This window comes from Anaerocolumna sedimenticola (assembly GCF_009931695.1).
In the GTDB taxonomy this organism is placed as follows: domain Bacteria; phylum Bacillota; class Clostridia; order Lachnospirales; family Lachnospiraceae; genus Anaerocolumna; species Anaerocolumna sedimenticola.
The window spans coordinates 1,320,344-1,378,014 of the sequence record NZ_CP048000.1; the positions used below are offsets into that span (position 1 = coordinate 1,320,344).

At 36.7% G+C, this 57,671-nt stretch carries 49 protein-coding genes, 1 other RNA gene, 2 pseudogenes, 1 riboswitch and 1 other annotated feature; of the genes and pseudogenes, 38 read left to right on the forward strand and 14 right to left on the reverse strand.

The window, feature by feature from the left end; genetic code table 11:
* Nucleotides 1–49 precede the first annotated feature (49 nt).
* Nucleotides 50–1,588, forward strand: a complete 1,539-nt coding sequence (locus Ana3638_RS05890; protein ID WP_161837198.1) for a DUF6128 domain-containing protein — start codon at nt 50–52, stop codon at nt 1,586–1,588.
* 175 nt (nt 1,589–1,763) lie between these two features.
* On the opposite strand, the gene Ana3638_RS05895 is transcribed toward Ana3638_RS05890, so the two are convergent.
* Together Ana3638_RS05895 and Ana3638_RS05900 are read right to left on the reverse strand one after the other, a co-directional pair.
* Complete coding sequence (locus tag Ana3638_RS05895) at nt 1,764–2,321, reverse strand: GNAT family N-acetyltransferase (protein ID WP_161837199.1); 558 nt, start codon at nt 2,319–2,321, stop codon at nt 1,764–1,766.
* A 70-nt stretch (nt 2,322–2,391) separates the two neighbouring features.
* On the reverse strand, nt 2,392–3,087 hold the full coding sequence (locus Ana3638_RS05900; RefSeq protein ID WP_161837200.1) for an anaerobic ribonucleoside-triphosphate reductase activating protein: 696 nt from the start codon (nt 3,085–3,087) through the stop codon (nt 2,392–2,394).
* A 270-nt stretch (nt 3,088–3,357) separates the two neighbouring features.
* On the opposite strand from Ana3638_RS05900, the gene tadA reads away from it, so the two are divergent.
* The 8 genes from tadA (at nt 3,358) to Ana3638_RS05940 (ending at nt 12,632) form a co-directional block, all read left to right on the forward strand.
* A complete protein-coding gene (gene tadA / locus Ana3638_RS05905; protein WP_161837201.1) occupies nt 3,358–3,834 on the forward strand; it encodes a tRNA adenosine(34) deaminase TadA in 477 nt (158 codons plus the stop codon).
* A 263-nt stretch (nt 3,835–4,097) separates the two neighbouring features.
* Nucleotides 4,098–4,359: signal recognition particle sRNA large type (ffs, locus tag Ana3638_RS05910), an RNA gene on the forward strand.
* Between the two features lie 379 nt (nt 4,360–4,738).
* Nucleotides 4,739–7,081, forward strand: coding sequence for a cyclic nucleotide-binding domain-containing protein (locus Ana3638_RS05915; RefSeq protein ID WP_161837202.1), 2,343 nt, complete (start codon nt 4,739–4,741; stop codon nt 7,079–7,081).
* 336 nt (nt 7,082–7,417) lie between these two features.
* Nucleotides 7,418–7,564, forward strand: coding sequence for a hypothetical protein (locus Ana3638_RS05920; protein WP_161837203.1), 147 nt, complete (start codon nt 7,418–7,420; stop codon nt 7,562–7,564).
* A 315-nt stretch (nt 7,565–7,879) separates the two neighbouring features.
* Nucleotides 7,880–8,206 (forward strand): ATP-binding cassette domain-containing protein, encoded by a 327-nt coding sequence (locus Ana3638_RS25670; protein WP_161837204.1) that lies wholly within the window; start codon nt 7,880–7,882, stop codon nt 8,204–8,206.
* Between the two features lie 47 nt (nt 8,207–8,253).
* On the forward strand, nt 8,254–8,592 hold the full coding sequence (locus tag Ana3638_RS25675) for an ATP-binding cassette domain-containing protein (protein WP_161837205.1): 339 nt from the start codon (nt 8,254–8,256) through the stop codon (nt 8,590–8,592).
* A 91-nt stretch (nt 8,593–8,683) separates the two neighbouring features.
* Entirely contained in the window at nt 8,684–10,837 is a 2,154-nt protein-coding gene (locus Ana3638_RS05935) for a tetratricopeptide repeat protein (RefSeq protein ID WP_161837206.1), read from the forward strand.
* 145 nt (nt 10,838–10,982) lie between these two features.
* Nucleotides 10,983–12,632, forward strand: coding sequence for a putative manganese-dependent inorganic diphosphatase (locus Ana3638_RS05940; protein ID WP_161837207.1), 1,650 nt, complete (start codon nt 10,983–10,985; stop codon nt 12,630–12,632).
* Here the strand turns inward: Ana3638_RS05940 and Ana3638_RS05945 are convergent.
* Nucleotides 12,629–12,970 carry an Ig-like domain-containing protein gene (locus Ana3638_RS05945; RefSeq protein WP_161837208.1) on the reverse strand — a complete coding sequence of 114 codons (342 nt, stop codon included), beginning with the start codon at nt 12,968–12,970 and terminating at the stop codon, nt 12,629–12,631. The genes Ana3638_RS05940 and Ana3638_RS05945 overlap by 4 nt on opposite strands.
* A gap of 216 nt (nt 12,971–13,186) precedes the next feature.
* On the opposite strand from Ana3638_RS05945, the gene Ana3638_RS05950 reads away from it, so the two are divergent.
* From Ana3638_RS05950 to Ana3638_RS05960, 3 genes are all read left to right on the forward strand, one after another.
* Complete coding sequence (locus tag Ana3638_RS05950) at nt 13,187–13,750, forward strand: flavin reductase family protein (protein ID WP_161837209.1); 564 nt, start codon at nt 13,187–13,189, stop codon at nt 13,748–13,750.
* Between the two features lie 222 nt (nt 13,751–13,972).
* A complete protein-coding gene (locus Ana3638_RS05955) occupies nt 13,973–14,476 on the forward strand; it encodes a shikimate kinase (RefSeq protein WP_161837210.1) in 504 nt (167 codons plus the stop codon).
* Between the two features lie 175 nt (nt 14,477–14,651).
* Nucleotides 14,652–15,950 (forward strand): UDP-N-acetylglucosamine 1-carboxyvinyltransferase, encoded by a 1,299-nt coding sequence (locus Ana3638_RS05960; protein ID WP_161837211.1) that lies wholly within the window; start codon nt 14,652–14,654, stop codon nt 15,948–15,950.
* A 181-nt stretch (nt 15,951–16,131) separates the two neighbouring features.
* Here the strand turns inward: Ana3638_RS05960 and Ana3638_RS05965 are convergent, their stop codons facing one another.
* Nucleotides 16,132–17,205: an HD-GYP domain-containing protein gene (locus tag Ana3638_RS05965; RefSeq protein ID WP_161837212.1), complete on the reverse strand. Its 1,074-nt coding sequence runs from the start codon at nt 17,203–17,205 to the stop codon at nt 16,132–16,134.
* Between the two features lie 269 nt (nt 17,206–17,474).
* A riboswitch (SAM riboswitch) is annotated at nt 17,475–17,571 on the forward strand.
* A 372-nt stretch (nt 17,572–17,943) separates the two neighbouring features.
* On the opposite strand from Ana3638_RS05965, the gene metK reads away from it, so the two are divergent.
* From metK to surE, 12 genes are all read left to right on the forward strand, one after another.
* Nucleotides 17,944–19,131: a methionine adenosyltransferase gene (gene metK, locus Ana3638_RS05970; protein ID WP_161837213.1), complete on the forward strand. Its 1,188-nt coding sequence runs from the start codon at nt 17,944–17,946 to the stop codon at nt 19,129–19,131.
* A 369-nt stretch (nt 19,132–19,500) separates the two neighbouring features.
* Nucleotides 19,501–21,003 carry a sensor histidine kinase gene (locus tag Ana3638_RS05975; protein WP_334297128.1) on the forward strand — a complete coding sequence of 501 codons (1,503 nt, stop codon included), beginning with the start codon at nt 19,501–19,503 and terminating at the stop codon, nt 21,001–21,003.
* Nucleotides 20,996–21,685: a response regulator transcription factor gene (locus tag Ana3638_RS05980; RefSeq protein WP_161837215.1), complete on the forward strand. Its 690-nt coding sequence runs from the start codon at nt 20,996–20,998 to the stop codon at nt 21,683–21,685. The genes Ana3638_RS05975 and Ana3638_RS05980 overlap by 8 nt, the downstream gene beginning before the upstream one ends.
* A gap of 388 nt (nt 21,686–22,073) precedes the next feature.
* A complete protein-coding gene (locus Ana3638_RS05985; RefSeq protein WP_161837216.1) occupies nt 22,074–22,325 on the forward strand; it encodes a TM1266 family iron-only hydrogenase system putative regulator in 252 nt (83 codons plus the stop codon).
* A 24-nt stretch (nt 22,326–22,349) separates the two neighbouring features.
* The gene (locus Ana3638_RS05990) at nt 22,350–23,462 is read left to right on the forward strand and encodes an ABC transporter substrate-binding protein (RefSeq protein WP_161837217.1); all 1,113 of its coding nucleotides are present in this window, start codon (nt 22,350–22,352) and stop codon (nt 23,460–23,462) included.
* Between the two features lie 74 nt (nt 23,463–23,536).
* Nucleotides 23,537–24,394, forward strand: coding sequence for an ABC transporter permease (locus Ana3638_RS05995; RefSeq protein WP_330587888.1), 858 nt, complete (start codon nt 23,537–23,539; stop codon nt 24,392–24,394).
* Nucleotides 24,395–24,509: 115 nt separating this feature from the next.
* Nucleotides 24,510–25,106 carry an ATP-binding cassette domain-containing protein gene (locus Ana3638_RS06000; RefSeq protein ID WP_161837218.1) on the forward strand — a complete coding sequence of 199 codons (597 nt, stop codon included), beginning with the start codon at nt 24,510–24,512 and terminating at the stop codon, nt 25,104–25,106.
* Between the two features lie 124 nt (nt 25,107–25,230).
* Nucleotides 25,231–25,749, forward strand: coding sequence for a nitroreductase family protein (locus Ana3638_RS06005; RefSeq protein WP_161837219.1), 519 nt, complete (start codon nt 25,231–25,233; stop codon nt 25,747–25,749).
* Between the two features lie 115 nt (nt 25,750–25,864).
* On the forward strand, nt 25,865–26,683 hold the full coding sequence (locus tag Ana3638_RS06010; protein WP_161837220.1) for a cytidylate kinase family protein: 819 nt from the start codon (nt 25,865–25,867) through the stop codon (nt 26,681–26,683).
* 342 nt (nt 26,684–27,025) lie between these two features.
* Nucleotides 27,026–28,087, forward strand: coding sequence for an AI-2E family transporter (locus Ana3638_RS06015; RefSeq protein WP_161837221.1), 1,062 nt, complete (start codon nt 27,026–27,028; stop codon nt 28,085–28,087).
* Nucleotides 28,088–28,135: 48 nt separating this feature from the next.
* Nucleotides 28,136–28,340: a binding site (T-box leader), on the forward strand.
* 122 nt (nt 28,341–28,462) lie between these two features.
* The gene (proS, locus tag Ana3638_RS06020) at nt 28,463–29,896 is read left to right on the forward strand and encodes a proline--tRNA ligase (RefSeq protein ID WP_161837222.1); all 1,434 of its coding nucleotides are present in this window, start codon (nt 28,463–28,465) and stop codon (nt 29,894–29,896) included.
* Between the two features lie 346 nt (nt 29,897–30,242).
* Nucleotides 30,243–30,992: a 5'/3'-nucleotidase SurE gene (surE, locus tag Ana3638_RS06025; RefSeq protein ID WP_161837223.1), complete on the forward strand. Its 750-nt coding sequence runs from the start codon at nt 30,243–30,245 to the stop codon at nt 30,990–30,992.
* A gap of 7 nt (nt 30,993–30,999) precedes the next feature.
* Here the strand turns inward: surE and Ana3638_RS06030 are convergent, their stop codons facing one another.
* The gene (locus tag Ana3638_RS06030) at nt 31,000–31,824 is read right to left on the reverse strand and encodes an AraC family transcriptional regulator (RefSeq protein ID WP_161837224.1); all 825 of its coding nucleotides are present in this window, start codon (nt 31,822–31,824) and stop codon (nt 31,000–31,002) included.
* A gap of 108 nt (nt 31,825–31,932) precedes the next feature.
* On the opposite strand from Ana3638_RS06030, the gene Ana3638_RS06035 reads away from it, so the two are divergent.
* The 8 genes and pseudogenes from Ana3638_RS06035 to Ana3638_RS06070 all read left to right on the forward strand — a co-directional run bounded on the left by Ana3638_RS06035 (nt 31,933) and on the right by Ana3638_RS06070 (nt 41,304).
* Nucleotides 31,933–33,648, forward strand: a complete 1,716-nt coding sequence (locus tag Ana3638_RS06035; protein WP_161837225.1) for a glycoside hydrolase family 2 protein — start codon at nt 31,933–31,935, stop codon at nt 33,646–33,648.
* 322 nt (nt 33,649–33,970) lie between these two features.
* A pseudogene (locus tag Ana3638_RS26720) lies at nt 33,971–35,343 on the forward strand (CCA tRNA nucleotidyltransferase).
* A 146-nt stretch (nt 35,344–35,489) separates the two neighbouring features.
* Nucleotides 35,490–35,996: a protein kinase family protein gene (locus tag Ana3638_RS06045; protein ID WP_161837226.1), complete on the forward strand. Its 507-nt coding sequence runs from the start codon at nt 35,490–35,492 to the stop codon at nt 35,994–35,996.
* The gene (locus Ana3638_RS06050; protein ID WP_161837227.1) at nt 35,993–36,571 is read left to right on the forward strand and encodes a protein kinase family protein; all 579 of its coding nucleotides are present in this window, start codon (nt 35,993–35,995) and stop codon (nt 36,569–36,571) included. Before Ana3638_RS06045 ends, Ana3638_RS06050 begins: the two co-directional genes overlap by 4 nt.
* 200 nt (nt 36,572–36,771) lie before the next feature.
* A complete protein-coding gene (locus Ana3638_RS06055) occupies nt 36,772–38,220 on the forward strand; it encodes a PEGA domain-containing protein (protein ID WP_161837228.1) in 1,449 nt (482 codons plus the stop codon).
* A gap of 72 nt (nt 38,221–38,292) precedes the next feature.
* Nucleotides 38,293–38,709, forward strand: a complete 417-nt coding sequence (locus Ana3638_RS06060) for a protease complex subunit PrcB family protein (protein WP_246240819.1) — start codon at nt 38,293–38,295, stop codon at nt 38,707–38,709.
* Between the two features lie 528 nt (nt 38,710–39,237).
* Nucleotides 39,238–39,384: a Veg family protein gene (locus tag Ana3638_RS24930; protein ID WP_246240821.1), complete on the forward strand. Its 147-nt coding sequence runs from the start codon at nt 39,238–39,240 to the stop codon at nt 39,382–39,384.
* A 351-nt stretch (nt 39,385–39,735) separates the two neighbouring features.
* The gene (locus Ana3638_RS06070; RefSeq protein ID WP_161837230.1) at nt 39,736–41,304 is read left to right on the forward strand and encodes a DUF3794 and LysM peptidoglycan-binding domain-containing protein; all 1,569 of its coding nucleotides are present in this window, start codon (nt 39,736–39,738) and stop codon (nt 41,302–41,304) included.
* A 161-nt stretch (nt 41,305–41,465) separates the two neighbouring features.
* Here Ana3638_RS06070 and Ana3638_RS06075 read toward each other — a convergent pair whose 3' ends face one another.
* The 3 genes and pseudogenes from Ana3638_RS06075 to spoIIR form a co-directional block, all read right to left on the reverse strand.
* Nucleotides 41,466–42,077: a hypothetical protein gene (locus Ana3638_RS06075; protein ID WP_161837231.1), complete on the reverse strand. Its 612-nt coding sequence runs from the start codon at nt 42,075–42,077 to the stop codon at nt 41,466–41,468.
* 106 nt (nt 42,078–42,183) lie between these two features.
* On the reverse strand, nt 42,184–43,056 hold the full coding sequence (gene ispE, locus Ana3638_RS06080) for a 4-(cytidine 5'-diphospho)-2-C-methyl-D-erythritol kinase (protein ID WP_161837232.1): 873 nt from the start codon (nt 43,054–43,056) through the stop codon (nt 42,184–42,186).
* A gap of 313 nt (nt 43,057–43,369) precedes the next feature.
* A pseudogene (spoIIR, locus tag Ana3638_RS06090) lies at nt 43,370–44,067 on the reverse strand (stage II sporulation protein R).
* A gap of 534 nt (nt 44,068–44,601) precedes the next feature.
* Here spoIIR and Ana3638_RS06095 point away from each other — a divergent pair.
* The 3 genes from Ana3638_RS06095 to Ana3638_RS06105 all read left to right on the forward strand — a co-directional run bounded on the left by Ana3638_RS06095 (nt 44,602) and on the right by Ana3638_RS06105 (nt 47,089).
* Nucleotides 44,602–45,687, forward strand: a complete 1,086-nt coding sequence (locus Ana3638_RS06095) for a D-alanine--D-alanine ligase family protein (RefSeq protein WP_161837234.1) — start codon at nt 44,602–44,604, stop codon at nt 45,685–45,687.
* The gene (gene murI, locus Ana3638_RS06100) at nt 45,677–46,498 is read left to right on the forward strand and encodes a glutamate racemase (RefSeq protein WP_161837235.1); all 822 of its coding nucleotides are present in this window, start codon (nt 45,677–45,679) and stop codon (nt 46,496–46,498) included. The genes Ana3638_RS06095 and murI overlap by 11 nt, the downstream gene beginning before the upstream one ends.
* Before the next feature lie 162 nt (nt 46,499–46,660).
* Nucleotides 46,661–47,089 carry a DUF1934 domain-containing protein gene (locus Ana3638_RS06105; protein ID WP_161837236.1) on the forward strand — a complete coding sequence of 143 codons (429 nt, stop codon included), beginning with the start codon at nt 46,661–46,663 and terminating at the stop codon, nt 47,087–47,089.
* A gap of 85 nt (nt 47,090–47,174) precedes the next feature.
* Here Ana3638_RS06105 and Ana3638_RS06110 read toward each other — a convergent pair whose 3' ends face one another.
* The 6 genes from Ana3638_RS06110 to Ana3638_RS06135 form a co-directional block, all read right to left on the reverse strand.
* Nucleotides 47,175–47,639, reverse strand: a complete 465-nt coding sequence (locus Ana3638_RS06110; protein ID WP_161837237.1) for a hypothetical protein — start codon at nt 47,637–47,639, stop codon at nt 47,175–47,177.
* A 191-nt stretch (nt 47,640–47,830) separates the two neighbouring features.
* Nucleotides 47,831–49,480: a M56 family metallopeptidase gene (locus Ana3638_RS06115; protein ID WP_161837238.1), complete on the reverse strand. Its 1,650-nt coding sequence runs from the start codon at nt 49,478–49,480 to the stop codon at nt 47,831–47,833.
* Between the two features lie 17 nt (nt 49,481–49,497).
* Entirely contained in the window at nt 49,498–49,779 is a 282-nt protein-coding gene (locus Ana3638_RS06120) for a M56 family metallopeptidase (protein WP_161837239.1), read from the reverse strand.
* Nucleotides 49,780–49,781: 2 nt separating this feature from the next.
* On the reverse strand, nt 49,782–50,144 hold the full coding sequence (locus Ana3638_RS06125; RefSeq protein ID WP_161837240.1) for a BlaI/MecI/CopY family transcriptional regulator: 363 nt from the start codon (nt 50,142–50,144) through the stop codon (nt 49,782–49,784).
* 293 nt (nt 50,145–50,437) lie between these two features.
* Nucleotides 50,438–50,707 (reverse strand): GNAT family N-acetyltransferase, encoded by a 270-nt coding sequence (locus Ana3638_RS06130; protein ID WP_161837241.1) that lies wholly within the window; start codon nt 50,705–50,707, stop codon nt 50,438–50,440.
* Between the two features lie 72 nt (nt 50,708–50,779).
* Nucleotides 50,780–51,508 (reverse strand): lysophospholipid acyltransferase family protein, encoded by a 729-nt coding sequence (locus tag Ana3638_RS06135; protein ID WP_161837242.1) that lies wholly within the window; start codon nt 51,506–51,508, stop codon nt 50,780–50,782.
* A 335-nt stretch (nt 51,509–51,843) separates the two neighbouring features.
* Here Ana3638_RS06135 and Ana3638_RS06140 point away from each other — a divergent pair, with 335 nt between their 5' ends.
* The 3 genes from Ana3638_RS06140 (at nt 51,844) to Ana3638_RS06150 (ending at nt 57,270) form a co-directional block, all read left to right on the forward strand.
* Complete coding sequence (locus Ana3638_RS06140; RefSeq protein WP_161837243.1) at nt 51,844–53,301, forward strand: nicotinate phosphoribosyltransferase; 1,458 nt, start codon at nt 51,844–51,846, stop codon at nt 53,299–53,301.
* A 330-nt stretch (nt 53,302–53,631) separates the two neighbouring features.
* Complete coding sequence (locus tag Ana3638_RS06145) at nt 53,632–54,921, forward strand: M15 family metallopeptidase (protein ID WP_202621573.1); 1,290 nt, start codon at nt 53,632–53,634, stop codon at nt 54,919–54,921.
* A 675-nt stretch (nt 54,922–55,596) separates the two neighbouring features.
* Nucleotides 55,597–57,270 carry a hypothetical protein gene (locus tag Ana3638_RS06150; protein WP_161837244.1) on the forward strand — a complete coding sequence of 558 codons (1,674 nt, stop codon included), beginning with the start codon at nt 55,597–55,599 and terminating at the stop codon, nt 57,268–57,270.
* The last annotated feature ends 401 nt before the right edge of the window (nt 57,271–57,671 follow it).

Consider the following 57,671-nt stretch of genomic DNA (forward strand, 5'->3'; position numbering starts at 1 on the left):
TACAATTGTTAACTGTACTTTCGGACACGGGAAAGTAAGGGAGTAAAAAATGCCTGACTATAAAAGATTAGTTTCATACATGTATAATTATGATGACGGCATAAAGAAAAATAATGTAGGATATGCCAGAGTAGAAGCTAGAAACGGACAGTGCAAATGTACCCTCCATATTGCAGCACCCAGTTTAAATGATAAACAATTAAAGGTGTATATATTTAAAAGAAGAAAAGATGGGCTTGAGGGTATCTTGCTTGGCACACTCCAGGTTAAAAACGGAGCCGGTGATTATAAGACGGTAACTGACTCCGTACATATTATGAATTCATCCTATGGTTTGGATGACATGGGTGGAATCGTATTGTATCTTACGGAAAGAAAATATTTTGCAACTTCCTGGGATGACGCCCCTATAACAATGGAGCTGGTGGCAGGAATAGAAAGCACAAAATATGAAAAAGAATTACAGGCTGCCGCTGTTTATGTTACCAGGCTCGATCAACTGACAAAGAGTGCTGAAAATCAAAAAGAAGCAGTAACGGTTAAAGAGCAGGAGGATAAAAAAGATTCAGAGGATTTTGTAAAACAGGTTAAACAAGAGGAAATAATTGAAGAATCCCCCAATAATGAGGGGGAAGTGTTTAATGATTTTGCTGATGGAAAAGCAGAGCAGACAGAATTAAATACTGAAATAAAGCAGAAAGAACCAGCAGAAAAAGAAGTGGCAGTCAAAGAAGTAAGCAGGGAAGAAAGTCAGAAAGATAACCAAAAAGAGAACAAAGATGATTTAAAAAATGAAAAAGAAGAGGAAAACAATATTGTTGATGAATTAAATGCTCCTGTTGAAATTCTTCAGAAAGAAGAGATGTTAACAGAGGATACGAAAGGGCAAATAGAGGAAAGTAATTCATCGGATGATAATACAGATAATAAACAAGATGGGTTTACATACGATTCTTTTGGGCAGGATCCATTTACCGATAACCTAAATGTGAATGGTCTTAATGAATTCTTAGAAACAGAGCAGTTTAATACCGGTGAGTCCACTGCTTTTGATAATTTTGATTTGCAAAATAATGATTTACAAAGTTCAGAATCGCAAAATGCAGATTTGCAAAGGGAAGATTTTCAAAATATTTTGGAAACTCAGACTATAGCAGAAGACATACAATCGGATATACAGGGTGAAGAGTACCAGAAAGATGGAGAAAGACAACCGTTCTTTGAGGATCATCCTTTAGCTAAACGAATTTACCGCTCTTTCCCGAGAATGTACCCCTTTGAAGATAACGAAATTGCCTGGTGTGTGAGAATAGAACCCCAGAATATCGGAATGTTTCCAATGGAGGCCTGGATATTAGGTAATAATAGTTTCCTGCTGCATGGATATTACAGTTATAGACATCTGATTTTTGCCAGAATGAATGATAAGAATGGGTTCAGCTATATTCTTGGTGTACCTGGAATCTATCATAACAGGGAAAAATTTATGGCTAAAATGTTTGGATTTGAGAACTTTAAATGTGTAAAAAGAAAAGCTCAAAGAACTGGTGAATTTGGTTATTGGTATATTCCAATCACCTTAACTTGAATAATAGAAAAAATGGTTTGGGTGTTATTGACATCCAAACCATTAGTTTTATTTCCGCGAAAGCAAAGTGAGAATCAGCGGGCTTGCTTGCAATAATTCAAACTGCACCGGAAAACCGACGAAACTCGCAAAGCGTGTTTCTTCCGGTTAAAAAGTTATTGGAATTAATTTATTGTTATTCTTCAAAAGCTGTATTGATATAAGCGTATCGGGCATGATCTTCCCACTTATGATTAATATGGATGCTGGATTTAGACAGGCCCTCATAAGAAAATCCCAATTTCTCAATAAGGCGGATGGACCGGGTATTTAATGGCATAATATTTGCTTCAATCCGGTGTATTTTATAATCCGCAAATAAAACCCGCATTCCTGCCTGAACACTTTCTAGCGCATAACCGCATGCTAAGTGGTGTTGATCAAATTTATAACCCAGCTGGCAGGTGAAGTAGGATCCCCGGACAATATTGTAAAAATTGATGGACCCGATTATAGTATGAGGAGCTTCTTTTAGAAAAACCCAATACCGCAGTAACTTGGACTGGAGCATTAAGTTATATTCTATGGACAGAGAAAGCCTCTGATAGGAAAGCGTATAGAAATTCGGATCACGTTCCGGTTCCCAGGGCTCGAAATGTTCTTTATTATTCTCATAAAAGGTTAATACTTTATCCGCATCATTTGGGTGTAAAATATTTAAAATAAGGCGATCCGTATTAAAAGTCATCTGCATAATTTTATTCTCCTGGCTGCTTTCAAGAAATTAAGTAAGGGTAAACCGTACTTTTAAATTTCAGGGAATGTCAATCGATACCCCGGATTGAAACATTCTGAACATAAGAAGATAGGATATCTTTGTATTCCAGTAATTCTTGTTTGGTTGGACTGCTAAGTCCCGGTTGTATAATATCATCGGAATCCTTATATGGCTGTAAATAATATGCTTTTGCACCTTGAGTCCATTCGCCTATTTGCTGTATATCTTTATGAGTATGATGCTCTCTCACTACAGTGGTACGAAACTCATAATCAACAGGGTTTGATAAGAGATAGGTTACACTCTCATCTACCCTTGATAGATTGAAAGGATTGATACCGCAGCTTAAACCGTACTTTTCCCTGGAATTTTTAATATCCATGGCAATATAATCAAGATAACCTTTCTCTGTTAATTCTTTTATTATATGTGGATTATTTCCGTTAGTATCTAGTTTTACTAAAAATCCAAGTTCTTTCATTTTATGTATAAATGTAAATAAACCAGGATAGAGAGTTGGTTCTCCCCCGGTAATGCAGATACCCTCGATTATCCCGACTCTTTTTTTTAACGTCTTAAATACTTCCTCTTCCGGAATGGTTGGCTGTCCGGATGGTGAAAGTACCAAAGATGCATTATGGCAGAAAGGGCAGCGAAAGTTACAGCCTCCTAAAAAAATGGTTGATGCTATATGTCCGGGATAATCTAACAGGGTTGTTTTTTGAAAACCGTGAATTTCCATTTGTAATTCTTTTCCTTCCAGTCCGGCTCGTTGAATGCTGGAAATAAACCGGATTAACATTTATAATAACGATTTATACATTGCCTATTGATTTACTTCGTGCTAAGATAAATATAGCAGATAAGAGGAAATTCGTCCATAGTATATTCCTTTCATCTTTATTTAAGAGTTTGGATTTTGGCAATGGCGACGCTAAAGGTTGGCATATAAATACAATAATCTAGTTTCCCAATTACCTATAATTTATGAATGATTATAAAGGAAAATGAAATGAATTTAAAATATATGAAAGAAGCTTTAAAAGAAGCGAAAAAAGCAGCAAAACTGGGAGAAGTACCTATCGGATGTGTCATAGTTTATGAGGATAAGATTATAGGCAGAGGGTACAATAAAAGGAATACCAGGAAAACAACCTTAGCTCATGCGGAACTTATCGCCATACAGAAAGCAAGTAAGGTGATAGGGGATTGGAGGTTGGAGGACTGCACCATGTATGTGACATTAGAGCCATGTCAGATGTGTGCGGGAGCCATTGTACAAGCCAGAATAAAAGAGGTTATTGTAGGGACCATGAATCCCAAAGCAGGATGTGCAGGTTCCATTCTGAATATACTACAAATGGAAGAGTTTAACCATCAGGTGGAACTTACCACCGGAGTAATGCAAGAGGAATGTGAAACTGTGCTAAAAGAGTTTTTTAAAGGGCTAAGAGTACGAAATAAATTGGAAAAAGGAAAACAGGGATAATAAACGTTGCCGCAAAAGTGATTGATCATCTGTAATTCATACGTATTTTTATATAATTCATTATGACCTAAGTTGTTTTAAAATGTAGATATTTAGCATATAAAAGCAGCTGTTTACCACTACCTACCTGTTTCGATATACTTGACTTTTCCTGCGAAATGAAGTATACTGTTTCATACAGGTCTCCTGAATAGATTGAGCCTGTTTTTATAATTTGTTTAACGGCTTTAGAGAGAGCCGTATTCATAATAGTCAAAAAGTTTCCGTGCAGCCGGGGAGATAGCGGTGCCCTGTACCTGCAATCCGCTACAGCAGGGGTGATGCCTTGCCTAGGGTGCTTTTTTGTAGGGCTGCCCCCTATAAGTGATGTTGACGTCTGGGTCTTACGCAACAGGAATTCGTGAACCGTGTCAGGTCAGGAATGGAGCAGCACTAAGCGAAAGCTCTTGTGTGCCGTAAGGCAGCCTGGGCCGAGTTAACTGTAGGGGTAACGCCTATGAAGAGCATTCGAAGCAAGACGCACGGAATTTAAATATGTTAATACAGGCAAGGATGTCGTCACTTTGTGTACGGCATTTTTTTTTACGTTTAAATAAAATCACTTCAGGGGAATATTACGTTTACCCTTACTTTCCTACGGTAGGAGCTGCCCGAGGGGTAGTTTTCTATATACAATATATAGGGGCCGGATACTATCAATGGGGATAGGCCTTTGCTCACAACCATCGGAAACGGTGGCCCGGCCCCCTCCAATACGTTACGGAAATTTTGCATCAATAAGCTTGGCTATTGGTGCTTTTTTACTATAAAACAATTTTGTATTTTTATAAATAAGCCTTTCGAAATGTCGATTTTTAGATTATAATAGTACTATTAATAAAATGTCAAAATTTTGAGGTGAGCTATGGCAATGAAGATAAACAACTATGCAGTGAATCAGGCTGAAAAGGGGTCGGTTATTTATGAATTAGATGAACAGATTAACAGTGTGTGTATTATTTTAAAAGGGCGGGTACAGGCTGTTAACCATGGTTCTAAAATTATATTAGGATCCGGAAATTTCTTAGGTGTCAGTGACCTGTTATACAAGGGGAGATATCTGAATACTTATATTGCTTATGATGATTTAACTTTCTATTGTTTTCCCATACAACAAAAAGATGAACTAGGTGAAATATTTGCCTCTAATAAAGATTATAAAGGTTTAATGGTTGCATCTTTGACCAGGCAGATTAATGAATTGGATAAGGTATATGGTTCTCTGCAATTGATGGCCGAACAGCTTTATAATTTTATTAACCGTAATTATGAGGTTTATTTGGAAACCGGGAAAAGATATGGTTATCCGACGACGGCTATTGATTCCATAGTGGAAATGGAAAGGTACAACAGCGAATCTATTATAGATGAGCGAAAACTGGCTTATTATAAAGAATGTGCCAAAATTTCTTTGGATGTATGGAAGTCTTTTTGTACTTCAGGTGATGGGGTAACTCTCTATTTAGTGGAAGAAACAGCAGGATTAATAGATCAATTAACTACGGAATGTATGGAATTGTCCACGTATATTTATGATATATTCAGTCTGTTAATGAATAATACGGATATCTGCCTCTTTAAGGGATTTGCAGCCCTGGCTATCTCCATAGAAGAAAGCGGTGGTTATAACAACGATATATTACATATAGTAGATGAAATCATTGACCAGATAAATAAGATTGAAAAACTTTATGAAGAAAAGGTTGGAAGATCCATACAAGTAGACAGAGCTCGTATGGAAGAAATATATTATCTGCTGTTATCCAAGAACAGCAGCCGAAAGGAACAGGTTGAAAATAACTTCCAGTATACCCAGAGTGAATTGCAGCAAATGTCTGAGGGCTTTAATGACTCCTTAAAACAGATCCAGCTTTATGGTGAAAGGGACGATGAAAAAACAGAGGAGCTTAACCAGCTTATACTTGATTTTATTAACCTTAAAGATAAGTTCTCGACAGATGACAGAATCAGGGTATTACGCAGAAAAATTATGCAGCATTATTACGAATTATATGAAAGGGTATTCTTTAAAGCACTAAATGATAAAGAAGTACCCAGAATCATTGATTTGTTTTTAAAATATGGATTCCTGGACGAGAGACTTTTATCAAAAGAACAGTTGAAAGAATTATATTACCTGGAAGAGGAACCTTCAAAAGACGAGGGACCTTGTAAGGTTTATAATATTAAAGAGTGGCTTATTAATATTTACAAAGGAGCAAAGGAACCATCCAAGAATGAGTTTGATTTGGATTATGCAGATATGCTCCGTGACAGAAGAAAAAAGGCTGAAATTACAGAAGCCCAGGAAAAAGAATTATTAACGAATCAAAAAGAGAAAGTTACCTATGAAATAAATAACATGTTCCGTTATAATCACAGGGTAGTAAGCGGGCAAATCAGCACATTCGTACCATTTTTATGGGGTGAAAATATGTTCAAGGGTATGAAGCAGTTACTGGTATCGGCAGAAACAGTTAACCGTACCATAAACGAACTGCTTGAAATTGATTACTCTGTTTTCCATAGAGAGGTAATGTACGTAAATGCGGAGAAAGGTATTTCCAAAGAATATATTCTAAAGCAGGTCTTTCCGGATATTATTCTTATGCCAACATTAGGGTATAACGGTGTTATGTGGCAGGAAATCACCGGAAAGAGAAAAAGTAATGAAGGAAGATTCGTTCTACCGAAATTTTCGGATGTAGGTATTAAGGATATATTAATTAAGTTACTTGGCAGGTTTCGTTGGGAACTTTGCAGAAGCATTCAGGGAAGCGCATGGAATAATATTAAGTATAAGTCATTAACCTCCGAATATGCGGACTATATCCAATTCTATAAAAAGAACAGGGACCTTTCGGAAGAAGTAAAAGAAAAAGTAAAATTACAGATACAAAAAGGTAAGGGCAATTACCGTGAGATTTTCGTCATTGATTATGAAGCATGGATTAAAGGCGAAGCCACCGGTGCATTAAGATTAAACCGGGTTGCAAGGGAAATTCTGGCGACCTATTGTCCGTTTGGTAAACCCATAAGAGATAGGATAAAAGGACAGCCTTTATTCGCAGATGCTATGGAACGATTCACACGAAATACTTTAAAAAAGAAAAAAGAATTAGAATTAAGATTTCGTGCTTTAGAAAAAGAAGGCGGCGAGATTACGGAGGAATTAATGGAGACATTTATTTTCTACCGTGATTTATAATAACTATTCCATAGGATGCCATTTAGATTTACTCTTAAATTTAAGATACAATTGTCAGACAATTGACGCATAGCAGTTCAATATATTAACTACAATTATAGTTTGTAAAAACATATTGACAAATAGAGACTTATTATATATAATGACATTATAAACCATTTGATTGGTTTTATTAACGGATAATTCAACAAGACATTTTGTGTTTAAGGGAAAGGAGGAGATTCCAATGGGCTCTTTAGAGGAAGATTCAGAGTATATACCTACCCGTTACATGCAGAAAGATTGTCCTGCTGGAAAGGCCTTCAACATAGATAAATGTATCTAAGGATATGTAAGTTGTGTGATATAGATATTGGAGTTATAATAACTAAAATTCTGAATGCATGTATTGATGGAACTGTAAAACCTGTTATTAAATCAGCTTTAGCAGGGCATAAAGTTATATATGGGACTCCGGTTAACTACATAAAAGAGATTGAATAAGAAGTAACAGGATAACCTGCCATAATCAGATTTATGGCAGGTTTTTTTATGATTCTTTCAATCGAAATGGGAAATTTACGAGGTTATACTTGTCTTAATAGGTCTCGGATGGTAAGATAAAAAAGGATGATTTTATAAGGCAATTGCGAAACTATATAGTTTTCTGAATATACCATACAAATAATACGAATTTCATAGCTTCAGTTGCCTTTCAGGCAAGATTCAGCTCTGAAATTGTATTATTTGCATGGTATATAGATGCAATAAGCTAGTTTCGCAATTACCTAGATGAGTTTACATAAAAGAGGTTTGACTATGCTTCGTTTACTTGATGTTAAAAAGTATTATAAAAAGAATAAAGCGGTGGATGGAATATCTTTTGAGATACAAAAAGGTGAAATATTCGGATTGGTCGGAGCAAACGGAGCCGGAAAATCCACAACGATTTCCATGCTGACTACAATGAGTAAGCCGGATAGCGGGGATATTTTATATCAAGGTAAAAGCATTGTAAAAAACCCAAAACTTATCAGGGAACATTTGGGTTACGTTCCGCAGGACATTGCACTTTATTTATCTCTTTCAGGAAGAGATAATTTGGTATTTTGGGGTAATGCCTACCATGTACCCAAAAAATATTAGAAGATAGAATTAATGAGGCCTGCGATATTATCGGTTTTACGAAAGAGATGTTAAGTCAGAAAACAGCTGATTATTCAGGGGGGATGAAACGGCGTCTTAATATAGGTGCAGCCCTCTTACATCATCCGGATTTTCTAGTGTTGGACGAACCTACGGTTGGTATTGATATTATAGCCAGAAATCAAATTCTGGAAGCTATAAGAAAGTTAAACAGAAACGGTACAACCATTTTGTACTGCGGGCATTACATGGATGAAGTGGAACAGCTGTGTGATTCAATTTGTATATTGGATAAGGGTAAGGAAATTGTATATGGAAAGAAAAAAACCTTATTAACAGATGCAGATAAATCCTTGGAAAATTTATATTATGAGCTTATTGAATAAGATAATAATAGAGGGAATTAGGAAAACTTTTCACCATCTTTTCACTATTTAGATAAAAAATGTGTGCTTAAGCATACGGACGGGAGTTAATATGGAACGTTATGATAATATTGTAAAAATAGAAGAAATCAGAAGATTGGTTGAAAGCGGCCAGTATGAAATAGCAATGAAAGTTCTGGATACCATGGATATTGCCAAAATTAAAGCACTTACCGATATGAGTATAATTGCGGATGTTTATACACAAAATGAACGGTATGAAGAAGCCATGGAGGTATTAACCAAAATTTATGGTAAAACCAAAACCAGAAGAGTTCTGTACCAGCTTGTAGAGCTGTCGATTAAGCGGGGGAATATTCCGGATGCGGAGGATTACCTGGAGAAATACATTAAGGCAGCACCACAGGATCCCAACCGTTATATTTTACGGTATTGGATAGATAAGCTGAATCGTGAACCTTTCGAAGTTCTGATAGCATCCCTTGAAAAATTAAAGGAATTCGAATATTATGAAATGTGGGCTTATGAACTTGCCAAACTCTATCATAAGGCCGGAATGAAGGATAAATGTGTCAGGGAATGCAGTGATATAATTTTATGGTTTGGCGATGGTATATATGTTGAAAAAGCCAAATTATTAAAGGGTTATTATGTAGGAGAAATTAACCCGATACATATGTTAAAAGCAAAAGAGAAAAAGGAAGCTGAAAAGAAGCTTGGTCTGGATAAAACCAAAGATTACAGTGTTATGCGTAATCAGATTGACCAATTTTTAGCGGATGAAGATTATTCTGATGATCAGAAAGCTGCTATGCAGCAGGCCCAGTCCGGTGAATTGGAAAATGACAACGAAAACACAGAGGGAAAGGATCCGGAATTGCAAGAGTTCTTTAAAAAAGTTGCAAGAAAATTGGAAAAGGGCGTATCATATAAAAAAGATTTGGAATATCCGGGAAAAGGTACGGATAATACAGGCGAAGAAGCAGAAAATGCAGAAAAAGTCTCTGAAAATAATCCCATACGAAATACTATATCTAGTATTGTAAAGGAAATAGAGAGTGAACCTGATAATGAATCGGAAGCATTATATTCAAAAAATCTGAATCATAATGAAGAAGACCGGTATCCGGAAGAAACAGAAGAAACAGAAGAAGACCGGTATCCGGAAGAAGATGAGATTCAGGAGATTAATAACTCTGCTAATGAAGAAACAGAAGAAAGCCGGTATCCGGAAGAAACGGAAGAAACAGAAGAAGACCGGTATCCGGAAGAAGATGAGATTCAGGAAATTAATAATACTGCAGCTAACGAAGAAACAGAAGAAACTACAGATGAAAAAATAGTAACGATACAAGAAGAAACTGCTTCGTTATCTGATGAAAAAAATAACAAAACATCTGAGAATGAGATTAAAGTTATGAAGCAGCCGGCAATCTCCTTAGGGAAAAATAAAAGAGAATCCCAATATATTCCGGGTAAGTTTGATTCTATACTTTCCGAAGCCGGTATGAATTATGAAAAAGATTTTGGATATTTTATTCGTATGGATTCCTGCAGGAATCAAATAGAATCATGCTTAGAAAGTATCCTGTCTGACTATACTAAAACTAATCATATGATAATTATAGGGGAAAGAAAATCGGGAAAAACAACTCTGGCAAAGAAAATATCCAAGGCTCTTTATGGGCTTAACTATATAAATACAAATCGGGTTGCCAAAATAACAGCCTCAAAACTTAACGGAATTTCATTGGAATCAAAGAAAGATAAACTGGTTAATAGTTCCCTGATAATTGAAGAAGCTGGATCACTGGATTCTGAAGCAGTGGAACAATTACTTTCATTAATACAGAATTTAAGCGAGAACATATTTGTAATTTTAGAGGATAATCAAAAAGGAATGAAAAATCTGCTTGATAGGAATCCTAAATTAGGCGAAGTTTTTAGCAGTACGATAAAACTTCCTGTGTATTCAAAAGAAGATTTATCAGGTTTTGCTTTTGCTTATATACGAAATAACGATTACGAATTTACCAGGGAAGTCAAAACCGCCTTTGAAAGGGAGATAGAAAATATCATTCATTCAGTAAAAGAAGAAGATCACCTTGAGGCAGTGATGGAATTGGCAAAGAGAGCGAAAACATCTGCAGACGAAAGGAATAAATCTCTGCTCTCAGATATTATTCTCGACCGGGATTTAAGTTCAGAAGACTTCTTATATATTAAAAAGGAAGATTTTTTGTAATTATTCAGTAAACTCGGGAAATTCGAAGAATTCCCAGTGTTTGACGCCAAAATATGTATCTGTTTTCTACGCACAAAAAGCATGCATGGGTCGTTCGTTAGAACCGCAGTGACTGAATTGTAGCAATTTTTATGGGAGGAATCAAATGGATAATGAAATATATGTCATAGGTCATATTAATCCTGATACGGACTCCATTTGTTCTGCAATCGCTTATGCTAAGTTAAAGAGGGTTCTTACAGGCGGCGAATACAAAGCAAAAAGGGCAGGTCAGATAAATTCTGAAACAAGATTTGTGCTGGATCGGTTTAAGGTTACTGCTCCCAGCTACTTATCGGATATCCGTACCCAGGTTAAGGACATAGAGATACGAAGGACAGAGGGGGTTAAGAAAGGAATATCGTTAAAAACCGCCTGGTCCTATATGCGGAAAAATAATGTGGTTACGTTGCCCATTATTAATCAGAACAATCAACTGGAAGGATTAATTACCATTGGTGATATAGCAAAATCATATATGGATGTTTATGATAACCGGATATTAACTAAGGCGGAAACACCTTGTATTAACATTATAGAAACCTTAGAAGGTGAATTGGCAGCAGGAGATTCGGAAGAAATTTTTACGGAGGGTAAAGTCCTGATTGCTGCCGCCAATCCTGACTTGATGGAAAATTATATTGAAAAAGGCGATATAGTAATATTGGGAAATCGGTATGAATCCCAGCTTTGCGCTATTGAGATGAGTGCTAAATGTATTATAGTTTGTGATGGCGCCAAGGTATCAAAAACCATAACAAAACTGGCTCAGAATAATAACTGTACTATTATACGGACTCCTTTTGATACATTTACGGCTGCCAGATTGATTAATCAAAGCATACCAATCCGTTTTTTTATGACAACCCAGGAGTTAATAACCTTTACTACGGAAGATTATATAGAAGATATCAGGGAAAGTATGACGAAAAAAAGATACCGTGATTTTCCGGTTTTAAATAAAGACGGACGTTATATTGGAATGATTTCCAGACGAAACCTTTTAAATCCAAGACGGAAAAAAGTTATATTAGTAGACCATAATGAGAAATCCCAGGCAGTAGATGGTCTGGAGGATGCAGAAATATTGGAAATCATAGATCACCACCGTCTTGGCAGTTTAGAAACCATAAGCCCGGTATTTTTCCGTAACCAGCCTTTAGGTTGTACGGCAACTATAATATATCAGATGTACTGTGAAAACAGTATTGAGGTTGAACCTCAAATAGCAGGATTATTATGCTCTGCCATATTATCCGACACCCTGGTCTACCGCTCTCCTACCTGTACCGAAATCGACCGGACGTCCGCAGAGGAACTTGCGCAAATAGCCGGTATCCGGGTGGAGGAATATGCGAAAAAAATGTTTGCGGCAGGAAGCAACCTGACCTCAAAATCGCCGGAGGAAATATTCTATCAGGATTTTAAAAAATTTACGGCAGGAGATCTGGTCTTTGGAGTAGGCCAGATTAATTCCATGAATCAGGATGAATTGGAAGCTATTAAGGAAAAACTGGTACCATATATGCAGAAAGCGTTTAGAGATCATGGAGTAGAAATGTTATTCTTTATGCTTACCAATATAATAGATAGTTCCACAGAATTGTTATATCAGGGTACCGGCTCAAAAGAATTACTTGTAAATGCTTTTAAACTGGATAAAGACAGCGATATTATTTATCTGAAGGGAGTTGTATCAAGGAAGAAACAGTTAATTCCTGCCTTGATGATAACCCTCCAGCAGGATAATGTTTAGATTTTAAATTGAATCTGAATTTCTTTTTTTAGGTTTTTGCCGCCCATGGATTTTACATTCTTCGTAATGGTTAATAGGTAGGATTCATTTTCAGTATAAGGCTCTAAGGGTTCAATTTCTATGTATTTGTTAATGGAATCGTAACTTATATGGGTTTTAAGAGGAACCTGGTTGATGGAAGTGACATAAAGATTACGATTATTTACGGTAGCAGGATTTAATGGTGAAGAAAATTTTATACGCCATACAAAATTACCCGTACGAAATTTAAGGGTCTGCTTAACTTTATCTTGGACTTCATCAGAAACAGATTCAATGTTTAAAAAATTACTTGACATTATACTCACCTCAATTTTCATCATTTATGTTCTTTACTTTATCTGTATCAGCAGATAATGTTTATCGAGTTAAATGTTATATGATTTTATTATACAATATTTTTTTAAAATAGCATAGTAGTTATTAAGAATTAGAACTATGCTTTTTAACAGGTTAATGTGCCTCATGAATGGGAGTAAAGCATCTCTTTTTGTATGGTACAGGGAGGAAATTAAATGGAAAAAGAATTTTGGAAAGCCGGGAATATGTTGTATCCGCTGCCGGCTGTTATGGTCAGCTGCCAGAGGGAGGGGGAAAAACCCAATATTCTTACCGTAGCCTGGACGGGTACCATCTGCACCAATCCGGCTATGGTATATATATCGGTAAGGCCCAGCCGGTTATCCTATGATATAATAAAAGATACCAAGGAGTTTGTTATTAATTTAACAACAAAAAAATTAGTAAAAGCGGTAGACTATTGCGGCGTAAAATCAGGAAGAGATGTAGATAAATTTAAAGAAATGAAATTAACACCGGTTCCGGCGAAAATATTAAATGTACCATTGATTTTGGAATCTCCGGTTAATATAGAGTGTAAAGTGAAGCAGATTTTGCAATTAGGATCCCATGATATGTTTATAGCGGAAGTATTAGGTGTTCATGCAGATATTTCCTATTTAAACAAAAAAGGTAAGTTTGATTTAAGTAAAGCAGACCCCGTTGTTTACTCACACGGAGAGTATTTTGGACTGGGGGAGCTGATGGGTAATTTTGGATACAGCGTCAAGAAAAAATAACCTGTTTAAGATTTAGAAAACAGGAAAAAATAAAAAGTACTTGGCGAGGTGGTCGAAAGGTGATATAATCTGTTCATTGTGTTCAAAAGAAATTGCTTCGTAGTTTTATTAGAAATTACTTTACAATTTCTTTCAGAAAATTACTTCGTAATTTCTTTTAGAAATTGCTTCGTAGTTTTATTGGAATGTATATGTGACGTGGACGCAGAATGAGAGGAAGATATGAAGAACATAGTATTGATTGGAATGCCTGGCGCCGGGAAAAGTACAATTGGTATTATACTTGCCAAGGTTTTAGGATATAATTTTTTGGATTCTGACTTATTAATACAGGAACAGGAACAGTGTTTATTGCGGGATATCATAGAAAAGCATGGTTTAGATGGTTTTATTGCTGTTGAAAATCAGGTTAACCGTGATATCAGGACAACCAATACAGTCATAGCCACAGGCGGAAGTATAATATATGGTACTGAAGCGATCAATCATTTAAGAGATATCGGAATTGTTGTATATATAAAGTTAAGTTTAGAAACAATTGATGACCGTTTGGGTAATATAAAACAAAGAGGGGTTGTTTTTAAAGAAGGGCAGACTTTAAAGTCTTTATATGAGGAACGCTGCCCATTATACGAAAAATATGCCCATATTATTATAGACGGAGAAGGTTTAAATACAGAAGAACTTATGGAAAAGATAGCAGAGGAAGTAAGACATTATTCCTAGACAAGAAACAAAAAATTATTTTGGAATTATTTAACACGGCCTGAATATTCTTAAAAAATATTTACAACAGGATAATTTATGGTATAATCAAGTTAATCTAACAAATTTTACAACTAAAATTAGTGATTTATGTACAAAATGGATAAATCACGTAACAAAAATAATGAGGTGTGCAATGGAGCAATATATTATAAAAGGCGGCAAAGCTCTGCAGGGCGAAGTTTCAATTGGCGGCGCTAAGAATGCAGCGCTTGGGATTTTGTCTGCGGCCATTATGACGGATGAAACGGTAACTGTTGAAAATCTGCCGGACATAAGCGATATTAATGTTATGCTGCAGGCAATTGAGGAAATAGGGGCTAAAGTAGATAGAATCAATGAACATTCTGTTAAAATAAACGGAAGTAAAATTAATTCCATGAGTATAGATTATGAATTCATACGTAAAATACGTGCATCCTACTATCTTTTAGGAGCTTTATTAGGCAAATATAAAAAAGCTCAGGTTGCTTTACCGGGTGGATGTAATATCGGAAGCAGGCCTATTGATCAGCACATTAAAGGTTTTGAAGCCTTAGGTGCTTCCGTAAAGATTGAACATGGTATGATTCAGGCAGAAGCCAAAGAATTAAAGGGTACTCATATTTATCTGGATATAGCCAGTGTCGGGGCTACCATTAATATTATGATGGCTGCATGTCTGGCAGATGGTGTGACTATTATTGAAAACTCAGCGAAAGAACCGCATGTTGTTGATGTTGCAAACTTTTTAAACAGTATGGGAGCCAGTATTAAAGGTGCCGGTACCGATGTTATACGTATAAAAGGCGTTAAATCCCTAACCGGAAGTGAATATGCAATTATCCCTGATCAGATCGAGGCAGGTACCTTTATGTTTGCAGCAGCTGCCACGAAGGGTGATGTTCTGATTAAGAATGTAATTCCGAAGCATCTTGAGGCTATTACCGCTAAACTTATTGAAATCGGGGCAACAGTGGAAGAATATGATGATGCGGTACGTGTTACAACATCCAGTAAATTAGGACATACTAATATTAAAACACTTCCTTATCCTGGATTTCCAACCGATATGCAGCCGCAGATGGCAGCGACACTGGTAACATCGGAAGGAACAAGTATAGTAACGGAAACAATGTTTGAAAACCGGTTAAAATATGTTGATGAACTTGCCAGAATGGGAGCCAATATTAAGGTAGAAGGTAATTCTGCCATTATTGTAGGTGTATCCGGACTAACCGGTGCAATTGTAAGTGCGCCTGATTTAAGAGCCGGTGCAGCGCTTGTAATAGCAGGCTTAGTAGCAGAAGGTTTTACCATTGTGGAGCAGGTTGAATATATTGAACGGGGTTATGAGCATTTTGAGCAGAAGATGCAGGGTCTTGGTGCAACAATGGCTAAAATTGATATTGAAGACGATAAAGCCGTACAGAAATTTAAATTAAAAGTAAGTTAATTATAAAATACACAGCAAAGTTTAGTCTTCTCTGATTTTGCGTAAATCAAAAGGATATAAAAGAAGTGAGGTAACTTCTTCATATCCTTTTTTAATATGTTATGCATGACGCAAAATCTGCGTCTTTTATCAGAAGTATAAAAATCAACTTCCGATAAGTTACATTTCCGAAAGAATTTATTTATATAATAGCTTCAATAACCAGTTCGTGCTCTTTGGATAGATCTATAAAATTGTCACCAATCTGTACAATCGGTTTAGTCAAATTATGATTATTAATCAAACGGATTTCGCCCACGGCCTGGTTACTTAATCTTACTCGCTTACCTACATAGGATTGAACGATTTCCTGGAGAAAAGTCATTATATATTGAGGGTCAAATTTTTGGAGACCTTCTGCTTCAAATACGCTGATAGCCTCGAAAGGACATAAAGCAGGGCGGTACACCCTGGCGGAAGTCATGGCATCGTATACATCGGCTATAGCAATTATTTTGGCAAAAGAATCAATTTTGGAACCGTGAAAGCCGTTGGGATATCCGCTGCCGTCACACCGCTCATGATGCATTAAAGCAGTATATTTTACACGTAAATCAACGTCTTTGTTTTTTAAAATCTGATATCCTTCAATCGTATGGGTTTTCACTGTGGAATACTCTGAAGCTGTAAGGCTGTCCTGTTTATTAATGATTTCGGTAGGAAGTTTTAGTTTACCTATATCATGCAGTAAACCGCTGAGGGTAAGAATATCAATGTCTTTTTCAGGCAGCTTAAGCCAGTGTCCGAATACGTTTGCAATCAATGCTACATTGATGGAATGGACGTAAGTTATATCATCAAATTCCCGCATGCAATGCAGCATATCAAATACATGAATACCATTACGGCTGTTTGATAATATCTGGGTAGCGTGATTTATTAAACCAGTAACATCAAGAGCTGTATCATTTGCATCAATTTTACTTAACTCACCCTTAAAATCCTGAAGGGATTCCATGAAAGAATTGCTGAATTGTTTAAACTCGGCACTTTCACGTGTTATTTGGGATTGACTTACGTCTTTAACCACTGGTTTTTTTACATCTTCTAGAATAATACTAAAATCAGTAATGGAATAAAACTTAAGGCGTGTGATAATTTTATCCGTCAAAACGGTGCCTTCTGAAATAACCAGCTGGTTGTTATAATTGTAGACATCTTCTCCTGCTACCATCCCCGGGGTAGCCTGTCTTATTGTAATACGTTTTTTATTCACGATTGCCCCCAATCTTCGCGTATAAAACGCTGTATCCATATAAAGTTTTCTTATCATTAGTATAAGAATTTTGTTACAATTTGTCAATAAAGAAAAAGCCCTTGACAATTTAATCAAAATAGTATATTCTCTAGCTTGATAGATATCTTATAGGAACAAAAGACATATTCCTGTAATCAGATATACTGCGGTAAAAAGAACCGCCTTTTATCAGAAATTTAAGAAGCAATTTCTGGTAAGTTTTATTAATTGCATATAACGCAATATTTCTCTTATTCAGAGTGACGGAGAGTAAAGGCTCTATGAAGTCACGGCAACCCCCATAGCGGAAGGTGCCAACCTGAGCGAGTAATCGAACAATAAGAGGATTTGATGTTTATTATTATCAAGTCCGTCTTATCGGACTTTTTTTATTGCATAAGAAAGTTCTCTAAATATCCCTCATGCAATAAAAACCCTCCGGATGGATGCGTACGAACGCTAAAGGCAGATGTCATTGAAATGACAGCGCATCAGCGCTGGAGTCTGGCGAGACAGACTCTTTCTTATTTCCGCGAAAGTAAGGTGAGAATTAGCAAGCTTGCTTGCAATAATTCGAATGCGCACGCGAACCGAAGAAACCCGCAAAGCGTGTTTCTACCGGTTTACTGGGAATGTTCTTTTAACTTCCCGCTGAGTTTCCAAGGAGAAACTCTTAGTAAATACAAGCGTGAAAAACACGCAGATAGGAGCAAAAATATGAATAAATTACTATTTACCTCAGAATCAGTTACAGAAGGGCATCCTGACAAAATCTGTGATCAAATTTCGGATGCAGTTTTAGATGCGTTATTAGAACAGGATCCTATGAGCAGGGTTGCCTGCGAAACAGCCATCACCACCGGTTTGGTTCTGGTTATGGGTGAAATAACTACCAACAGTTATGTTGATATCCAGAAAATAGTTCGTGATACCATTCGTGAAATCGGATACGATAGATCCGATTATGGTTTTGATGCCAATACCTGCGGTGTTATCGTAGCATTAGATGAGCAGTCTGCAGATATTGCAATGGGAGTTAATAAGGCTCTGGAAGCCAGAGAACATACCATGACAGAAAATGAACTGGAGGCAATTGGAGCCGGAGATCAGGGTATGATGTTTGGTTTTGCCACGAATGAAACGGAAGAATACCTTCCCTATCCGATTTATCTGGCACATCAGCTGACGAAGCAGCTGACGAAAGTAAGAAAAGATGGAACATTGCCTTATCTTCGTCCGGACGGCAAGTCCCAGGTTACGGTAGAATATAACGAAGAGGGAAAACCGGTGCACTTAAATGCTGTCGTATTATCTACACAGCACAATCCGGATGTTACCCAGGAACAGATTCATAAAGATATTAAAAAATATGTATTTGATGTTATATTACCAACTGAATTAGTGGATGAAAACACGAAATTCTTCATTAATCCAACCGGACGTTTTGTTATCGGCGGACCAAACGGTGACAGCGGTTTAACCGGACGTAAAATCATTGTAGATACCTATGGCGGTTATGCACGTCATGGCGGCGGTGCATTTTCCGGTAAAGATTGTACCAAAGTGGACCGTTCCGCATCTTATGCGGCACGTTATGTTGCTAAAAACATAGTGGCAGCCGGTTTGGCAGACAAGTGTGAAATACAGTTATCCTATGCCATCGGTGTAGCGCAGCCGACTTCCATTATGGTAGATACCTTTAATACAGGTAAATTAGAGAATAATGAATTAATCCGGATTATCAGGGATAACTTTGATTTACGTCCTGCCGGAATTATTAAAATGCTGGATTTAAGACGTCCTATTTATAAAAAAACAGCAGCCTACGGACATTTTGGACGTAATGAGTTAAGTTTACCATGGGAAAGATTGGACAAGGTGGATGACTTAAAGAAATATCTTTAATAAGAAATAAAAGACATTTTAAATGATAAAAATTTAAATAGCCGGTGTCAGCTGGAGAAATCCTCTATTGACGCCGGCTGTTTGCATTTTCGGATCCATGTCCGAACCCGATCAGTTAATTATTTTGCGGCAGACCCTTAATCGAATATAAGTATATAATATTTTTATAAAAGTCTAAGTTTAATAAAATATTTATAAAAGTCATGGTTAGTTAATATATTATTCCGGCAAAAGTATGCTATAATGAAAGCGGAATGAGGAATTGCAAGTAAACTTGCAAAGTCCGATTGGAGCAGCAGAATCATGAACACGACTTTCGTTTATGATATGATAAAACTACTATTGATATAGTGCAATTATATAAAGCAGGTGAAGAAGTTGAAACTGAAAAGCAGGCTGTTAACAGCATTTTTGATAATTACGGCACTACCAATTTTTTTAATCACTCTTGCAGCCGGAACCATTGTCAGGTTTCAGGTCAATTCCATAGAAGAGACTTATGATGTTAAATCGGATACTATTAAGCTGATTTCTAATCCGCTGCAGATTTTAAGCCGGTTAACCAGAGGAGTTTATAATGAAATTGTGATTACCTCCAAACAGGAGCCGGAGAAATTTGAGGATGAAACATATATAAATTATCTGAATTCAGAACTAACCGGCAAGTATTCTTATATTGTATTAAGAAAAGGGAATCAGTTCATATACAGCGGTAATAACGAGAACTTGGACTATATCAAAAGGTATTTGCCAAAGTATGGAAAATATACGACGGATATGGAAGGCGGTATGTATATTGATACGAAAAACCCGTTTTTGCTGAAACAGAAGGATTTTCATTTTACGGATGGTTCGGAAGGAAGTATTTTTGTTATTACGGACGTAGATACCTTAGTTCCGCAAATCAGGTCATCTGCCATACAGATGGTATGTTCCCTGATTTTTGTGGTAATATTAACAGCAGGCGTGCTGATTATATGGATATACCGAAGTATTTTAAGGCCGTTAAATACACTACATGCGGCTACAGATGCCATGAAAGAAGGTAATTTGGATTATTCCATCGAGGGTGACCCTGAGGATGAAATCGGGCAGCTTTGCGTAGATTTTGAAGAAATGCGTATCCGCCTTAAAGAACTTATTGAAGTAAGACTTAAGTATGAGGAGGATACCAAGGAGTTAATCAGCAATATATCCCATGATTTAAAAACACCTATCACTGCCATAAAAGGTTATGCGGAGGGTATTATGGATGGGGTGGCAGATACGAAAGAGAAGCAGGCCAAGTATATTAAGACCATATATACGAAAGCCAATGACATGTCTGTTTTAGTGGACGAATTATCCTTTTATTCCAAAATAGACTGCAATACCATGCCGTATACTTTTACCAACATTAACCTCCATGAATATTTCAGTGATTGTATAGAGGAACTGACTTTGGACCTGGAGGTTAAGAATATAGAAGTTGTTTATAAAAATGAAACCGATGCGGCTCTTAAAGTGTCAGCAGATGCGGAACAGCTAAAACGAGTGATCAATAATATTATCGGAAATTCCGTTAAATATATTGGAAACAAAAAAGGCCTTATAAAAATACAAATTGAAGATATAGGTCAATCAGTTAAAATTTCAATTGCGGATAATGGACAGGGAATTCCCTCTAAAGATTTGCCGTTTATATTTGACCGTTTTTACAGAGCAGATTCCTCCCGTAATTCTACCAAAGGCGGAAGCGGTTTAGGTTTGGCAATTGCTAAGAAAATAATACAGGACCATATGGGTACCATATGGGCTGAAAGTGAAGAAGGAAAAGGTACAACTATTTACTTCACCTTGAAAAAATGTAAGGAGGTTACGGAATATGAGTAGGATATTAATTGTAGAGGATGAAATTGCGATTGCAGAATTAGAAAAAGATTACCTGGAATTAAGCGGTTTCGAGGTTGAAATGGAAACTACGGGTGATGGCGGAGAAGCAAGAGCGGTGAATGAAGAATTTGATTTAGTCATATTGGATTTAATGCTTCCCAATGTAGATGGTTTTGAAATATGCAAAAAAATCAGAGCGGTTAAAAATATCCCCATTCTTATGGTTTCCGCCAAGAAGGATGATATTGATAAAATCAGGGGATTAGGGCTTGGTGCGGATGACTATATCACCAAACCATTCAGTCCAAGTGAATTAGTTGCCAGAGTTAAGGCTCATTTAGCCAGATATGAGAGATTAATCGGTACCAGTACAAAAGAAAATGAAATCATTGAAATTCGCGGAATTAAAATTGATAAGACAGCCAGAAGAGTGTATGTGAATAATGAAGAGAAAAGTTTTACCACAAAAGAGTTTGACCTTTTAACCTTTTTGGCTGAGAATCCCAATCATGTCTTTACCAAAGAAGAACTATTCCAGAAGATATGGGATATGGAGTCAATCGGTGATATTGCTACCGTTACGGTACACATTAAAAAAATCCGTGAAAAGATTGAATTCAATACATCAAAACCTCAATATATTGAGACCATATGGGGTGTGGGTTATCGATTTAAAGTATAATTCCTAATTGAAAAGTCTGCCGTATATTCTAAATAAACGACTATTTCCATACAGTATATTTAGAATTTATGGCAGGCTTTATTTGTTTTGGAAAATGGACATACAACTGAAGAAAACAGGCAGTGTAGTGCTCCGGTTTGACAAAGGATTTCATAAATGGTAGAATATAGAAGTCAATTCAAAAGGAATAACTGATGGAGAGACTGTTAATAGGCAAATATCGTTCTAAAACATAAGGGAAAAGCCCTGGTGGTAAGACGGTGACTGAATAGAATTTAAGTAAGCCTCCGGCACCTTTTGGTTAAGGAGGTTTTTTTATAGGAATGTTCTCCAAACTTGTTACCCTATTAATAGTAGCAATCAGTTTAATATTGGAGGTGAGAATTAAGTGGAAACCAGGATAGCTCTGATCGGAATCATTGTGGAGAATATGGAAGTAGTAGAGAATGTGAATCAGATTCTTCATGAATATGGCAAGTATATCGTAGGAAGAATGGGAATTCCCTATAAGGAAAAAGGTGTAAGTATTATCAGTATTGTTATCGACGCGGATAATAATGCAATCAGCTCCTTATCCGGTAAATTAGGTATGTTAGAAGGTATAAGTGTAAAAACCGTATATTCAAAATACGGTAAATAAGGTTAGGAAAAGAGGAAATATAATATGAAAAAATATATATCCATTCTATTGGTTATCATTTTAACGTTAACTATGACTGCAGGCTGCCAGAAGAATGTAAATAGCAACGGAAACACAGAAAGAAATACAACAGAAGATACCTTAACAGAAACCGTACAGGATACAACCTCGGCGGAAAGTTTGGAAAATGGCGAAGAGGATAAGGTGATTGCAGAAACAGCAGAGAGTACAACACCAGGCAAAAAGATGGATATTCCTATTGCCGCCTTAAAGGGACCTACTGCGATGGGAATGGTTAAAATTATGGAGGATTCAGAAAAAGGTGAGGCAGCAAATAATTATGATTTCACCATAGCAGGTGCACCGGATGAAATTACTGCTGGAATTATAAAAGGAGACTTTGATATTGCTGCGATTCCCTGTAATTTAGCAGCAGTTTTATATAATAAATCGGGGGGCGGCCTTGCTGTGGCGGGTATTAATACCCTGGGAGTACTTTATATCGTTGAGACCGGAAAAGAAATTAACAGCGTAGAGGATCTAAAAGGCAAGACCATTTATTCTACCGGTAAAGGCACAACACCGGAATATACAATAAATTATTTACTTTCTTCCCATGGTATTGATCCTGCGAAAGATGTAACGGTAGAGTACAAGTCGGAGGCTACGGAAGTAGCTGCAATTTTGAATGAAGCCACAGATGCGGTAGCCATGCTTCCACAACCTTATGTAACGACAGCTATGATGAATAATAAAAACATTAGGATTGCATTGGATGTTACGAAGGAATGGGATAAGATCAGTACCAATGGCAGCACGGTTGTAACCGGTGTTATTGTTATAAATAAAAAATTCCTGGAAAGTAATAAAGAAGCCGTCGATACTTTTCTAACCGAATATGAAGAATCTGCACAGTATGTAAATAGTAATAATGAAGAAGCTGCTGCTTTAATCGAAAAATTTGATATTTTTAAGGCAGCTCCAGTATTAAAAGCATTACCGTTTTGTAATATTACTTCGATTCAGGGGGAGGAGATGAAAGGAAAAATAAGCGGTTACTTGGAGACTTTATTTGAACAGAATCCGGATACGGTAGGCGGTAAACTTCCGGACGATACTTTTTATTACGTTAAATAAAGAAATAAGTTAAAATCATTAAGCAGATAATAACCGGCTGGAAAAACCAGGGTGACAGGGGCTGAAAAAGCCCTATGCCACCCAGCCCGGCTAAATTAGATAACTGCAAAGCTAACAGTCAAAAATACATAAAAAATCAGTTTATAACCCGGGCAGAAAGGATATCAGGTATGAAGCAGGTTAAATCAGCCGTATATAATAATAAATATAGAATTTTAGCAGTTGTTTTCTGGATTACGGTCTGGCAGTCTGCAAGTATGCTTATTTCCAAGGAGATGCTTTTGGCATCTCCCTTTGCCGTTATAAAAGCTCTCGGATTTTTGACCGGTAAAGGAGTCTTTTGGCTGTCCATTTTTAATTCTTTTCTTAAGATATTAATGGGTTTTCTGCTTGCAATCATTCTTGGTATCTTACTTGCTGTTTTATCTTATAAAATGTTAATATTAAAAGAAATTATTTCACCTTTAATGAAAATCATACAGGCAACACCTGTTGCATCTTTTATTATATTAGCTTTATTGTGGGTAGAATCAAAAAATCTGTCCATATTATGTTCATTCCTGATGGTAATACCGGTGATATATGTGAATGTACTGCAAGGTATTGTGGGAACGGACCCCAAATTAAAGGAGATGGCTTATGTGTTTCAAATCACTTCGTTCAAGAAAGTCCGTTATATCTATCTCCCGGCTGTTATGCCTTATTTTGTATCGGCCAGTACAGTTGGACTGGGACTCTGCTGGAAAGCGGGAATTGCAGCGGAAGTAATCGGGTTACCCAAGTTCTCCATTGGGGAACAGTTATATGAAGCAAAAATTTATTTAATGACGGATGAATTATTTGCGTGGACGATAGTTATAATTCTTATTAGTGTGATTTCTGAAAGATTAATAATCCGTCTGATTCATAGGGTTCAGATTATGTTAACTTAAATTCAATTCTGGCTATAACCGGCCGGCAAGTTAAACCGGCTTTTGACAGTCTATTATAGTATTAATCGGTAACATAACTAATAATAACAAAATCATAATGACCTTGGAGCTGGCTATGAATACAATTTATATAAAAAACCTGACAAAGCAATATGAAGGAACACCGGTGCTAAATCAATTAAATCTGGAGATTAAAGAGGGTAAGATTACTTGTATTATGGGACCATCCGGTATAGGAAAAACTACCTTAATTAATATCTTAATGGGCTTGGTTAAAGCAGATTCCGGTGTGGTAGATGGATTGGATGGTAAAAAATTTGCGGCTGTCTTCCAGGAAAACCGGCTATGTGAAGAAATTGGTGCAATTTTAAATGTTAAAATGGTCTGTGATAAAAAGGTGACCGAATCCCGGATTAAAAAAGAATTGGAATCGGTTGGTTTAATAGATTATGAGAAAAAAAAGGTAAATGAGTTAAGCGGCGGTATGAAACGAAGGGTAGCCATAGTCAGGGCAGTTATGGCAAACAGTGATATTATTATTATGGATGAACCTTTTAAAGGGTTGGATGATAAACTAAAAATTCAGGTCATCAATTATATCAAACAAAAGACCGGGGGTAAAACCCTGATTGTGATAACCCATAATAAAGAAGAGGTGGAGGCGTTTTCCGCCGATCTAATTGAATTAGGTAATAATCATAAGGAATATTAAAAATCAAATAGTAGTGCAGGCCTTTAGGGTCAGATTCTGCTCTGAAATTGTATTAATTGTACGGTAATAGATAAACAGCCTGGTTTCACATTTGCCTAATAAAATTAAAAGAAAGGAACTCTATATGATAGAATTATATAAAACCAGAAGAAGTATTCGAAAGTTTCAGGATAAAAAAGTTGAACAGGAAAAAATAGATGAGCTATTAAAAGGAGCATTAATGGCGCCCTCCTCCAGAGGATTAAAACCTTGGGAATTAATTGTAGTTACTGACAGGGAATTACTGCAGAAATTAAGTGAATCAAGGGGACCGAGTTCTAAACTCATTTCGGGTGCTGCACTAGGAATTGTGGTTTTAGCAGACGCAGAGCTTTCCGATGTATGGACAGAAGATGCTTCCATAATAGCAATTATGATGCAGTTATCGGCTCACTCTCTTGGACTTGGCTCTTGTTGGGTACAAGTCAGGGAAAGGCAAACTCCCCAAGGGGAAACAGTGGACTCTTATATAAAAAAATTATTGGATATTCCGGCTAAATACAAAACAGAATGTATCCTTGCTTTAGGTTACCCTGCGGAAGAAAAAGGGACTCATAAGGAAGAGAACCTGCCTCTTGAAAAAATTCATTATAATACTTTCTGATCCTTTAAAGTCTTTACGTAAGGAATATGTGGTGGTATAATGTTTAACACTATGATGAAAGAAATAAAATCAGAATTCCAAAAGGATAGATATTTTTAATACCAGGGAGGACGTTATGCATATCACTATTACAGGCAATCTAGGAAGCGGAAAATCTACAATATGTAAGATATTAGAGGATAAATATGGATTTGAGATTTATTCTACCGGTAAAGTGCAGCGTGAAATTGCGAAAGAGATGAATATCACTACTCTTGAAATGAATCAATTAATGTGTAGTGACCGTAAATACGATACCATGATCGATGATGCAACAGCCAGAATTTCAAGAGAAAACAGAGATAAAAATATTATATTTGATTCCAGGCTGGCCTGGCATTTTGTGGAACAATCTTTTAAAGTATTTTTATCAGTAAGCCTTAATGTTGCAGCAGAGCGGGTAAAAAACGATGACCGTGGAAATGTGGAAAAGTATTCAAGCATAGCGGAAGCTAAGGAAATGCTCGCGGCAAGAGCAGAGACGGAAGATAAGCGTTATAAAGATATGTATCATTTAAATTATTTTGATTTTTCCAATTATAATTTGGTAATAGATAGTACATGCTGTACACCCGAAAAAATTGCATCAATTATTATGCAGGAAGCAAAGAAATTTGAAGCGACTATGAAAGAAAAAGGCGCATTTGAATCCGGCAATCAGGGAATTAACAGAATTCTCATATCACCTAAAAGATTATATCCACATCCGGTTTTAAGTGAGGAATTAAATAATTTAAAAGGAATGATAGATGAATATGCGAAATTGAGCGACTATATTGAAACCACTATACCGGTAAGTAAAAACGGAGATGAATATATGATACTGGATGGACTTGACCAGGTAAAAGCAGCTGCAGCAGCTGAAGTACCTTTTATACCTGTTATTATAAATTAATTTATATTTTTATCATTTTTTGTTTCGTTCAGGTTTCGTTCCTATATTATTTTTTGCGTATAATATTTGTCCGGGTTGAACATTCCCTTATTTCTCGGATTATTTGTATTCAAACTCATATACATGGAACTTTCTAATAATTTTGGTAACCCATTCTTTTGAAATCCTTGCAGTAATCACCTAACATACATTTAATAATTTTACAGATAATACTCACAGAGAGTAATTACAACTTATGTAATTACTCTCTGTTTTTAACTTTATTGAAAAAACATTGGAAAGGAATTTCCGCAGAAAAGAGCAATTATAAATAAAAAATTAAATTAATGAAGGGAGGATTCTATGATTAACATAAATAATAAAATAAAATTATTATATGTTATAATAGCAGCAATTATTGGAGTATATATCGGTTTTGAATATATTCTTCCCCTTTTTATTCCGTTTGTACTGGCATATTTTATAGCATGGATACTTTTACCCGTGGTGAGATTCTTAAATCGTAAGATTCATATGCCAAAACTGATTGGTGGAGTCCTGTCTTTAAGTTTATTAGGATCTGCTGTAGTCTGGACTTTATGCAAATTGTGCGGTCTGTTCTTACAGCAGTTAACTATATTGTTGCGTAATGTGCCTATTTATTTGTCCATATTGGGTGGTCATGTAGATACATTTTGTGATGGGTGTGACGAATTTTTCGGAATTCAGCTCGGGACCATGAGGAGTTATTTTTACAGCAGTATGGATGGAATGTTAGGTATAGTAAAAACCAAAATCATGCCGGTTATAACTTCCCAAAGTTTAAACATAATGATTGGTTTAGCAGGAATTGCCGGCATTTTATTAATAGTATTAGTCTCAATCCTGTTATTTATTAAGGATGAAGAGCAGTATGGAAGCAGTTTTCGCAGCTCGGTCTTTTATCCGGATATTCATCTTGTTACCAGTAAATTATCTGAAATGGGTGTCGCTTACTTAAGAACCCAGGCTATCATGATGCTATTAATTGCTGTATTATGTACGGTGGGATTATTACTGATAAATAACAAATATGCCTTAATTATCGGAATCGGAATCGGTATATTTGACGCTTTCCCAATACTGGGCAGCGGACTTATTCTTGTGCCTTGGGGTATCATATCGTTATTTAATCATGATCTTTATTCCGCGGCTGTTCTTCTAACACTGTATCTAGGCTGTCAGTTAATCAGGCAGTTCTTAGAACCTAAATTATTAGGTAACCGTATTGGAATAAAACCAATTTATACATTAATGTCCATGTATATTGGATTGAAAATATTCGGAATTGCAGGTTTTATCCTTGGGCCTTTAGGATTAGTGATTATAATAACAATAGTGGGTGAATACAAGCAGCGGCTGAATTTTTGCAAAAATAACGGATAATTGGAAAATTACTTGACAAAATATTTGATGTAGCATAGAATCTTCAGTATAATAGCGATGATAAGGAATAGTATATAAAAATTATCCTCCCAGAGAGAGAATTTAAGCGGTGAGAGATTCTCAGGATAATTTTATAGAACCTACCTTGGAGCACTGTATGAAAATACAGCGTAAAACCGGCGTTAACGGGCGAAAAGAGAACTGCAGATGCAGTTAATTAGGGTGGTACCGCCGAGGTCTTTCGGTCCCTTGTGGATGAAGGGCTTTTTTTATTTCCCGAAAATAAAGTGAGGAGAATTTCTGGCACTTAGCTAAACGGGAAAAATTTAGCCGTCATCAATTCAATTTCCTAAATTATCGAAAGGAGAAAGCGTTATGGCTAAGGAAAAGAAGTTAGTAGAGGCAATCACCTCCATGGAAGAGGATTTTGCGCAGTGGTATACGGATGTTGTTAAAAAAGCGGAATTAATTGATTACTCCAGTGTAAGGGGATGTATGATTTTAAGACCCAATGGTTATGCAATTTGGGAAAATATTCAGAAAGAACTGGATCGGAGATTTAAAGAAACCGGTGTTGAAAACGTATATATGCCCATGTTTATACCGGAAAGTCTTTTACAGAAAGAAAAAGATCACGTGGAAGGATTCGCACCGGAAGTTGCATGGGTAACCCATGGCGGATTGGAACCTTTACAGGAGAGATTATGTGTTAGGCCTACTTCAGAGACCTTATTCTGTGATTTTTATTCCAATATTGTACAGTCCTACAGGGATCTGCCTAAATTATATAATCAATGGTGCTCCGTCGTTCGTTGGGAGAAAACCACGAGGCCTTTCCTGCGTTCGGTAGAATTTTTATGGCAGGAGGGTCATACCATACATGCTACTGCAGAAGAAGCGGAAGAGAGAACGATCCTGATGCTTAATGTTTACGCAGATTTTTGTGAACAGATATTAGCTATCCCTATGGTTAAGGGAAAGAAAACGGATAAAGAAAAATTTGCAGGAGCAAAGGCAACCTATACAATAGAAGCATTAATGCACGATGGAAAGGCACTTCAATCCGGTACCAGCCATAATTTCGGCGATGGATTTGCCCATGCATTTGATATCCAATATACGGATAAAGATAATAAACTCCAATATGCTCACCAGACTTCCTGGGGTATGACAACCCGTTTAATCGGTGCCATCATTATGGTACATGGAGATGACAGCGGTTTAGTCCTGCCTCCCAGAATTGCACCTACCCAGGTTATGATTATCCCTATTGCACAGCATAAAGAGGGTGTTCTTGAAAAAGCAGCCGAACTGAAAGAAAAGCTTGGCGGCTTCCGTGTAAAGGTTGATGATTCTGATAAGAGTCCGGGCTGGAAGTTCAGTGAACAGGAAATGCGTGGCATACCAATCCGTATCGAAATCGGACCGAAAGATATTGAAGCAAATCAGGCGGTCATTGTACGCCGTGATACAAGGGAAAAGATGGTTGCCTCCTTGGACGATTTAGACAAAACCGTGGGTGAAGTTTTAGAAACCATGCAGATCGAAATGCTAGAACGAGCAAGAAAACACCGTGATTCCCATACGACCAGCGCATCTGATTTTGAAGACTTTAAAGATGCCATAGCGAATAAACCGGGATTTGTAAAAGCTATGTGGTGCGGTGACAGAGCTTGTGAAGATACAATCAAAGAACAAACCGGTGCAACCAGTCGTTGTATGCCATTTGAACAGGAACATATTGCAGATACCTGTGTATGTTGCGGTAAAAAAGCAAAATCCATGGTCTACTGGGGCAAAGCTTATTAAAAGACTGTTCCTTAAAGAGGAGCTGATGCAAAATTTTAAGGTATAAACTTGAGAGAATGTAGCTCTCACAAGGTTAGAAACTTAAAACTTTGTAGCAGCTCTTTTTCATAGGAAATACTTTCGAAATCTTCTACGATATAAAAAGAACGGACTGCGGAGTACGCACAATACGAAAGGCAGATATAGATTACAAAACCTTTTACCTTGCAGATGTATTAAATTTTGCAGATTATCATATACTGGAAGTATTCTTTTGAGTGAAATTGGTTTAACTTGATAGGAATATGAACGGCAGCTTCTTTCAACAGATTTAATGTCGCAGCAGGCGGCGAAATGCGAGGTAGATATGAAAATACTATTAACTAACGATGATGGTGTATTTGCGGAAGGAATTACTAATCTGGCAAAAATAGTAAGTGAAATAGGTGAAGTTATAGTGGCGGCGCCCAGCAGACAGAGAAGCGCTGTATCCCATGGTATTACGGTACATGAACCTTTGGTGGTGAAAGAAGTTTCCTATCCGGTTCCTGTAAGCAAAGCCTACAGTGTAAGCGGTAATCCCGCCGATTGCGTAAGGGTTGCATTGGAGGATTTACTGGAGGAGAAGCCGGATTTGTTAATTTCGGGAATCAATGCCGGTCCGAATTTCGGACAGGATGTTATCTATTCAGGAACCGTATCCGGTGCGATAGAGGGGATGTTTTATCAGGTTCCGTCCATTGCATTTTCTCTGGACGGATTGTCTTATGAAATCTGTTACCATACGATTAATACAATTATAGAGAATTTTATGAAAAATAATAAAGATTCTAAAACCATATGGAATGTGAATATCCCATCCTGCCCGTTAGAGAGATATAAAGGGATAACCAGGGCTCCTTTATCTGGACATTCCCAATATCCGTTTCGTTTTAAAAAGTATTCGGCTAAGGAGAAGGAGTGGTATTATTTCCCTATAGCAGAGGCAGTGGGAGTCTTAGAACCTAATACGGACGTGGATTTGGTAAAACAAGGTTATGTTGCCATAACACCTCTTACTATTAATTTTGAGAACAAATCACAAAATGCAACCATCTCCATTGAATCTATGGAATAATACTTAATTATTTATTGCGGTTATCCCGATTGGCAAATGCTTTAGGTGAAACGCTGCACCTTTCTTTAAAGCAGTTTGAAAAATAATGTTCGTCAGAAAAATTCAATTGAAAAGCAATCTGTTTGATGGAAATATTCGTATTGGTGAGCAGCAGCTTTGCAGTCTCTATTTTCTGTTCCAGGATATATTCGTAAGGAGTTTTTAAAAATTCCTTTTTAAATATTCTGTTTAATTGGGAAGGGGATAAGCAGGCTGTTTCTGCCAACATGTTTATGGAGAATTTTTCATATATATTTGTGTCAATATATTCTTTTATTTTATATGCGGTAGCATTTTTAACAATTGGTTTATCATACAAATACATGCTGATTCGGGAGATGATTTCATGATAAATGAGAGAGCATTTCTGAAATGTAATAGCAGTCCCAACCTCTTTGTCTTCACAGACCGTGAGAAATTTCTGAAATAAATCCAGCAAATCCAAACCCTTAATTAATAAAACGCCCTCCAGATGATAAGTATTAATCAGCAGGTCACATAATGGACCGTGAATATTCATCCAGATTTTTTTCCATGGATTATTAGAACTGGAGTAATAGCGGTGGTGGTGTCCCCTGGGAAGAATATAGATATCCCCTTTAGAGGGATAAATGACCTGATTGTCCATATGTACGGTCCCCTCACCCTCCATAATGTATTCAAGACAAAATATCCTGGAATTATCCCGATTAACATAATAATGAGGATCCGGATATGTAATTCCCGTCATTTCAACAATAAACTGGTTATTAATCCTGTTCTCATCATATAAAAAGCTTACTATGTGCTCCATTTGCTTGTACTCCTCACTTAATTGCAGGTAAAATCCATGTTTTTATCTATAATATAGCAGTATAATACAAAAAGGTAAAATAGTAAATATAAAAAGGAGAATAGAGTCATGCAGAATATACCAAGACCTGAACATCCATTTCCGCAAATGGAACGAAATAACTGGAAAAACTTAAACGGTGAATGGCAGTTTGAATTTGATTTCGGCAGCAGCGGGATCGATAGAAAATTTTATGAAAAGAAAGAATTAAAAGATAAAATCATCGTTCCATTCTGCCCGGAAAGCGAGCTGAGCGGTATAAATTATAAGGATTTTATACCTGCGGTATGGTATAAGAGATCGTTGGAAATTGCAGAGGAAGACTTAAAGGGAAAAATACTGCTTCATTTTGGTGCGGTGGATTATGAATGCCATGTTTATGTAAATGGTAAAGAAGCGGGTATACATAAGGGCGGTTATGCTTCTTTTCAATTTGATATCACGGACCTTTTAAGTATTGGAAGCAACGATATAACGGTTTATGCCAAAGACGACACCAGATCGGGATTACAGCCCAAAGGGAAACAAAGCAGCGGTTATTATTCCTCAGGATGTGATTATACCAGGACAACCGGTATTTGGCAGACAGTATGGGTTGAATTTGTACCGGAGAAATACATTAAAACAGTAAAATATTATCCGAATATATCAGAAGGCCAGCTGTACATAACCGGAACTGTTGCCGGAAGCGGAACTTTTAGGGCCGTTGCAAGTTATCAGGGCAAAAAGTGCGGAGAAATATCCGTACAAGCAGATAACGGTAATATCCAGGCAGTACTTAAACTTAATGAAATACATCTTTGGGAGTTAGGAGAAGGAAATCTTTATGATTTGGAGCTTAAGTTTGAACAGGATGTGGTTAAGAGTTATTTCGGCCTAAGAGAAATTAAATTAGAGAATATGAAGTTTTATCTTAACGGTAAATCCGTATTCCAACGGCTGGTGCTTGACCAAGGCTTTTATCCGGACGGAATTTATACCGCACCGAATGAAGAAACGTTAGTTCGTGATATCACGTTATCCATGGATATGGGCTTTAACGGAGCGCGCCTCCATGAGAAAGTATTTGAAGCAAGATTTTTATATCATTGTGACAAAATGGGATATATGGTCTGGGGAGAACAGGCAAACTGGGGATTGGATATATCAGAACCAAGCGGTCTGTTTGCCTTTTTGCCGGAATGGCTTGAAATCGTAGAACGTGATTTTAACCATCCTTCCATTATAGGCTGGTGTCCTTTTAATGAAACCTGGGATAACAGAGGAAGGAAACAGATCGATGATATTTTAAGAATTGTTTACCTTACAACAAAACAGCTGGATACAACCAGACCTTGTATTGACACCAGCGGTAACTTCCACGTTATTACAGATATTTATGATCTTCATAATTACACTCAGGATCCGGAAAAATTTAAGGATTATTACGAAGATTTTAAAAACGGCGGCGAATTAAAGGACGACCATTTAAAAAGGCAGCAATATACACCGGGACTTCCTGTATTTATCAGTGAATACGGCGGTATTAAATGGGATCCTGCCGCATCGGAAGAAAGCGGCTGGGGATATGGTGAAGCACCTAAAACAGAAGAAGAATTTTTAAGCCGTTACGAGGGATTAACAACGGCACTTTTAGAAAACCCCAATATATTTGCGTTCTGTTACACACAGCTATATGATGTAGAGCAGGAGGTAAACGGATTATATACTTATCATAGAAAAGCAAAATTTGATCCGGCAGTTATAAAAGCTATTAATACTAAGACGGCTGCAGTTGAGGTATAATTCTAGAATATTTATTAAATAAAAACTGTTTTTAATCTTATGAATTATTAATAACTTAAACCTGTAAAAGCTAAACAAGGATTCCATTTATATCACTGTTAAGCTTTTTACAGGTTTTTTGCTTTATGAACATAATGATCTTATTTTTTTGCAATCACACCTATATATTAATATAAAGAACAGAATATTTGGCTTATCCGGAAAAATGATTGTTATACCGCAAAACTTCGGCTATAATATTACTTATCAGAAGTTGCTTTTTTCCGCTCTACATCTGATTATAAAAAACGGATTGTATATACAGAAAGGGTTTAGTGTTAACATGAAAATTGAACTGCCCCAAAAGGTGGACTATATTATAAATGAATTGATGAAAAACGGTTATGAAGCATATGCAGTCGGCGGATGCATAAGAGATTCCATTCTCGGTAAAGAGCCTGAAGACTGGGATATTACTACTTCTGCCAAACCCCAGGAGGTAAAAAAAATATTCCGTAGAACCATAGATACAGGTATTGTACATGGTACAGTTACGGTAATGTTAGAAAAGGAAGGTTATGAAGTCACCACTTACCGGATTGACGGAGAATACGAAGATAACCGCCGTCCCAAAACCGTAGAATTTACTGTAGATTTAATTGAAGATTTAAAAAGAAGGGACTTTACCATCAATGCAATGGCATATAATAAACAGAAAGGGCTGGTTGATGTATTTAATGGACTTTCAGATCTTCAAAACGGAATTATACGCTGTGTAGGAAGTGCATCGGAGCGTTTTGACGAAGATGCCCTGCGTATCTTGCGGGCTATCCGCTTTTCTGCCCAGCTGGGATTTGAAATAGAGAAAAAAACATTAGAAGCAGTTACTGCCAAAGCGGCGAATCTGGAAGCAATCAGTGCGGAGCGGATCCGGGTAGAGCTTAATAAACTGATTATGTCACCTCATCCGGAGAAGTTAATAGATGCACAAAAGTCAGGAATTACAAAAGTGGTATTTCCGGAATTTGATACTATGATGAATACGGAGCAGAACAACCCCATCATATCCATTCAGTCGGGATTCATTCCATAAAAGCGGTAAAAGAAGCAGGAAACGTTGCTGATTCTTTTAACCAGAAAGAACTGTTGATTTTACGATGGACAATGTTACTTCATGATATAGAAAAGCCAAATTGCAAAACAACAGATCAAAAGGGCGATCATTTTTACGGACATCCGGAGAAATCTGCAGAAACTGCCAGATTAATTCTTAGAAGATTAAAGTTTGATAATGAAACCATTGATATGGTATTCCGTTTAATTAAATGGCATGATTATAAGTTTTCCCTTACACCGCAGGCTATGAGAAGGGCAGTTAATAAAATAGGTACGGATATATTTGAGTTACTGTTTGAAGTAAAAGCAGCGGATACCCTTGCGCAGAATCCAAACACCTGGAAAGAAAAACTGGATAATTTAAACCAGGCAAAAATTATCTATCATGACATAAAATCCAATCAGGAATGCGTAAATCTAAAGATGTTAAAAATCAATGGTAAGGATTTAATCAGTATTGGTTTCAAACCTGGCAAGGAAATGGGAGAAATACTGAACCGGCTGTTGGAACAGGTTTTGGAAAATCCGAGCCTCAATGAAAAAGAAATATTATTAAAAATGGCTTTGCAATATAAACCGGCGAATACAGAAAAAGTCTGAATTAAAACTCCATAGGTATACAAAAAACCTCCAAATTTTATCATAAAATCCCTGCTATTCCTGTCATGAATTGGAATGGTTTATCATAGGATTAAAAGAGACACCCCTATGTAGCGGTGCAATAGTTTGGGTCAGGAGGCTTTCCTATGGAGGATAGAAATCTAGAACTATTTAGACAATATAATATAAAAATCTACAATACATACAGAATCAGGGGGGCATTTATTTTAGAGACAGATAAGGGACTCAAGCTATTGAAAAGCTTAGAGAGTTCAAAAAGCCGCGTTGATTTTGAAAATACTGTACTGGAGTATTTGACCGTTCAAAATTACCCCTATGTAGATTTATATGTTAAAAATTATTCTAATGAAATTATAACCGAAGATAGTGCAGGTAATAAATATGTTTTAAAAAATTGGTTCCCGGGAGAAGAATGTAATTTAAGGGATGAAGCTGATATTGCGGATGCCACCGTTAATCTGGCAATACTGCATACCTTGCTCCGGGAAGTTCCGTTATCGGAAGAACAGTTACTGCATAACACATATATAGATCTAATGGAGGTCTTCGATAAAAGAAACCGGGAGCTTAAGAGGGTCAGAAGTTACATAAGGGAAAAAGAAAAAAAAATGAGTTTGAGTTATGTTATTTGAACTGTTATGATGAGTTTTATAATCAGTCACAGGAAGCAACCAGGATACTTAGTGAGTCAAATTATGCGGAACTTATGAAAGAGGCAGTAGAGCACAGGTACATTTGTCATGGCAACTATACGTATCATAATGTTATTATGCTGAAAGCAAATCAAATAAGCTCTGTTAACTGGAATTCTTATAAAAATGAAGAAGCACTGTCAGCCGCAGGATTAAGGGGAACAATAAAAGCCAATATGGCAACTACTAATTTTGACCGGGCTTGCGTGGGAATACAAATCACGGACATATACCAGTTTATACGTAAAGTAATGGAGAAAAATGATTGGGATCCGGATATTGGAAGTATGATTTTAGATAATTATAACCGTATTCTGCCCATCGATAAAGACGAACTAAAACTCCTTTATGTATTGCTTTTATATCCTGAAAAGTTCTGGAAGATTACGAATTTTTATTATAATGGCAAGAAGTCCTGGGTTCCTCAGCGAAATATCCAAAAACTTATCGGAATACAGGAGCAGATGGATCGAAAGAAGCAATTTCTGGATTGTCTGGCAGCTACATTAACTTAAGGGTATAAAGTATAGTTGCTTAACAATTCAGAATAGTCTATAATGAAATTACCGGTAAAGGGACTGCTGTAATGTGTGGCTTTCTAATGCTGCCAAATGTCATTTTGCACCAGGCCCTTTTCGTATGAATTGTATGTATATTGGAAAAACGATATAGTTTTGCAATTACCTAATGATATTCTATAGTGAGAGGTAAAACATTGGACGATAAGATAATCAGTTATAAAGAACATAAGAAAAATAAGAAAGATTTATTCCCTTTCTTATTATTTGGCGCTTTTTTCCTTATTTTAGTTACTGTGATTTTATCTGTTACTGCTCAAAATTCTTCTAAAAAAGTAAGTTCAGACAAAGCTTTAACCGGTGGGGAGGAAAGTATTGATAAAGAAGATGCCGCTAAAATTTTAGCTGTTTTAAAAGAGATAGATACCGGTTCCGGCACCATAACTCTTTTAGACACAGATAATGGACAAGATATTATACTTACCCTTACCGGCGGAACGAATGTAGTTGATAAATATGAAAAGGTAATATCGGTATCCCAGCTAACCCTGGGGGAAATGGTAGATGCTTATTATGACAGGAGCTCTTCCGTAGTTTCGAAGCTTCAGATATCCAATAAAGCCTGGGAGTATAAAGGGGTGAGCAATTGGGGTATGGATAAGGTAAAAAACATCTTTACCATTGCAGAAACCAAATACAAATATCCTGCGGAATTGGTGATTTTTAAACAGAACCGGCTGCTAACCCCAAAAGACCTGGACCCAAAGGACGAATTGGTAGTAAAAGGTTATGATAAAGAAATATGGTCCATTCAGGTGACCAGAGGACATGGTACGGTTACATTTGAGGATTATGATGATTTTATCGGAGGTACGGTATACATAGGAAACAGTGAAATATTACCCGTTGTTTCGGATATGTCAATCGTTGTTAAGGAAGGCAGTTATGAAGTTACTATGGAAAAGGGAACTCTAAAAGGTTTCAAAAAAGCGGAGGTAATTCCTTTTCAGGATACAGTCATCAATATGGGTGAATTTAAACTACCACCCAAACAGATGGGTAAAGTTAAATTCAATATCACTCCGGAGGGAGCAGACCTTTATATTAATGATGAATTAAAGGATTACAGCAAGACACTTGAACTTGATTACGGAGAATATGCCATTAAGGCAGCACTCGGTGGTTATATTACCTATTCCGGCAAACTGGAGATTACCGGGCCAAGCAAAACTGTCCTGATAGATCTTGTGGAAGCACAAAATACCGGGGATAATACGGAATCCGACGACAGGAATATATCGGAACAACCTGCTAGCACCGATGATAAAAATAATAGCAGCACAAGTGAGGCCGATTCTGATAATAGTACTGATGAGAATAATACGGAGGATGAGAAAGACCCGGATAAGAATTATAATGAAGTAAAAGCTGCTAAGAATATTTACATTCAGGAACCGGGAGGTGCAAGTGCTTATTTTGACGGACAGTTTAAAGGTACCGTTCCGATCAGCTTTCCTAAAGTAACAGGGACGCATTATATAACTTTAATACAGTCAGGACATCGGACGAAGACCTATACGGTTGAAATTGAAGATGATGGTGAGGATGTGAGATATAGTTTTTCGGGTCTGGACAAATCCGAGTAGAATATGTGGACTTCTTGCATATTTTAGGACTTCCAACATAGAATAAATTAAGGAATTTCTATGGAGGTTAAGATGCGAAGGCTTAGGATTATATTACTTCTGTTGGGGGTAATAGGAAGTGGTTTACTATTTACCGGGTGTAAGTCTGAAAATACCGATGTTAAGAAAATTAAAGATTTGGAATTTACAGTAGTAGAGGATGCAGATGTTCCGGAACAGCTGATGCAGATAATAAACGAAAAGAAAAAAGAACCTTTTAAAATGTCTTATTCAAATGCAGATAGTTTGTACATTGTAGTAGGATATGGAGAGCAACCCACAGGAGGTTACAGCATTTCAGTCGACGAATTATTCTTAACATCGAACGCGGTTTATATTGATACAAATCTGATAGGTCCTTCAGAATCCGATTACGTAACGAATTCTGTTACATATCCGTATGTTGTTGTGAAAACGGAATTTATAGACAAAAGCGTAGTATTTAAATAAAACGAATAACGTCCATAATAAACAGTCTGGAAAAGTTATTTTACTTACCCAGACTGTTATCTTTTGTATAGAAAGAACAATGAAAAAATGTTTGTTTGGGGAAAAATCACAAAAATATGGTTGGTTTATTTAAAATAATACGCTATATTTATGATTTATTGTGCAAAATCACAATTTCTATGAAAAGTATTTTATTATCTGATTAGAATCATCACTATAGTTTGCAATAAATTACAATTATATTTGTTCCCTTTTTTGTATACAAGTCCTATAAAAACCTTAAGTTGTCAGAAAATTTATTGACAGGTTGGAAATTACATGCTATAGTAGCAATAGCTGTATTTTCGGAACTTATGTCCAATAGTTTGTGGAATCCCGACAATGATTCCTAAATCCTATATAAAGTTTTACTACCCTTAAGGAGGCTGTTATTATGGTGAAACAGGCAGATGTTAGTAAGGTTCGTAGAGAAATAATAAGTCACGTAGGAAGCAGAGTAAAATTAAGGCAAATAGAGGCAGAAATAAAATGGATATTACAGAAGGCATAATTACTCAAACTTATCCCAGCATTTTTCTCATACAGATTGATGATGCCGGAAGTGACGCGGTAAAGACAATGTCATTTAGTTATGCTGACGTATTAACAAAAGATGTACAGATGATGTTATGCTAATTCCTTAAACATAAGATAAAGACATGCTTCAATTTATCAGGATGATAAATTGAAGCTTTTTTATTTCCGCGAAAGCAAAGTGAGAATTAGCAAGCTTGCTTGCAATAATTCGAACGCGCCCGCGAGCCGAAGAAACTCGCGAAGCGTGTTTCTCTTCCGGTTTCATAGGATAGTGTTCCAAACCTCTCTGCAAAATAAAAAGCCCCACCGGGCAGGATGCGCACCTCGCGGCAAGGAATTTATTGCGTTCCAATTCGTTCGGGCGCGAAAGTGTCAGCATGCTGACACTTTTTATTCATAAAAAATAGGACTCCTGAATATGATATGGTATAAGACAAGGAGGGATTTTTTGTGGAGCTGATTAAGAAAAACGTTCACATGAATAAATTGAAATGTCAAAGCAGCCTTCAGCTTACCCTAGACGATGATTTTAATGTTCCTGATGTGAAACCGGACATCTTTAAAATTATTAAGGAACAGGGAGCTATTAAAATTAATGATGTCAAGATGCTAAATGGTAAATTGATGGCAAAAGGCGCTCTTTCCTTTAATATGCTGTATTTAAGCGACGAGAACGTCAGGCCGGTACATAATATGTCTGGTGAAGTGCCATTTGACGAAGTAATCCACTTAGATGAAGCCTGCGCCGGCGATGAGGCTATCATTAATTGGGAACTGGAAGATTTGACACCTGGACTCATAAATTCCAGAAAAATTAATGTAAAAGCAATTGTAAGGCTTACAGTTCTTGTAGAAGAATTGTATGATGAGGCAACAGCGGTTTCCATAGAAGGTGACGAGAACGTTCAATTTATAAATAAGAATATAACAGTAACCGATATTGCTGTTGATAAGAAAGATACTTACCGTATAAAAGATCAGATACACCTGCCATCCAACAAAGGAAATATTTCAGAAATTTTATACAGTGAGCTTGAACTTAGAAACCCTGAGGTAAGATTGCTGGCAGATAAATTTACTGTAAAAGGCGAGATTCTGGTGTTTATCTTATACGCCAGTGAAAGTGATGATAATCCTGTAGAGTATTTTGAAACAGAATTACCTTTCAGTACTACGGTTGAATGCAACGGTTGTACGGAAGATATGGTTGATAACATCGAATTTTCCATTGCCAGCAAAAGTCTGGAAGTAATGCCGGATGCAGATGGTGAAGAAAGAATAATTGATGTGGAAGTAGTTTTGGAAATGGGAATTAAAATTTACGAGGAAGAAGAACTGGAATTATTAAATGATATTTATTCTCCGGTAAAAGAATTGGTTCCTGTTTTAAAGGATGCTCATTACGAAGATCTTTTAGTTAAAAATAACAGTAAGGTAAGAGTAAATGACCGTATTAAGATTACTGCCAACCAGCCGGAAATTCTTCAGGTCTGCCATGCGGCCGGTGGGATTAAAGTGGACGATATTACACAGGTAGAAAATGGTCTGGAAGTAAACGGCGTTTTAGAGACACAGATTCTGTATATCTGTGCGGATGACAATAAACCTCTTAATTCCGTTAAAGGTATTATTCCTTTCACCCAGACAATTGAAGCAAAAGGAATTAAACCTACCAGCATTTATCATGTAAAACCTGCATTGGAACAGCTTAGTGTCATGATGTTAGACAGTGAGGAAATAGAAGTTAAAGCAGGTATTGGATTAAATACCATTGTGTTTGATTCTATCACGGAACCTATTATCACAGATATAGAAGCTTATGATCTGGACTATGAAAAAATAAAGAATATGCCCAGTATTGTGGGTTATATTGTGAAAAACCAGGACAGTTTGTGGAATATTGCGAAGAAATACTATACCACTGTGGATAGAATCAAAGAAATCAACGGTTTAGAAGATAATACTTTAAAGATAGGCGATAAATTAATCATTATGAAAAAGGTCGAGAGAACGATATAATTTACAAAATCCCTTATCAATGGAAAAGAAAAAGGCTCTGTCATAAATTCTGATGTTTCAGTATATCTGAATTTATAACAAGGCCTTAATTTCTGTTCCGTGATACGTTTAGTATGTTATCAAAAATTAGGTTCAATTATGTTGCAACAAATTATAAAAGATTATTTTTCAGCGGCAGAATCCTGACCGGCAGCGGATTTTTTCCATTCATCCAGTTTTTTCATTGTTGTATCCAGGGTCTGTTTGCAGATATCCGGCAATTCACCGCCCCAGGTCTTGGTAGCTTGTTCGAAACCCTTCTTGACGGCATCAATCATCTCGTCTATTTTATCCGGGTCCCCGCCTGTTAACGCTTTCGCAAAAGATACCAAACGGTCTGAAGTCTGATTTACACCCCAATAACCGTCTTCCGCTATGTCGGCTTTTGCCTGTGCAGCAGTTTCTTCATCTACAGGTACTTTGCCCTCTCTTAATAATTGATACATTGTGGATTCATCAAAAGTCTGACCCTGTTTTAAGAGCATCTTTTCCACTAAATTTCTTAACTGTCTGGTACGTTTTTCTGCATCCGCCTTTAATTGGGAGATAGTAGCCGTATCCTGTTTATAAACGACTTTCTTTGTCCCCTCATCGGCACTTTTTTCATAAACGGCAGATGGGGTCTCCTGATTGCTATCGGTTACAGCTTTACCTGTTGTGTCCTTACTCTTAGTCTGGTTTGTTTTCGTGCTTCCATATACGGAAGCGGCAGAAGTAATTCCATTTAAACCCATAACTTACACCCTCCTTGGTAGAATAATTAACTTTATATGGTAATTATCGGAGAGGTAATATAAAAACTTAATATGAAAATTTAATATTAGAATTTAATATAAAAACTTAATATCTTGGGTGATATAAATCGGTAAGGAATACCTGTTTTCCCAAATCACTTATTTTAAACTGGTAGAATGCTTTTTCCGCTTTTTTAATATCATCAAATAATCCGAATACGGTTGGACCGCTTCCGCTCATAAGCGAACCCACCGCACCCAGTTCCAGCATTTTGGCTTTAATATCACGGATAACCGGGTACTCTTTTTCCGTTACAATTTCCAAAACATTGCTGAAAAGATTTACCGCACCATAAAGATCTTTTTCCCTTATGGAATGGATAATACTATCTATATCGGGATGTTTGGTGTTTTCATCCAGCTTCAGGTTTTCGTAGACATATTTGGTAGAGACACTGATACCGGGTTTAACAATTAATACATTACATTCCGGAAAGGGAGGTAAGGGAGTCAGGACTTCTCCGATACCCTCAGATAATGCGGTGCCTCTCATGATACAATAGGGAACATCCGCTCCCAGCTTAAGTCCCAGTTTCATCAAATCAGCTTTGGTAAGGTTTAAGCTAAAAAGCCGGTTCATTCCGTATAAAGCAGTAGCGGCATCCGAACTTCCCCCTGCCATACCGGCAGCAACAGGGATTTTCTTTTCCAGGTTTACATAAACACCCTGTTCAATTTGAAATTCGCTGCGAATTAAGGAAACAGCCTTATAAACAAGATTACTTTCATCTGTAGGTAAATAATGCAGGTTCGTATTCATTACGATGGAGGTATTATTGGTACGGGTTATGGTCAGCTTATCATAAAGACCGATAGTCTGCATAATCATACGGACTTCGTGATATCCGTCTTCCCGTTTCCTCACCACATCCAGGCCAAGATTTATTTTTGCGTGGGCTTTTAATTTTATCGAATTCATAAGTGCTCCTGTTTCTCTTTATGTAGTATTTAGTATAAAAAAGATACTGCTCTGCAGTTCTTTTTCATTTAACATTTGCGGCCTTTAAACGGCCATGCTGTGTAAGTATGAATTGTCTCGCGAAAGGTATTTTAAGCCACAAGCCTCGGATACGAGCCTTATGAGGAATAGCAAAAGCAGCTATTTTCACATTTATGCCCAAAAGATGGGTGTAAGTTCTATTTCGGCAATATCCCAAGCCGGCTTGCGGTATGCATGGGTGTAAATATGATTATAAACGCAGGAGCAGATCTTTGCAATAGCAGCCTTTTTTCTAATCTTTCAGTGCATCTTTTATCATGGATATTATTTTAAATTTTACTTTTATTTTCATATCGTTTTTAGAAAATACGGCGTTATATTCTTCATCTGTTAATAAATATTTCAGCTCATCTTTCGACGATTTCGGTACTACACTATAGGTGGAATCAACGAAACAAAGAGGGGGAAACATGATGCACCACCAGTTTTGCCCGGCGGCAGAACCAAGTTCGACCCGGACGGCTTCATATTCCCCGGGAGGAAGAGATAAGTCCCATATACTTTTAATGGGAAATAACCTTTCTCAATGGAGGCAGAGGCCGTATAATCGTAACCATTTTCTTTAATTATTCTGTCAGCAATGGTTACCATTTCATCTAAATTGTTTTTTAGAATATTTCTTGCTTCCTTAATACTTTTTACATGTTCCAGTTTTGGTCTCAAAACATCCGTCAGAGCTCCTTTAACTACCAGCTTTAAAGCCTGATCCTCAGCGGAATCACTATTTGCAATAACATGAAACCGAATGATTTGAGAAGCGATGCCTTTTTGAAGGTCTTCTTCCTTGGCATCTGAATGAAGCGCCTTAAATAATAGTAAGGAAAATAAAATAAGCAGAATACTAAAAGCAAAAATGCCACGGTAAAAATAACTTTTGTAATCCCATTTCTTATGTAAAGCCAATGAATGATTGATACTATGATTATTCATAAAACTCCCATCTGCCTGAAAACCAGGCTAATTATATTATTATGTAATAAATTCTTTCATATTCAATTTATTATTAGTATTACCAATATTTGGATAACTAAACATTTGTAATAAATGTATACATATGATAAAAGGAACAGGTTAATGTATTTATGCATATACAGAATACTAAAAAAAGGCTTAAAACGTATAAAATTTCATGATTTACTGACGATTCCGGTAACAATTCTGGTATCGGTTAATATTTTAATGTAGAACAAAGAAAAATAAGTGACAGTATAAGCATGATTTAAAAATAGGAATAGTATTCATAAAAGCTATTGAATGTTAGTGAAATAAATAGTAAAATGAATAAAGTATTTAAGTGCCTAATTGAAATACTATTGGAACAAAATCAGGTTCCGATAGTCAGATGTATGGCGTAAATTCTGCGTTTTTATCAGAAATTTAAATAGTAGTTTCTGATAAGTTATAAGCACTCGTTTACATATCTGTATTTTATAGCTCTTGGGTATAAAGAAAGGATACATTATTATGAATAAAAAAACAGTAGCAGTTTTGTTTGGAGGGCAGTCCTCGGAGCATGAAGTTTCTTGTGTTTCAGCAACTACTATTATTAAGAATATTAACACGGATTTGTACCGGATTATTATAATTGGAATAACGAAAGGCGGCAAATGGATTAAAGTCGACTCGGTGGATGATATAAAATCAGGTGACTGGATAAAAGGGTCCGTAACGGCGGTTATTTCACCGGACGCTACCCAAAAAGCAGTTTTATTTCTGGATGGCAATAAAGTGTCGTCAGAAAAGATTGATGCAGTATTTCCGGCACTCCACGGGCTTTATGGAGAAGACGGAACGGTTCAGGGCTTACTTGAACTGGCCAAGATTCCTTACGTTGGATGCGGTGTTGTTGCCTCCGGTGTTTCCATGGATAAATTGTTTACGAAAATCATCGTAGATACCTTGGGAATCAGACAGGCAAAATATGTTCCGGTTATGAAAAAAGATCTGGAGCAGATCAATCAGGTTGTGGAAAATATAGAACAGAAACTTCTTTATCCTGTATTTATTAAACCGTCTAATGCGGGCTCATCCAGAGGAATCTCAAAAGCTTTTAACAGGGACGACTTAATCAAAGGATTACATACGGCGGCACAGCATGACAGAAAAATCTTAGTAGAGGAAACCATAAATGGCAGGGAAGTCGAATGTGCCGTACTTGGAGGCAATGAACCAAAAGCCTCCGGTGTGGGAGAAATTATTGCAGCTGCAGACTTCTATGATTATGATGCAAAATATAATAACGAAGCATCCAAAACCGTATTATCTCCGGAACTTCCTGGAAATGCAGCGGAGATTATCAGGGATTATGCCGTAAAAATATTTAAAGCTGTGGATGGTTTTGGATTATCCAGGGTAGACTTTTTTGTAGACAAAGAAACCGGAGAAGTTATATTTAACGAGATAAATACTTTGCCGGGGTTTACCTCTATCAGCATGTATCCTATGCTCTGGGAGGCTAAAGGTATCGGAAAGCCTCAATTAATCGAAAAGTTATTGCAGTTGGCATTTGCCAGAGCAGCGGAGGCAGGAGGCGAAGGGGATGTCTTGTAGTGCTCCTATAGGAGTTTTTGATTCCGGTATCGGCGGACTTACCGTTGCAAGGGAGATAATGAGGCAGATACCTAATGAGACTATTATTTATTTTGGAGATACAGCCAGGGTTCCATATGGCAGCAAATCAAAGAAAACAATTATAACTTATTCCAGGCAAATTGTAAAATTTCTTCAGACAAAAAATGTAAAAGCAATTGTAATTGCATGTAATACCGCAAGTGCATTTGCTCTGGAGACTGTCTCACAGGAAGTATCCATACCGGTTATTGGAGTAGTGAAACCGGGAGCCAAGGTAGCGGCTGAAACCACCAGGAACGGAAAGATTGGTATTATTGGTACGGAGGGTACCATTAACAGCGGTATCTATAATACTTATTTAAGTAAAACCAATCCCAACGTAAAGGTATATGGAAAAGCCTGCCCCCTTTTTGTACCCCTTGTGGAAGAAGGATGGTTAACCGACCCTATTACAGTAGAAGTTGCGAAAAGATATATGAATGAACTGACAGATTATGATATTGATACTCTGGTTTTGGGCTGCACCCATTATCCGCTCATCCGTCATACCATCGGCTCTATACTGGGGGATAAGGTAACACTGGTCAATCCGGCATTTGAAACTGCCAGAACGTTAAAAGAAGTTTTGGAATTGAAAGGATTAGAAAGTATAAATCCGGCCGGAGACCATAAATTCTACGTAAGTGACGGAGCTGAGAAATTTAAAAAATTTGCAAATACAATTCTGCCTTGTGAAGTGGTAGAGACGAAAGATGTTAATATAGAAAGTTTTGCTGATTCTATAGGTTGACCACAGGCAGTAAAAAGCGATTTTTGTTTCGGTCGCTAAAGCGACCATGTTACGTCAGTATGAAATAAAATATACTTAAAGAAAGGAATGCCACATACTTTCACTCTTTTTATTTGTGGCAGTAGTACATCTGTGAATAGATGTGTTATGCAGGTGTTTAATATGAAAAAAGATGTATTGGTGTCAATATCCGGACTTCAATATGAGATAGATAAAGATGAAGCAGTAGAAGTAATATCCGTGGGAGAGTATTATAACCGCAATGGTAAGCATTATGTTATATATGAAGAAATTCTTGAAGATATGGAGGGAGTTTCAAACTGTACTATAAAAATAGCAGAGAAACAAATCGATATCATAAAACGTGGCGCAAATAATGTACACATGGTATTTGAGGAGAATTCCAAGAATACTACTTACTACCAGACTCCATATGGTGAACTTCAGGTTGGTATCTATACGTCACAGATAAAAGTTACGGAAGAAGAGGATAAAATAACCGCAGAGATAAATTATGGACTGGATATTAATTATTCCTTTATTTCAGATTGTCAGATACAATTAAAAATTAGTTCCAAAAAAATTGGATAAAAATAAGAGGTTATCACGTCTTTATATCATGATGCAAGTACTCCTGCAGTCAACGTAAAGACGCAATAACCTCTTCTTTAGTATATTATTTTGATTTTGCTTTATTTAATAAATTATTTTTCATTCTTTGGAAGAATTTTTGTTTTACCGGTTTCACATCTAAATTAGAGCGCAGACCTTTTACATCCATGATATAAATACCATTCATAACTGCTTTTACTTCCTTTTTAACCGGGATTAAATCAAATACCTTTTCATCACACATTAAAGTCATTATCTTTGGCCCGATTTTCGCTTTCACAATAGGCACCTTGGAGCCACGCAGATATCTTGGCGTTTGATCTAAAACAATTTTCGGAAGATTCGCTTCCTTAAGTTTCATGCGCTTTTTATCTATAACTAAAATTGAGACTGTCTGTGCACCAGCTTTCATTTGTGCCTGGGATTCTTCTGATCTTTTCTGAAGTTTACGTCCATAAATAACTAAAAAAATCAGTGCTCCGATTACGACAGCCAAAACAATTAACAGAATTATTACAGCGGGTTTCATGTATGTACCTCCTTCCCTCATTAATACAGTGGTAATATTGTATCATTAATTATTTAAAAGTTCAAGCCTTAGAATTGTACAAGACGGCCCTCTTCTATTCTCTTACCAGTTCCGGTATATTTCCCTTATTCCAATAATATGCTCGTAAATACGCCATTTTATCCGCTCCCTGCTCGATAATACATGGATTATTATGTTATGGGATCTATTATAATTTTTTCGTTTTTATAAATAATATCTGTAATAAAGTCTGATCCTTCAACCGTAAAATTCACAAAATCCTTCAGGACAGATAAATCGGCAGCATATAAGGACAGGCCGCTGCCTGCCGTGCAGGTAACCAGCATATCTCCATCCAGACGGGTGTAATCAACAGTTACTACCTGCTTTTCAACAGGGTCAAAATAGCCGACATGGGAACGGTGGAGCCCGGAACCATAGGAATAGGTAAAATACAATTCCGGTTTCCTGTCACCGTTTAAATCCCCAAGGGCCATGCTGGTTACGCCAAATCCGCCAAACCATTCGCCAAGCGGATAGATTTTATCTTCGTACAGGAGGAAAGAAGCACAGGAAGTATTATATTTAAAAACCTGATAACCGGAATTTTCTTTCACATATTCTGTAGTAATGTTATAGCACTTATCGGCCTCATAGCCTGATACATAATCCCTGTTCAGGGATAAAAATTCTGAGACACCGTCCTGAGTTCCCGATATGGAGGTTATTACCGGAATATTATTGGTAATTTTTTTGATTTTATAAATACTCCAAATATATTCATTTTTCTCTGTATTTGTATTCCCGTGTAACCACGCCAGCCATATATCACCGTCTAGCAGATAGATACGGCAGACGGCTGAATGATCCGAATTTTTCAGTGTGTACTGGCGCAGTTCCTGGTAGGAAGAAATATTAGGAAACCCTGTACTTTTAAATAAAAAGCTGTTTTTGAATTCTTCTTCCTCTACCACAGCCGGTTCATAGTCAATATCAAATATCTGCTGGCTACCGGTTTCACTGGTGACGATAAGGTGGTCTTTTGTAAGTGTATAGTATTCCTTATACCCGTCCAAAGCTATAAAGGAACTGAGCGGATTCATATAAATCTGCTTTTCAAATGCATAATTGCCGTATAGATTTTCGTAATGTTCCCCTGATTCCGTCTTTTCCTCCGGGTTTGCAGCACAGGTAGCCACAGTGGTAATACAGAGAAAGGTAGCGAGAAGGATTATCCATTTTTTCGGCTTACTAAAATGCAGAACGTTATTAATCCGTTCTCGAATACCCGACTCACCAAAGGCCAGAGGATTTGCCGCAGGAAACCGCCGATTTGCGGCAAAGGAAAGCAGAGAAGCACTGTATTCGTGAATGATACCCGTACCGGTTTCCGTCAGTACCTTTTCATCACAGCTCATTTCCATGTCTTTTGTCATCCGGGTGAAAGCAAGCCAGACAAGAGGGTTAAACCAATGCAGGACCATTACATAAAAACTTAACGCTTTCATCAGGTGGTCTTTCCGTTTTAAATGATAAGCTTCATGTTTTAGTATATAAATCTGTTCCTGACCGGTAAGGCCGAAAGGAATATATATTTTGGGCTTTACAAAACCCAAAATAAAGGGGGAGCGGATTTTGTCGGATTCATAAACATTGCCCTTAAGCCTGATTGCAGTAGCCATACGGCCTTTTAGGCGGATGAAGCTTACAATGCTGCAGGTTAGAAGCAGGACGGCAACAGAACACCAGAGAAGTGTTCCGAGTATTATCCATATCCGCAGGGGATCGGTGCCGGAATTGGCGGCCGTTTGAGGCAGACCGTCGTTTATGATGGAATTCATAACCGGTATACCTGTAGTTATTCCCTGGGGCTCGTATATTCTGCCCTTTCGGGTATATATTTCAGTGCCGCCCTGCCACCTCTTAGCGCTGTTGTCATATCAAAGGGTTTTGTTTGAAAAATGCTGAATACCGAGGTAAAGGATACCGGACAAATCAGGCGGAATAATACGACAGACCACAGCAGATAGGAGTACTTTTTCGGTGCCTTTTTTAAAAGGAAACGGATAAGTAGTACCGCCAGGATCACATAGCCTGCTGTTATACTCATATTGAATATATTTAAAAACAATGTTTCCATGTTTATCCCTCCTTGTGTTCGTCTATCAGGCGTTTAAGCTCCTCGGCTTCTTTTTCAGAAATGGTTTTACCGTTTAGGAACGAGGTGAGAAAATGGGGAAGAGAACCTTCAAAAGCCTGATCTACAAACCGTTCGCTCTCAAAAGTCTGTACCCGTTCTTTCGGAATAATGCTGCTTACTATGGTAGCTTCATTTTTTAATAATCCCCTTTCACACATCTTCCGCAGTACGGTGTAGGTAGTGGGCTTTTTCCAGCCGAGCTTTTCTTTGCACAATTCCACAAGGCGGCCCGATGCCACCGGTTCGTTTTCCCATACAACCAGCATAAAACGGTAGTCACTTTCACAAAGTTTTAGACTTTCCATGTGGATATATACCTCCCTCCATGGTTTATAATTATAAACCATATTATAAGTTTATAATTATAAACCAGAATTGTCAATAGAAATATGTCACCGCTTACACCTAGGGATAGCGTCAATTTTACTCTCACATTTACGCGAGAAAAACTTTACCCTAAGGTACTATACAGTTTGTCTTACCGATTTTTATAGAAATTTTCAAAACAATAAAAAATACGTCCAACTTGCACAAAGGCAAATTGGACGTAATATATATAGGCAGTTTCCAGTAATCAGTGACAGGTTAATCAAATATATCAATGAGTACAATAATAATTCATGGCTGACTGTAATTCGAATCCACAGGAGGTATAAAGGTTAAGAGCAGTATTATTTTTGCATGCGACATCAAGTTCTATATCATAAAAATTATTTTGATGGCACATACGTATAGCAGCAAGCAAAGCAGCTCTTCCATAGCCCTTCCCTCTGAAATCCGGCAAAATACCAAACCCAAAGATATACGCAGAACTATCTGTATACTCGATGCAGATTTTACCGATTATTTTTTCATTTAATTCTACCATTTTTTCTTTAAAGAGCTAAAAACCTTAAATTCAGTATAATTAGTGCTAAAAATTTTTACCTTCCAGAGCTGATTACACAAGCCCGGCATTTCTATTCAAGGTTTCACGGATAATATTCTGCACATAGGAACCGATAAATTTACGGTTTTCCTTATCCAAATCGCCGGGATATACCGGTTTGCCAAATTCTATAATTACATGAGCTCTTTTTATCCATGGAATATGATTTTCAAATATGCTATCTGTATTATTAATGGATACAGGGATAATAGCACACCCTGTTTTTTCAGCCATTTTAAGGCTTCCTTCCTTAAAAGGAAGCATTTCGGTTTTCTGGCTTCTTGTACCTTCCGGAGAGATAAAGATGGAATAACCTTTCTTAATTAATTCCACTCCCTCTAAAATAGTCTTAAGGCCTTCCCTGACATTGTCCCGGTCTAAAAATAAGCAGTTTAAAAAGCGCATCCACAAGCTGATAAAGGGAATATGAGACATTTCCTTTTTGGCAACAAATCCGGTCAGGTTCGGCACGGAAGTATAGCCGATCAAAATATCAAAATAGCTGCGGTGATTTGAAACATATAAAACAGCTTCATCTTTAGGAATATTCTCAACACCGATTACGGTTTTTTTAATACCGCATAGAAATAATATAATTCGAAAGGCGGATACCACTATGCTTTGCGATGATTTAACTTTTAAATGCGGATTGATTTTTCCTATAATTATTTCTAAAATAAAAAGAGGTATACTAATAATAAAAAATATAAGTAAAAACAGTGCTGTAATTATGGTTTTCATAAAACCCTCCCAATTTCTTATGATTCGTTAATACAAAACTGCCTGAATTACAAATAATATGTGTAACAGTTCTTTTTTGCTTTATATATTATACCACAGCCTTGTAAAAAATACGAAGTATTTTTGTAAGCAGTATAAATGAAAATAATGTTTTTATCACTTTAAGCACTTAATCTCAAATATAAGTTGCTTACGAAATTCTTAACTATTATTAAATATTTTGCGATTGGTTGTACTATTCGGATAATGTGTTATAATGGAAAGGATAAAAAACACTCATGGAAAGTAAGGGTTAGAAAACCTGAATGAGCTGCCTGGAAACAAAGGAGTAAACAATGGGAAATGAAAATTTAACTTTATTAACCGATTTTTATGAATTAACGATGATGCAGGGCTATTATAAAAATAATAGTAATGATACGGTAATTTTTGATGTTTTTTACCGTAACAACCCATCCGGCAGCGGATATGCCATATGTGCGGGGCTGGAGCAGGTTATCGAATATATAAAGAGCATTCATTTCAGTAAAGAGGATATCGCATATTTAAGAAGTTTAAATATGTTTGACGAAGATTTTTTAAACTATCTTACCGATTTTAAATTTACAGGAGATATCCATGGGGTTCCGGAGGGAACGGTTGTATTTCCTATGGAGCCGTTATTAAAAGTAATAGCGCCGATTATGGAGGCTCAATTAATAGAGACAGCAGTTTTGAATATTATTAACCACCAAAGCCTGATTGCCACAAAAGCCTCCCGGGTATGTTATGCTGCCAAAGGGGAACCTGTTATGGAATTTGGTTTAAGACGTGCCCAGGGACCGGATGCAGGAACCTATGGGGCCAGAGCAGCGGTAATTGGTGGGTGTAATGGTACAAGCAATGTACTTGCCGCTAAAAAATTTGATGTACCGGCTTTAGGAACTCATGCCCATAGCTGGATTATGAGCTTTGATGATGAAATTACGGCATTTCGCGAATATGCAGCACTATATCCGAATAATGCCACGCTGTTAGTGGACACTTATGATACTTTAAGATCCGGGGTTCCCAATGCAATTAAAGTATTTACGGAATTAAGAGACGCCGGGAACATGCCGAAGAGATACGGTATCCGCTTAGACAGCGGTGATTTGGCATACCTGTCAAAGAAAGCAAGAAAGATGTTGGATGCAGCCGGTTTTAAAGAAGCTTCTATCGTAGCTTCCAGTGATTTGGATGAATACCTTATAGACTCCCTTAAAACACAGGGGGCTGCTATTAATTCCTGGGGTGTCGGTACGAATCTGATAACTTCCAAGGATTGCCCTGCTTTCGGAGGTGTATACAAGTTAGCGGCAATTAAAAAGGACGGTAAGTTTATTCCTAAGATTAAACTTTCTGAGAATCCGTGGAAAATTACTAATCCGGGCAATAAGACCGTTTACCGTATCTATGATAAAGAGACCGGTAAAATTAAAGCAGATCTGATTTCCATGGCGGATGAGAAATATTCTGAGGATAATCCCCTGAAATTGTTCGATCCATTAGCAACCTGGAAAAAGACTTATTTGAAAGCGGGTACTTATACTTTAAGAGAGATTCTAAAACCTATATTTAAAGATGGAAAATGTATTTATAAGTCTCCGTCGGTTATGGAAATCCGGGAATATTGTCTAAAAGAACAGGATACTTTATGGGATGAAACAAGAAGACTTGTTAATCCTCATGACGTATATGTGGACTTGTCTAATGAATTATACCAGTTAAAAAATCAACTATTAGATAATATCAATATTAATAATCTAAACTGAAATTAATTTTAATAAATTAATTTCAGCGCTTAGATAACAGCACTTAGATAACAGCACTTAGATAACAGCGCTTAGATAACATATATCATTACTTATATTTATTTTAAAATATTATAAACTTATCCAGATATACCAATTTTAACGGTATTTATTCAGATAATTTATAATTTTTAATTTTTGTGTCGTTTTATTTAATGAAAATGTGCATTTTGTCTAAAAATATGTTATAATATTGATGACTACCTGGGCAGGTATCGTAGATATAAAAGTTAGTACTTTGTAAATGTCAGGTTATTTATGCTTGATAGCAGTTAAAAAATGGGAGCAAGTATGTTAAATAAAAAAAAGAAACGTATGATTAAGAGGAATTTAAAAAGGGTAGCTATTGTGGGTGTACCATTCGCCATATTGTGCACGATTACCTATGCATCCATAACATCACTATCCCATGCAGGTGAGTCCACCTATGCCTTTGAACATTACTATGATGATCCATCATATTCCGGAAGCGGTTCGGAATATGATAATATAAATAAAGCAACAGGAGATTCGGGAGTGGGTAACAGTAAAGACGAAGCCCTGGAAGTAATCACCAATCATGATAATGTGGTGATGGATACCAATCCGGAAAGTATGACAGTTTTAGTCAATAAGGAATTGCGATTGCCTTCTGATTACATACCTGGAGATTTAGTTGTTCCGGATGTCAGTTTTTCGTTCAGTTATTATGATGAAAAGAAACTTATGAGGCAGGAAGCTGCGGATGCCTTAGAGAAGCTTTTTGATGGAGGCAAAGCACAGAATATAATATTAAACGGGGTATCTGCCTACCGTTCTTATCAAAGACAATATGATATCTTTACGGATAATGTCAAGAAACAGGGGTTAGAGCATACCACCAAATATTCCGCAACACCGGGATACAGTGAACATCAAACCGGACTTGCCATTGATGTATCAGCGGATTCAGTAAATAATAGATTGGATGAGACCTTTGGAGATTCAACAGAAGGTAAGTGGCTGGCGGAAAATGCTCATTTATATGGATTTATCATCCGTTATCCGGAAGATAAAACAGAAATAACCGGTTATTCTTATGAGCCCTGGCATATTCGTTATGTTGGAAAACCATTGGCAAAATATATATACGAGAATAACCTTTGTTTAGAAGAATATTTTAATTTTGAACCAAGCATGGATTATTCCGATCAGATCAGCTATGATAATCTTGTGGATTACGGAATTGATTTGGCAGATGTATTGGAACCAACCAAGGCACCTACCAGAGTACCGACTCAGGCACCGACGAAAGAACCCGATAAAAATACGGAAGAAGATAAAGATACGGAAGATGATACAAAGGATACAAAAGATGATTCTATGAAAGAACCTACGGGTAAACCATCCGGCGGTAAAGGTGATGAAGATACTTCCGGTGAAACGAAAGATGCAAACGATGGCGATGACGGAAATGTAACGCCAACGAAACCTCCGAAAGGACATGGAAGTACTCCGTCTGTAACACCGACACCTACGGAAACCATAACCCCAACACCGGATCCGGACGAAGAAATAACACCTCCTCCGTCTGATATGACAACGGACGAAGAAACGCCGTAACGATATTTTTTATACTTAAACTAAGCTTAGGGTGTCGAAAGCCATACAAATAATTGACGAACCATAATTTAAAATTAACCACACCCTAATCAAAATATTATATATTTATATAAAAAAGAGGCAGTTATTAATCTTAATACTTATTTTGCATTTGGAATAATCTAATATTCATCTGCAAGAATGTATTTTAAGAATTTAATAACGGCCTTTTTCTTTTGGTTATTTATTATACTCTGTACACTAAAAAGAGGAAAAGGCTGGGAAGGTAAGAATTGATATCCTTTGGTAGATTGTCACTAAAGTGACAGCGTGACAGCACTAGAGTCTGGCAAGCCAACTCTTTCCTGTCAGGAAAAGTTGACTGTAATAAATTATCTGCAGTTAGGCAGTATCGATTATTGACGAAAATAGTAAAATTTGTTATGATTAGAGAAATAGAAATAATTGTTAGTTCCTATAATATAATTTATCGGAAGAAGTTTTTTGTTTTCCCATAAAAGCGGTGCTTTTTGGCTGTGCATAAGGCTACTGGAACGGATATTTTGCTCCTATAAATTTTTATCAGAAGCTGGTTTTCTAATTTCTGATAAAAGGTGTGGATTTGCATCGTGCATCCGATTATAGGAATGGTTTTTTATTCCTAAAATATAATTATAAAAAAAGCGGAGGATTATCATGTCAGATTGTCAAAAAAATATCAAACACTCTACAAACGATTTACTAAGTACAAATGATACAAAATTAATTAAAGTACAGCAAAGGAGCAGAGAAAGCTCCTATAACAAAGCAACTTTCCGTTGTTTAGCGAGGGTTTTTGGGACAGCTATGTTAACGGCCGCTCTTTTGGTTTTATCCTTTGTTGCACCTACAGCGGTTAAAGCGAATGCTGAGACAACCGAAACAACCGTGACTTCTGCGGATTATTACCAGAGTGCTGAAAAAGCAAACTTAGAGAAACAAATCGATGCCATAACCCAGTATTATGGACTTTGCCTTGACAATTACAAGAATGCAAAAAATGGAATTGGTTCAGAAGTTACGGTAAAAGCCGATATCGATCCCAGCATAGTTTCATCTATGGGATTGGAAGGTCTTAATAGTGTAAAAGCAGCCATTAAGTCCATGCAAACGGATAAAAAAGCAAAATCTGAAATTTCTCTTTTTACGAATGACAAGGAATTTACAAAATTAGATGTATATGTAGATATTAATAAAGAATTAGAGTATATCTTAATTCCTGAATTAAGCAAAGCTTATCTTAAATTATCTATGAATCCAGCAAACGGGGTATCTAATCAGACTCCGATGCCTTTTACTACAAAAGAACTTATGGATCTGTTATATAACAATCCACTTTCCGAAGAATCATTAAATAAGCTGTTAGTTAAATACACATCTATTTTAGTAGAAGATTTAAATGACGTAAGTGTAATCAATGATAATGTTACTGCATCCGGAATCAATGAAGTTGCAACAAAAGCAGCTGTACAAATTACCAAAAAAACGCAGTTAGACATTGCTGAAAAAGTTTTAAAGACAGCGAAATCCGATACAGAACTGGCTGATTTATATGTAAAATTTAAACTTGGTACAAAACAAGATTATACCAATGTCATAAATGCAGCCTTAGTACAAATTACAGATGAAAAATCCAAAGCTGATACTGAGGACAAAGTGCTGGTAATGAATGTCTGGGTGAATGCAGACGGAAATATTATTGCCCGTAATTTTACCTATGATACGGAACCGGGAACATCTTTCTTAGGTTATGTATCTGCTAAAAAAGATTCCGAGATAGGTTTTGAAGCATGGTATACTCCAAATAACGATGAAAAGTATGCAATAGATGGAAGATTAAAAGAAGAAGGAAAAGCAGTAACCGGAGATATTCAATTAGCTCTAAATGATGGTACTTCACCTGTGCCGGATAAGTTCCTTATCAAATTAGATAACTTTTCATATACCAGTGACAGTTACACCAGCTATATGAACGGTAAATTCACAATAACAGGAAATCTCTTATCAGGTATGAGTATCGCTGTGGACTGTACCGGTAAAGATAAGAGACAGACCATGAAAATGGATTTTGCACAATATGAAAAGAATCAGGTATCAGTTTTGATAGACTCTAAGATAATTGATTATAAAGATTTTAAATTACCGGATAAATCAGCAAAAATCTATGATATGGAAACCCAAATGGAAGATTATATGGCCAGTACCGATATTCAGAAGTTTTTAAAGGGTATTAACAAAAAAATAGACGTAAAAGGAATTAATGCTATTATTGACCAGATGTTATATCCTTCCATGCAGATGGAGCAGAATCAACTGGATATGAAAAATTAGGATTGACATTTAAAAAATAATATACTATTATAAAAAATAATAAATTTTATAATTAGTATAAAAACTATGACGGAGAGAGTAAGAATCCAATTTAGCGAAAGTGAAAGCGAGTCGGGGATAGTGAAAGCCTGATACCGGTAGCAGATTTCTGAAAATCACTCCCAAGTTGTAAGCTGAAAGTTTATTTTTTATGAACAAAGTAAGCCGAGCCGGTTTCCACCGTTATATGGAAGCATATTATATTCTGTTTTGGCGGATACTTTTACCAAATGGAATCGTATGTAAATAGGTGGTACAATGAAGCACATATGCTCTCATCCTGTTTATGGATGGGAGCTTTTTTATTAAATAGGAATTTCTCAAAATTTTCTATTTATAAAAAAGCCCGGTTTGCGGGATGC

Coding starts and splice junctions, on each gene's coding strand:
- Ana3638_RS05890 (WP_161837198.1), top strand. CDS start 50: ATGCCTGACTATAAAAGATTAGTTTCATACATGTATAATTATGATGAC.
- Ana3638_RS05895 (WP_161837199.1), bottom strand. CDS start 2,321: ATGCAGATGACTTTTAATACGGATCGCCTTATTTTAAATATTTTACAC.
- Ana3638_RS05900 (WP_161837200.1), bottom strand. CDS start 3,087: ATGGAAATTCACGGTTTTCAAAAAACAACCCTGTTAGATTATCCCGGA.
- tadA (WP_161837201.1), top strand. CDS start 3,358: ATGAATTTAAAATATATGAAAGAAGCTTTAAAAGAAGCGAAAAAAGCA.
- Ana3638_RS05915 (WP_161837202.1), top strand. CDS start 4,739: ATGGCAATGAAGATAAACAACTATGCAGTGAATCAGGCTGAAAAGGGG.
- Ana3638_RS25670 (WP_161837204.1), top strand. CDS start 7,880: ATGCTTCGTTTACTTGATGTTAAAAAGTATTATAAAAAGAATAAAGCG.
- Ana3638_RS25675 (WP_161837205.1), top strand. CDS start 8,254: ATGTTAAGTCAGAAAACAGCTGATTATTCAGGGGGGATGAAACGGCGT.
- Ana3638_RS05935 (WP_161837206.1), top strand. CDS start 8,684: ATGGAACGTTATGATAATATTGTAAAAATAGAAGAAATCAGAAGATTG.
- Ana3638_RS05940 (WP_161837207.1), top strand. CDS start 10,983: ATGGATAATGAAATATATGTCATAGGTCATATTAATCCTGATACGGAC.
- Ana3638_RS05945 (WP_161837208.1), bottom strand. CDS start 12,970: ATGTCAAGTAATTTTTTAAACATTGAATCTGTTTCTGATGAAGTCCAA.
- Ana3638_RS05950 (WP_161837209.1), top strand. CDS start 13,187: ATGGAAAAAGAATTTTGGAAAGCCGGGAATATGTTGTATCCGCTGCCG.
- Ana3638_RS05955 (WP_161837210.1), top strand. CDS start 13,973: ATGAAGAACATAGTATTGATTGGAATGCCTGGCGCCGGGAAAAGTACA.
- Ana3638_RS05960 (WP_161837211.1), top strand. CDS start 14,652: ATGGAGCAATATATTATAAAAGGCGGCAAAGCTCTGCAGGGCGAAGTT.
- metK (WP_161837213.1), top strand. CDS start 17,944: ATGAATAAATTACTATTTACCTCAGAATCAGTTACAGAAGGGCATCCT.
- Ana3638_RS05980 (WP_161837215.1), top strand. CDS start 20,996: ATGAGTAGGATATTAATTGTAGAGGATGAAATTGCGATTGCAGAATTA.
- Ana3638_RS05990 (WP_161837217.1), top strand. CDS start 22,350: ATGAAAAAATATATATCCATTCTATTGGTTATCATTTTAACGTTAACT.
- Ana3638_RS05995 (WP_330587888.1), top strand. CDS start 23,537: ATGCCACCCAGCCCGGCTAAATTAGATAACTGCAAAGCTAACAGTCAA.
- Ana3638_RS06000 (WP_161837218.1), top strand. CDS start 24,510: ATGAATACAATTTATATAAAAAACCTGACAAAGCAATATGAAGGAACA.
- Ana3638_RS06005 (WP_161837219.1), top strand. CDS start 25,231: ATGATAGAATTATATAAAACCAGAAGAAGTATTCGAAAGTTTCAGGAT.
- Ana3638_RS06010 (WP_161837220.1), top strand. CDS start 25,865: ATGCATATCACTATTACAGGCAATCTAGGAAGCGGAAAATCTACAATA.
- Ana3638_RS06015 (WP_161837221.1), top strand. CDS start 27,026: ATGATTAACATAAATAATAAAATAAAATTATTATATGTTATAATAGCA.
- proS (WP_161837222.1), top strand. CDS start 28,463: ATGGCTAAGGAAAAGAAGTTAGTAGAGGCAATCACCTCCATGGAAGAG.
- surE (WP_161837223.1), top strand. CDS start 30,243: ATGAAAATACTATTAACTAACGATGATGGTGTATTTGCGGAAGGAATT.
- Ana3638_RS06030 (WP_161837224.1), bottom strand. CDS start 31,824: ATGGAGCACATAGTAAGCTTTTTATATGATGAGAACAGGATTAATAAC.
- Ana3638_RS06035 (WP_161837225.1), top strand. CDS start 31,933: ATGCAGAATATACCAAGACCTGAACATCCATTTCCGCAAATGGAACGA.
- Ana3638_RS06045 (WP_161837226.1), top strand. CDS start 35,490: ATGGAGGATAGAAATCTAGAACTATTTAGACAATATAATATAAAAATC.
- Ana3638_RS06060 (WP_246240819.1), top strand. CDS start 38,293: ATGCGAAGGCTTAGGATTATATTACTTCTGTTGGGGGTAATAGGAAGT.
- Ana3638_RS24930 (WP_246240821.1), top strand. CDS start 39,238: ATGGATATTACAGAAGGCATAATTACTCAAACTTATCCCAGCATTTTT.
- Ana3638_RS06075 (WP_161837231.1), bottom strand. CDS start 42,077: ATGGGTTTAAATGGAATTACTTCTGCCGCTTCCGTATATGGAAGCACG.
- ispE (WP_161837232.1), bottom strand. CDS start 43,056: ATGAATTCGATAAAATTAAAAGCCCACGCAAAAATAAATCTTGGCCTG.
- Ana3638_RS06095 (WP_161837234.1), top strand. CDS start 44,602: ATGAATAAAAAAACAGTAGCAGTTTTGTTTGGAGGGCAGTCCTCGGAG.
- murI (WP_161837235.1), top strand. CDS start 45,677: ATGTCTTGTAGTGCTCCTATAGGAGTTTTTGATTCCGGTATCGGCGGA.
- Ana3638_RS06105 (WP_161837236.1), top strand. CDS start 46,661: ATGAAAAAAGATGTATTGGTGTCAATATCCGGACTTCAATATGAGATA.
- Ana3638_RS06110 (WP_161837237.1), bottom strand. CDS start 47,639: ATGAAACCCGCTGTAATAATTCTGTTAATTGTTTTGGCTGTCGTAATC.
- Ana3638_RS06115 (WP_161837238.1), bottom strand. CDS start 49,480: ATGAATTCCATCATAAACGACGGTCTGCCTCAAACGGCCGCCAATTCC.
- Ana3638_RS06120 (WP_161837239.1), bottom strand. CDS start 49,779: ATGGAAACATTGTTTTTAAATATATTCAATATGAGTATAACAGCAGGC.
- Ana3638_RS06125 (WP_161837240.1), bottom strand. CDS start 50,144: ATGGAAAGTCTAAAACTTTGTGAAAGTGACTACCGTTTTATGCTGGTT.
- Ana3638_RS06130 (WP_161837241.1), bottom strand. CDS start 50,707: ATGGTAGAATTAAATGAAAAAATAATCGGTAAAATCTGCATCGAGTAT.
- Ana3638_RS06135 (WP_161837242.1), bottom strand. CDS start 51,508: ATGAAAACCATAATTACAGCACTGTTTTTACTTATATTTTTTATTATT.
- Ana3638_RS06140 (WP_161837243.1), top strand. CDS start 51,844: ATGGGAAATGAAAATTTAACTTTATTAACCGATTTTTATGAATTAACG.
- Ana3638_RS06145 (WP_202621573.1), top strand. CDS start 53,632: ATGTTAAATAAAAAAAAGAAACGTATGATTAAGAGGAATTTAAAAAGG.
- Ana3638_RS06150 (WP_161837244.1), top strand. CDS start 55,597: ATGTCAGATTGTCAAAAAAATATCAAACACTCTACAAACGATTTACTA.